General features: G+C 34.6%; 81 protein-coding genes and 1 CRISPR repeat array (2 of these 82 running past the window's edge). Of the genes, 21 read left to right on the top strand and 60 right to left on the bottom strand.

Annotated features, from left to right (window positions below; translation table 11 throughout):
• From J3U23_RS03800 to J3U23_RS03760, 9 genes are all read right to left on the bottom strand, one after another.
• Positions 1–104, bottom strand: the beginning of a protein-coding gene (locus J3U23_RS03800; protein ID WP_267338523.1) for a phage tail sheath subtilisin-like domain-containing protein. 1,396 nt of this gene lie to the left of the window's left edge; the window shows 104 of its 1,500 coding nt (coding positions 1–104); the start codon lies at positions 102–104; the stop codon falls past the left edge of the window.
• Positions 94–279, bottom strand: coding sequence for a DUF2635 domain-containing protein (locus J3U23_RS03795; RefSeq protein WP_220226173.1), 186 nt, complete (start codon positions 277–279; stop codon positions 94–96). Before J3U23_RS03795 ends, J3U23_RS03800 begins: the two co-directional genes overlap by 11 nt.
• Positions 269–913: a hypothetical protein gene (locus tag J3U23_RS03790; protein ID WP_220226174.1), complete on the bottom strand. Its 645-nt coding sequence runs from the start codon at positions 911–913 to the stop codon at positions 269–271. Before J3U23_RS03790 ends, J3U23_RS03795 begins: the two co-directional genes overlap by 11 nt.
• 491 nt (positions 914–1,404) lie before the next feature.
• Positions 1,405–1,758 carry a hypothetical protein gene (locus J3U23_RS03785; protein WP_267338522.1) on the bottom strand — a complete coding sequence of 118 codons (354 nt, stop codon included), beginning with the start codon at positions 1,756–1,758 and terminating at the stop codon, positions 1,405–1,407.
• A complete protein-coding gene (locus J3U23_RS03780; RefSeq protein WP_267331484.1) occupies positions 1,755–2,195 on the bottom strand; it encodes a D-Ala-D-Ala carboxypeptidase family metallohydrolase in 441 nt (146 codons plus the stop codon). Before J3U23_RS03780 ends, J3U23_RS03785 begins: the two co-directional genes overlap by 4 nt.
• Positions 2,195–2,503, bottom strand: a complete 309-nt coding sequence (locus J3U23_RS03775; protein WP_267330257.1) for a phage holin family protein — start codon at positions 2,501–2,503, stop codon at positions 2,195–2,197. The genes J3U23_RS03780 and J3U23_RS03775 overlap by 1 nt, the downstream gene beginning before the upstream one ends.
• A 363-nt stretch (positions 2,504–2,866) precedes the next feature.
• Complete coding sequence (locus J3U23_RS03770; protein ID WP_267338520.1) at positions 2,867–3,277, bottom strand: antiterminator Q family protein; 411 nt, start codon at positions 3,275–3,277, stop codon at positions 2,867–2,869.
• A gap of 162 nt (positions 3,278–3,439) precedes the next feature.
• Positions 3,440–4,093 carry a hypothetical protein gene (locus J3U23_RS03765; RefSeq protein WP_065563240.1) on the bottom strand — a complete coding sequence of 218 codons (654 nt, stop codon included), beginning with the start codon at positions 4,091–4,093 and terminating at the stop codon, positions 3,440–3,442.
• A 2-nt stretch (positions 4,094–4,095) separates the two neighbouring features.
• Complete coding sequence (locus J3U23_RS03760; protein WP_220226177.1) at positions 4,096–4,845, bottom strand: hypothetical protein; 750 nt, start codon at positions 4,843–4,845, stop codon at positions 4,096–4,098.
• A gap of 423 nt (positions 4,846–5,268) precedes the next feature.
• On the opposite strand from J3U23_RS03760, the gene J3U23_RS03755 reads away from it, so the two are divergent.
• Entirely contained in the window at positions 5,269–5,964 is a 696-nt protein-coding gene (locus tag J3U23_RS03755; RefSeq protein ID WP_065734440.1) for an XRE family transcriptional regulator, read from the top strand.
• Positions 5,965–6,526: 562 nt separating this feature from the next.
• Complete coding sequence (locus J3U23_RS03750; RefSeq protein WP_267338519.1) at positions 6,527–6,799, top strand: hypothetical protein; 273 nt, start codon at positions 6,527–6,529, stop codon at positions 6,797–6,799.
• Positions 6,800–7,010: 211 nt separating this feature from the next.
• On the opposite strand, the gene J3U23_RS03745 is transcribed toward J3U23_RS03750, so the two are convergent.
• Positions 7,011–7,295, bottom strand: coding sequence for a hypothetical protein (locus J3U23_RS03745; protein WP_141677483.1), 285 nt, complete (start codon positions 7,293–7,295; stop codon positions 7,011–7,013).
• 954 nt (positions 7,296–8,249) lie between these two features.
• Here J3U23_RS03745 and J3U23_RS03740 point away from each other — a divergent pair.
• From J3U23_RS03740 to J3U23_RS03730, 3 genes are read left to right on the top strand one after another with little or no spacing between them, the layout of a single operon-like run.
• Positions 8,250–9,128, top strand: a complete 879-nt coding sequence (locus tag J3U23_RS03740; protein WP_267338518.1) for a tyrosine-type recombinase/integrase — start codon at positions 8,250–8,252, stop codon at positions 9,126–9,128.
• Between the two features lie 34 nt (positions 9,129–9,162).
• Positions 9,163–9,567: a hypothetical protein gene (locus J3U23_RS03735; RefSeq protein ID WP_267338517.1), complete on the top strand. Its 405-nt coding sequence runs from the start codon at positions 9,163–9,165 to the stop codon at positions 9,565–9,567.
• Positions 9,568–9,580: 13 nt separating this feature from the next.
• On the top strand, positions 9,581–9,910 hold the full coding sequence (locus J3U23_RS03730) for a tail fiber assembly protein (protein ID WP_267338516.1): 330 nt from the start codon (positions 9,581–9,583) through the stop codon (positions 9,908–9,910).
• On the opposite strand, the gene J3U23_RS03725 is transcribed toward J3U23_RS03730, so the two are convergent.
• Positions 9,907–10,437, bottom strand: a complete 531-nt coding sequence (locus J3U23_RS03725) for a tail fiber assembly protein (RefSeq protein ID WP_267338515.1) — start codon at positions 10,435–10,437, stop codon at positions 9,907–9,909. The two genes, J3U23_RS03730 and J3U23_RS03725, sit on opposite strands and share 4 nt — an antisense overlap.
• A 92-nt stretch (positions 10,438–10,529) precedes the next feature.
• Between J3U23_RS03725 and J3U23_RS03720 the strand changes: the two genes are divergently transcribed.
• Positions 10,530–10,736: a hypothetical protein gene (locus tag J3U23_RS03720; RefSeq protein ID WP_267338514.1), complete on the top strand. Its 207-nt coding sequence runs from the start codon at positions 10,530–10,532 to the stop codon at positions 10,734–10,736.
• Here the strand turns inward: J3U23_RS03720 and J3U23_RS03715 are convergent.
• The 11 genes from J3U23_RS03715 to J3U23_RS03665 form a co-directional block, all read right to left on the bottom strand.
• Positions 10,733–11,617, bottom strand: coding sequence for a hypothetical protein (locus J3U23_RS03715; protein WP_267338513.1), 885 nt, complete (start codon positions 11,615–11,617; stop codon positions 10,733–10,735). The genes J3U23_RS03720 and J3U23_RS03715 overlap by 4 nt on opposite strands.
• Before the next feature lie 15 nt (positions 11,618–11,632).
• Positions 11,633–14,149, bottom strand: coding sequence for a host specificity factor TipJ family phage tail protein (locus tag J3U23_RS03710; RefSeq protein ID WP_267338512.1), 2,517 nt, complete (start codon positions 14,147–14,149; stop codon positions 11,633–11,635).
• The gene (locus J3U23_RS03705) at positions 14,133–14,552 is read right to left on the bottom strand and encodes an NlpC/P60 family protein (RefSeq protein ID WP_267338511.1); all 420 of its coding nucleotides are present in this window, start codon (positions 14,550–14,552) and stop codon (positions 14,133–14,135) included. The genes J3U23_RS03710 and J3U23_RS03705 overlap by 17 nt, the downstream gene beginning before the upstream one ends.
• Positions 14,545–15,057: a hypothetical protein gene (locus J3U23_RS03700; RefSeq protein ID WP_267338510.1), complete on the bottom strand. Its 513-nt coding sequence runs from the start codon at positions 15,055–15,057 to the stop codon at positions 14,545–14,547. The genes J3U23_RS03705 and J3U23_RS03700 overlap by 8 nt, the downstream gene beginning before the upstream one ends.
• A complete protein-coding gene (locus tag J3U23_RS03695) occupies positions 15,057–15,533 on the bottom strand; it encodes a hypothetical protein (RefSeq protein WP_267338509.1) in 477 nt (158 codons plus the stop codon). Before J3U23_RS03695 ends, J3U23_RS03700 begins: the two co-directional genes overlap by 1 nt.
• Before the next feature lie 135 nt (positions 15,534–15,668).
• Positions 15,669–16,063: a CRISPR direct-repeat array (repeat unit 29 nt; unit sequence CGGTTTATCCCTATGTGTATAGGGAACAC).
• A gap of 70 nt (positions 16,064–16,133) precedes the next feature.
• The gene (locus J3U23_RS03690; protein ID WP_267338507.1) at positions 16,134–16,955 is read right to left on the bottom strand and encodes a phage antirepressor N-terminal domain-containing protein; all 822 of its coding nucleotides are present in this window, start codon (positions 16,953–16,955) and stop codon (positions 16,134–16,136) included.
• A 235-nt stretch (positions 16,956–17,190) separates the two neighbouring features.
• The gene (locus tag J3U23_RS03685) at positions 17,191–17,643 is read right to left on the bottom strand and encodes a hypothetical protein (protein ID WP_267338506.1); all 453 of its coding nucleotides are present in this window, start codon (positions 17,641–17,643) and stop codon (positions 17,191–17,193) included.
• 27 nt (positions 17,644–17,670) lie between these two features.
• On the bottom strand, positions 17,671–18,024 hold the full coding sequence (locus J3U23_RS03680) for a hypothetical protein (RefSeq protein ID WP_267338505.1): 354 nt from the start codon (positions 18,022–18,024) through the stop codon (positions 17,671–17,673).
• Positions 18,025–18,076: 52 nt separating this feature from the next.
• Positions 18,077–21,409, bottom strand: coding sequence for a tape measure protein (locus tag J3U23_RS03675; protein WP_267338504.1), 3,333 nt, complete (start codon positions 21,407–21,409; stop codon positions 18,077–18,079).
• Positions 21,410–21,504: 95 nt separating this feature from the next.
• Positions 21,505–21,807 carry an addiction module antidote protein gene (locus tag J3U23_RS03670; RefSeq protein ID WP_267338503.1) on the bottom strand — a complete coding sequence of 101 codons (303 nt, stop codon included), beginning with the start codon at positions 21,805–21,807 and terminating at the stop codon, positions 21,505–21,507.
• A 2-nt stretch (positions 21,808–21,809) separates the two neighbouring features.
• Positions 21,810–22,103, bottom strand: coding sequence for a type II toxin-antitoxin system RelE/ParE family toxin (locus J3U23_RS03665; protein ID WP_267338502.1), 294 nt, complete (start codon positions 22,101–22,103; stop codon positions 21,810–21,812).
• 137 nt (positions 22,104–22,240) lie between these two features.
• On the opposite strand from J3U23_RS03665, the gene J3U23_RS03660 reads away from it, so the two are divergent.
• The gene (locus tag J3U23_RS03660; RefSeq protein WP_267338501.1) at positions 22,241–22,489 is read left to right on the top strand and encodes a helix-turn-helix domain-containing protein; all 249 of its coding nucleotides are present in this window, start codon (positions 22,241–22,243) and stop codon (positions 22,487–22,489) included.
• Between the two features lie 109 nt (positions 22,490–22,598).
• Here the strand turns inward: J3U23_RS03660 and J3U23_RS03655 are convergent, their stop codons facing one another.
• From J3U23_RS03655 to J3U23_RS03640, 4 genes are all read right to left on the bottom strand, one after another.
• Positions 22,599–23,618, bottom strand: a complete 1,020-nt coding sequence (locus J3U23_RS03655) for a P63C domain-containing protein (RefSeq protein ID WP_267338500.1) — start codon at positions 23,616–23,618, stop codon at positions 22,599–22,601.
• 108 nt (positions 23,619–23,726) lie between these two features.
• A complete protein-coding gene (locus J3U23_RS03650; protein WP_267338499.1) occupies positions 23,727–24,548 on the bottom strand; it encodes a phage antirepressor N-terminal domain-containing protein in 822 nt (273 codons plus the stop codon).
• Between the two features lie 54 nt (positions 24,549–24,602).
• Positions 24,603–25,364 (bottom strand): KilA-N domain-containing protein, encoded by a 762-nt coding sequence (locus J3U23_RS03645; protein WP_267338498.1) that lies wholly within the window; start codon positions 25,362–25,364, stop codon positions 24,603–24,605.
• A gap of 80 nt (positions 25,365–25,444) precedes the next feature.
• On the bottom strand, positions 25,445–25,606 hold the full coding sequence (locus tag J3U23_RS03640; protein WP_267338496.1) for a hypothetical protein: 162 nt from the start codon (positions 25,604–25,606) through the stop codon (positions 25,445–25,447).
• Between the two features lie 100 nt (positions 25,607–25,706).
• Here J3U23_RS03640 and J3U23_RS03635 point away from each other — a divergent pair, with 100 nt between their 5' ends.
• Positions 25,707–26,102, top strand: a complete 396-nt coding sequence (locus tag J3U23_RS03635; RefSeq protein WP_267338495.1) for a helix-turn-helix domain-containing protein — start codon at positions 25,707–25,709, stop codon at positions 26,100–26,102.
• 140 nt (positions 26,103–26,242) lie between these two features.
• On the opposite strand, the gene J3U23_RS03630 is transcribed toward J3U23_RS03635, so the two are convergent.
• The 24 genes from J3U23_RS03630 to J3U23_RS03515 form a co-directional block, all read right to left on the bottom strand.
• A complete protein-coding gene (locus J3U23_RS03630; RefSeq protein ID WP_267338494.1) occupies positions 26,243–27,043 on the bottom strand; it encodes a hypothetical protein in 801 nt (266 codons plus the stop codon).
• A 9-nt stretch (positions 27,044–27,052) separates the two neighbouring features.
• Positions 27,053–27,490 carry a hypothetical protein gene (locus tag J3U23_RS03625; RefSeq protein ID WP_267338493.1) on the bottom strand — a complete coding sequence of 146 codons (438 nt, stop codon included), beginning with the start codon at positions 27,488–27,490 and terminating at the stop codon, positions 27,053–27,055.
• An 84-nt stretch (positions 27,491–27,574) separates the two neighbouring features.
• Positions 27,575–28,003, bottom strand: coding sequence for a hypothetical protein (locus tag J3U23_RS03620; protein WP_267338492.1), 429 nt, complete (start codon positions 28,001–28,003; stop codon positions 27,575–27,577).
• A 62-nt stretch (positions 28,004–28,065) separates the two neighbouring features.
• A complete protein-coding gene (locus J3U23_RS03615) occupies positions 28,066–28,659 on the bottom strand; it encodes a DUF6246 family protein (RefSeq protein ID WP_267338491.1) in 594 nt (197 codons plus the stop codon).
• A gap of 65 nt (positions 28,660–28,724) precedes the next feature.
• Positions 28,725–29,228, bottom strand: a complete 504-nt coding sequence (locus J3U23_RS03610; RefSeq protein WP_267338048.1) for a hypothetical protein — start codon at positions 29,226–29,228, stop codon at positions 28,725–28,727.
• Positions 29,229–29,288: 60 nt separating this feature from the next.
• Positions 29,289–29,660 carry a hypothetical protein gene (locus J3U23_RS03605; protein ID WP_267338490.1) on the bottom strand — a complete coding sequence of 124 codons (372 nt, stop codon included), beginning with the start codon at positions 29,658–29,660 and terminating at the stop codon, positions 29,289–29,291.
• Positions 29,657–30,034 (bottom strand): hypothetical protein, encoded by a 378-nt coding sequence (locus J3U23_RS03600; protein WP_267328474.1) that lies wholly within the window; start codon positions 30,032–30,034, stop codon positions 29,657–29,659. Before J3U23_RS03600 ends, J3U23_RS03605 begins: the two co-directional genes overlap by 4 nt.
• 1 nt (position 30,035) lies before the next feature.
• Entirely contained in the window at positions 30,036–30,380 is a 345-nt protein-coding gene (locus J3U23_RS03595) for a hypothetical protein (protein ID WP_267338489.1), read from the bottom strand.
• Positions 30,373–30,756, bottom strand: coding sequence for a DUF7370 family protein (locus J3U23_RS03590; protein ID WP_267338488.1), 384 nt, complete (start codon positions 30,754–30,756; stop codon positions 30,373–30,375). The genes J3U23_RS03595 and J3U23_RS03590 overlap by 8 nt, the downstream gene beginning before the upstream one ends.
• Positions 30,757–30,758: 2 nt before the next feature.
• Positions 30,759–30,935 (bottom strand): hypothetical protein, encoded by a 177-nt coding sequence (locus J3U23_RS03585; RefSeq protein ID WP_267338487.1) that lies wholly within the window; start codon positions 30,933–30,935, stop codon positions 30,759–30,761.
• 2 nt (positions 30,936–30,937) lie between these two features.
• Positions 30,938–32,008 carry a major capsid protein gene (locus J3U23_RS03580; protein WP_267338486.1) on the bottom strand — a complete coding sequence of 357 codons (1,071 nt, stop codon included), beginning with the start codon at positions 32,006–32,008 and terminating at the stop codon, positions 30,938–30,940.
• A gap of 9 nt (positions 32,009–32,017) precedes the next feature.
• Positions 32,018–32,446: a hypothetical protein gene (locus tag J3U23_RS03575; protein WP_267338485.1), complete on the bottom strand. Its 429-nt coding sequence runs from the start codon at positions 32,444–32,446 to the stop codon at positions 32,018–32,020.
• Positions 32,446–33,615 (bottom strand): DUF2213 domain-containing protein, encoded by a 1,170-nt coding sequence (locus J3U23_RS03570; RefSeq protein WP_267338484.1) that lies wholly within the window; start codon positions 33,613–33,615, stop codon positions 32,446–32,448. Before J3U23_RS03570 ends, J3U23_RS03575 begins: the two co-directional genes overlap by 1 nt.
• A gap of 60 nt (positions 33,616–33,675) precedes the next feature.
• A complete protein-coding gene (locus J3U23_RS03565) occupies positions 33,676–33,801 on the bottom strand; it encodes a hypothetical protein (protein WP_267331524.1) in 126 nt (41 codons plus the stop codon).
• Between the two features lie 26 nt (positions 33,802–33,827).
• A complete protein-coding gene (locus J3U23_RS03560; protein WP_267338483.1) occupies positions 33,828–35,396 on the bottom strand; it encodes a phage minor head protein in 1,569 nt (522 codons plus the stop codon).
• Positions 35,397–35,427: 31 nt separating this feature from the next.
• Entirely contained in the window at positions 35,428–36,882 is a 1,455-nt protein-coding gene (locus J3U23_RS03555; protein WP_267338482.1) for an anti-CBASS protein Acb1 family protein, read from the bottom strand.
• Between the two features lie 2 nt (positions 36,883–36,884).
• The gene (locus J3U23_RS03550; RefSeq protein ID WP_267338481.1) at positions 36,885–38,114 is read right to left on the bottom strand and encodes a PBSX family phage terminase large subunit; all 1,230 of its coding nucleotides are present in this window, start codon (positions 38,112–38,114) and stop codon (positions 36,885–36,887) included.
• Between the two features lie 5 nt (positions 38,115–38,119).
• Entirely contained in the window at positions 38,120–38,515 is a 396-nt protein-coding gene (locus J3U23_RS03545; RefSeq protein ID WP_267338480.1) for a DNA-packaging protein, read from the bottom strand.
• A gap of 27 nt (positions 38,516–38,542) precedes the next feature.
• Positions 38,543–39,229, bottom strand: coding sequence for a KilA-N domain-containing protein (locus J3U23_RS03540; protein ID WP_267338479.1), 687 nt, complete (start codon positions 39,227–39,229; stop codon positions 38,543–38,545).
• A 306-nt stretch (positions 39,230–39,535) separates the two neighbouring features.
• Entirely contained in the window at positions 39,536–39,952 is a 417-nt protein-coding gene (locus J3U23_RS03535; RefSeq protein WP_267338478.1) for a hypothetical protein, read from the bottom strand.
• Positions 39,953–40,305: 353 nt separating this feature from the next.
• Entirely contained in the window at positions 40,306–40,665 is a 360-nt protein-coding gene (locus J3U23_RS03530; protein ID WP_267338477.1) for a hypothetical protein, read from the bottom strand.
• Positions 40,662–41,102 (bottom strand): D-Ala-D-Ala carboxypeptidase family metallohydrolase, encoded by a 441-nt coding sequence (locus J3U23_RS03525; protein ID WP_267338476.1) that lies wholly within the window; start codon positions 41,100–41,102, stop codon positions 40,662–40,664. Before J3U23_RS03525 ends, J3U23_RS03530 begins: the two co-directional genes overlap by 4 nt.
• Positions 41,102–41,410 carry a phage holin family protein gene (locus J3U23_RS03520; protein WP_267338475.1) on the bottom strand — a complete coding sequence of 103 codons (309 nt, stop codon included), beginning with the start codon at positions 41,408–41,410 and terminating at the stop codon, positions 41,102–41,104. Before J3U23_RS03520 ends, J3U23_RS03525 begins: the two co-directional genes overlap by 1 nt.
• A gap of 426 nt (positions 41,411–41,836) precedes the next feature.
• Entirely contained in the window at positions 41,837–42,664 is an 828-nt protein-coding gene (locus J3U23_RS03515) for a hypothetical protein (RefSeq protein WP_267338474.1), read from the bottom strand.
• Between the two features lie 321 nt (positions 42,665–42,985).
• Between J3U23_RS03515 and J3U23_RS03510 the strand changes: the two genes are divergently transcribed.
• Together J3U23_RS03510 and J3U23_RS03505 are read left to right on the top strand one after the other, a co-directional pair.
• Positions 42,986–43,165 (top strand): ribbon-helix-helix protein, CopG family, encoded by a 180-nt coding sequence (locus J3U23_RS03510; protein ID WP_267338473.1) that lies wholly within the window; start codon positions 42,986–42,988, stop codon positions 43,163–43,165.
• Positions 43,166–43,213: 48 nt separating this feature from the next.
• On the top strand, positions 43,214–43,744 hold the full coding sequence (locus J3U23_RS03505; RefSeq protein ID WP_267338472.1) for a hypothetical protein: 531 nt from the start codon (positions 43,214–43,216) through the stop codon (positions 43,742–43,744).
• Positions 43,745–43,848: 104 nt separating this feature from the next.
• Here J3U23_RS03505 and J3U23_RS03500 read toward each other — a convergent pair whose 3' ends face one another.
• The 10 genes from J3U23_RS03500 to J3U23_RS03455 are packed head-to-tail and all read right to left on the bottom strand — an operon-like array spanning position 43,849 to position 47,754.
• On the bottom strand, positions 43,849–44,394 hold the full coding sequence (locus tag J3U23_RS03500; RefSeq protein ID WP_267338471.1) for an antiterminator Q family protein: 546 nt from the start codon (positions 44,392–44,394) through the stop codon (positions 43,849–43,851).
• Positions 44,388–44,936 (bottom strand): recombination protein NinG, encoded by a 549-nt coding sequence (locus J3U23_RS03495; RefSeq protein WP_267338470.1) that lies wholly within the window; start codon positions 44,934–44,936, stop codon positions 44,388–44,390. The genes J3U23_RS03500 and J3U23_RS03495 overlap by 7 nt, the downstream gene beginning before the upstream one ends.
• A complete protein-coding gene (locus J3U23_RS03490; protein ID WP_267338469.1) occupies positions 44,936–45,112 on the bottom strand; it encodes a hypothetical protein in 177 nt (58 codons plus the stop codon). Before J3U23_RS03490 ends, J3U23_RS03495 begins: the two co-directional genes overlap by 1 nt.
• Positions 45,091–45,555, bottom strand: coding sequence for a recombination protein NinB (locus J3U23_RS03485; protein WP_267338468.1), 465 nt, complete (start codon positions 45,553–45,555; stop codon positions 45,091–45,093). Before J3U23_RS03485 ends, J3U23_RS03490 begins: the two co-directional genes overlap by 22 nt.
• Positions 45,556–45,557: 2 nt before the next feature.
• Positions 45,558–45,740, bottom strand: a complete 183-nt coding sequence (locus J3U23_RS03480; RefSeq protein WP_267338467.1) for a hypothetical protein — start codon at positions 45,738–45,740, stop codon at positions 45,558–45,560.
• Positions 45,725–45,883 carry a hypothetical protein gene (locus J3U23_RS03475; protein ID WP_267338466.1) on the bottom strand — a complete coding sequence of 53 codons (159 nt, stop codon included), beginning with the start codon at positions 45,881–45,883 and terminating at the stop codon, positions 45,725–45,727. The genes J3U23_RS03480 and J3U23_RS03475 overlap by 16 nt, the downstream gene beginning before the upstream one ends.
• Positions 45,884–45,908: 25 nt before the next feature.
• Entirely contained in the window at positions 45,909–46,565 is a 657-nt protein-coding gene (locus J3U23_RS03470; protein ID WP_267338465.1) for a hypothetical protein, read from the bottom strand.
• A 2-nt stretch (positions 46,566–46,567) separates the two neighbouring features.
• The gene (locus tag J3U23_RS03465; RefSeq protein ID WP_267338463.1) at positions 46,568–47,317 is read right to left on the bottom strand and encodes a hypothetical protein; all 750 of its coding nucleotides are present in this window, start codon (positions 47,315–47,317) and stop codon (positions 46,568–46,570) included.
• Entirely contained in the window at positions 47,304–47,543 is a 240-nt protein-coding gene (locus tag J3U23_RS03460; RefSeq protein WP_267338462.1) for a helix-turn-helix domain-containing protein, read from the bottom strand. The genes J3U23_RS03465 and J3U23_RS03460 overlap by 14 nt, the downstream gene beginning before the upstream one ends.
• Positions 47,524–47,754, bottom strand: coding sequence for a helix-turn-helix domain-containing protein (locus J3U23_RS03455; protein ID WP_267338461.1), 231 nt, complete (start codon positions 47,752–47,754; stop codon positions 47,524–47,526). The genes J3U23_RS03460 and J3U23_RS03455 overlap by 20 nt, the downstream gene beginning before the upstream one ends.
• Before the next feature lie 112 nt (positions 47,755–47,866).
• Here J3U23_RS03455 and J3U23_RS03450 point away from each other — a divergent pair, with 112 nt between their 5' ends.
• The 11 genes from J3U23_RS03450 to ssb all read left to right on the top strand — a co-directional run.
• A complete protein-coding gene (locus tag J3U23_RS03450) occupies positions 47,867–48,511 on the top strand; it encodes a LexA family protein (RefSeq protein WP_267338460.1) in 645 nt (214 codons plus the stop codon).
• 57 nt (positions 48,512–48,568) lie between these two features.
• Positions 48,569–48,736, top strand: a complete 168-nt coding sequence (locus J3U23_RS03445; protein WP_267331547.1) for a hypothetical protein — start codon at positions 48,569–48,571, stop codon at positions 48,734–48,736.
• A gap of 58 nt (positions 48,737–48,794) precedes the next feature.
• Positions 48,795–49,802: a hypothetical protein gene (locus J3U23_RS03440; protein WP_267338459.1), complete on the top strand. Its 1,008-nt coding sequence runs from the start codon at positions 48,795–48,797 to the stop codon at positions 49,800–49,802.
• 1,103 nt (positions 49,803–50,905) lie between these two features.
• A complete protein-coding gene (locus J3U23_RS03435; RefSeq protein WP_267338458.1) occupies positions 50,906–51,178 on the top strand; it encodes a hypothetical protein in 273 nt (90 codons plus the stop codon).
• Between the two features lie 10 nt (positions 51,179–51,188).
• Positions 51,189–51,695, top strand: coding sequence for a hypothetical protein (locus J3U23_RS03430; protein ID WP_267338457.1), 507 nt, complete (start codon positions 51,189–51,191; stop codon positions 51,693–51,695).
• Entirely contained in the window at positions 51,670–52,299 is a 630-nt protein-coding gene (locus J3U23_RS03425) for a YqaJ viral recombinase family protein (protein WP_267338456.1), read from the top strand. Before J3U23_RS03430 ends, J3U23_RS03425 begins: the two co-directional genes overlap by 26 nt.
• Positions 52,300–52,403: 104 nt before the next feature.
• Positions 52,404–52,889 (top strand): hypothetical protein, encoded by a 486-nt coding sequence (locus tag J3U23_RS03420; protein WP_267338455.1) that lies wholly within the window; start codon positions 52,404–52,406, stop codon positions 52,887–52,889.
• The gene (locus tag J3U23_RS03415) at positions 52,886–53,089 is read left to right on the top strand and encodes a hypothetical protein (RefSeq protein WP_267338454.1); all 204 of its coding nucleotides are present in this window, start codon (positions 52,886–52,888) and stop codon (positions 53,087–53,089) included. The genes J3U23_RS03420 and J3U23_RS03415 overlap by 4 nt, the downstream gene beginning before the upstream one ends.
• A 3-nt stretch (positions 53,090–53,092) precedes the next feature.
• Positions 53,093–53,356, top strand: a complete 264-nt coding sequence (locus tag J3U23_RS03410; protein WP_267338453.1) for a hypothetical protein — start codon at positions 53,093–53,095, stop codon at positions 53,354–53,356.
• Positions 53,353–53,616: a hypothetical protein gene (locus J3U23_RS03405; RefSeq protein WP_267338452.1), complete on the top strand. Its 264-nt coding sequence runs from the start codon at positions 53,353–53,355 to the stop codon at positions 53,614–53,616. Before J3U23_RS03410 ends, J3U23_RS03405 begins: the two co-directional genes overlap by 4 nt.
• 236 nt (positions 53,617–53,852) lie before the next feature.
• Positions 53,853–53,885, top strand: the 5' portion of a protein-coding gene (gene ssb / locus J3U23_RS03400) for a single-stranded DNA-binding protein (RefSeq protein ID WP_267338451.1). 420 nt of this gene lie beyond the right edge of the window; 33 of the gene's 453 nt are visible here — the first part of the coding sequence; it begins with the start codon at positions 53,853–53,855; its stop codon lies off the right edge, out of view.

Raw genomic sequence — 53,885 nt, 5'->3', positions numbered from 1 at the left:
GAAGCACCGTTATCTTGAATAGTATTGGCCGCAGATGAATCTACTTCCGCATAAAATAAAGGAACCTTTATATTGCTAGGAAAATTGTTAAAACTAATTGTCATTTTTAGCTACCTTTTTTTCTTGTTTCACTTTGATGTTTGTAACTTCTTCAACATCATTATTTGTCAATCGTCTAGCCCAGTACTGGTTATACTCAACATTACGACCGTCTACTGGTAAATAATCCCCATTATTGGGGTCATATACCTGTTTATTATTGACTGGTTTAATTATCATTATTATCCTCATAGATATTGTTATTTAAAAAAGTTATTGTTACTCCTGAGTCTTGTTCATTAGCTGTACCCGAAATGGTATCAAAATTGCCGATATTTAACGGGTTATATAATGGAGGTTTGGTAATACCGGGATTATTTGGATCAAATTGCCAATCAGGAACGGGGATGGGATTATCAGCAACTTTCAAATCAAAATATTGCCGAGTATCTTCAAAGCCAATTTCACGCACCGAACTGAAATTAAATTGATAACAAATTCTATCTTTATCTAAATCGAGTAATTTTCCACCATCATATTGAATTGGATAATGAAATGGAGTTAGTTCAAGACCAAGTAAAACTTGCCAAAGTTCAACTTTGATATTCTCAACAAGATCATATATTTCTTGTTTCCCTTGCTCTCCTATCAGCTTTAATACAACAATAACTCCAAAACTCTCTGTTACATTTTGCCAATAATCTGTTTTTGACTTATTGTTCTGCGCTTTATCATCTAGTGGAACAACATAAGCAGCTGGTAGTTCTGAAAATGTCGTATCTTTAACAGATGAGAATTTTGCAATCCAACTAACTCGCCCTTCAAAACTTAGGCCAAAATGGCGTAATGTATGGACGACATGAGATAATTTCATTGTTTAACCTGCATAATTTAAGGTGTTTTTGACATGCTTTTATTTGCTATATGTAATTTTTTATTTAATTCTTCAATCATAAAGTTTGCACTTGAAGTACCATTAGCAAAATCTCACCAGCCTTTACCACATTTCTATTTAGCTTTATGAGACAACAAACTTGAGCCACTACAATTCAACAATAACCTATCAGTTAACATCGCCACATCGTTTCTTTAATTATTTGTCAATTTGATCCAATGGGCATTTTTGAAGTTAGGTCCATGTATATACTTACTTTTTTGAGTAAATAGAAGATAGTTATATAAATTAGCTGAGTAAGTCATAATTTTATCGCCGTAATACTCAATTAATACGCTATTTATTGATCAGTAATTTGTTTGATAGCCCTTTTATCTAAATTACACTTCTCAATGACATTTAATAAATGCTCGTTATATCGTAAGCTATCACCAAAAGTCATGGGATTAGGTGGTAAATTTGGTAAGCAGTCACTTAATAGATTGGCTGGTATCGGTCGATTCACGTATGCCTTTCGCTCGGTTGTACAAGCTTGCAGAAACAGGCATAGGCACAAACTGCTTAGCACAATCATTATCTTTGAGTTGCTCATTAATTTGCTCCTGCCGTTCTAGTGATTGATTTTCTAGTTCACGTTTTGATAATTCGTTGTCTGCGATGATTTGGTTGTTTCTAGATATGGTTTGCTCTAGCTGGTTAATTTGATTAGTTAGCTCGGCATTAGCGTTTTTTAATCGTTTTTTTTCTTCAAAATTGTTATAACAAAAATAAATAGCAAAAGTGATAATAATAAATGATATGCCCAATATCTTTTCATTATTCATAGTAAACCGCTCCTATAAATAGTTTTACCACCTTGCTTAACGGCTGTTAATACTATTTGTCGGTTATTGTTAGGACTAAATCCTATGTGTACCCATTGATTATGCTCTTGGATAAGTTTGTCGAATTGAACACCAGCATCAATCAATCTTTGACATATTTCTTTAGGGGTACCATATGATGAACGAAAATCAACCGCTAAGCCCTTAGTATGAGCGCTTGTTGAGACTCCGCCTACTCTTGCATTTAATGCAGGACAGCGATATCCAGAGGTGATAATAATTGGTTTATCTAATGCTTTTCTAACAAGTTCTAGCTTTATGGCTGTTAACTGCACATTTGGCATTAAATTTTGGGGTACTGAATTATCAATTTTTAAACGACTAGCAGTTAATGAACGTGTAAATTCTTCTAGCGTGAAATGTTCAGTTAATTTCATTAATCATCTCCTTTGGCTTTTCTTATTAATCGTTCTTCTAACGCCTTGATTAACGCTGCACCTGACCATCCAGCTAAGCCAGCTATACCTCCTGCTAACTCAAAGTCCCAATTAAAATAACTTGCGGCTAATACAACAAGCGTTCCAGCAAATATAGATATAAATATTTGCGCAAATAGCACCCCAATATTAAATTTATTTCCATTTAGGAACTGATAGCAATAACTTGATAGAGAACCAAGCAAAGTAACAAAAAATAAATACACAACAACAGTCCAATTGACATTGTTAGGGTCTTTTATCGGCATATTTAAATCTTCTTATTAGTTATGAGTGGCAGCATACTAGATGAATGTGAGTTATGGCTGAGTCTAGCATTGCTATCGATTCAGTGATGAGCAAATAGTCAAAATATTGATATAAAAAATATAGTAAACGGAAATAAATTGAAATAACTACAACAGAAATAAAATCACAGTTAGTATTTCATTAAATGAGGTTGGCAAAAAAGGAATCAAGCTAATAGCTAGCGTATTGATTATTATTTTTTCTAGAAAAAACAGAATAATATAGATATAAAAAAACCCAACTAATTAGCTGGGTTTAACTATATGCGTTCTAAACCGCATTTTTACCTTATTATATATGCGCATTTGCGCAAAGTCAAGCGGTTATGCAACTTTTTTAAAATATTGATAAATATTTCCTCTTATAAACATCTCGGCTTGATTCAATAAATTAATGATATCGTGTGGACGCTGCCCAATTGCTTTTGCCTGCGAGTTACACGAAATACCTCGCAGATAATATGCGGTCAATACAATCCATTGAGAATAATTGTCATTTTTTAAAATCAGTACCGCATTATCAACAATTTCAGCTTCATCTTCTGTTAAATATTGGCGATAATCAACATCTGTTGGCGCTCCCAAAAAAACAGCCGATTTTGAAGGATATTCAGTTCCAATTCTTTTCAATATACGCGTATTTTTCCAGGCAGTTAAAATATCTTTAGTTTCTCTCATTACTCTCTCCCTACTTTGCCAATCTTCATTCACTTTTGCCGTTGTTTTGTAATTCATTTCAATATTAACCCCTTCGATTTGCTTACATTGTTCCGAATGTTTCGTTTATTGACTTGCTTTACAGATTTATATTTATTTTTTGCTACATTTGCTGTTAATCCTAATACACAGCCTATTACTATTTTGTTAAACATCTAATAAAGTCGCTATTAACAAAGGCTAATCAGTTTTAATACAAGTTCTGCTTTTTTTTAACATCTCTTTAATGTTAGCGATATGCTCCATACTCTTTGCTGAAACTTGATCATCTTTAAACTCAAGCATTGCGATCGTGTTTTCTGGTTTAGGCAAATAGCAATTAGCTTTTTCTGGTGTTAATAAACCAATGAAAACAGCACGATTAATTGCATCAGCACGTTTTGTTTTATCGCTACCAAGTGATACAAACACCTCTACATTTTTGCCATTCATCATTGATGAGTTAACTAAACGTCCATAAGCTTCGATAAAAGTTCTTCTTGCTCCAATTTTGTCGCCATTACGATAAACAAGTTCAGCTTGTGCCCATGCCTTTGCTATTTCCTTAGTCCAAACTAAAGTATTAGTTTCATCACTAGCAAGTATTGCTATTGCCCATGCCTCATCGGGTGATAAATGGTTATTAGGACCACCCATTAAATTAATTAAATCAGCAGGCTTCGGCATAAATTCACTTTTACGCACCCATACATTGGCTGCTCTGCGCAATGAATCAATTGGGTATTGACTAAGTGTTGACCAATAAATATTGATTTTAGTTGTACTCGCTTGCTGTCCGTAGAGTTCAAGAAGTCCACCAATAATTGCTAAAAAACCATCTGAGATTTTTGCCATAATCAGCTCCTCATACTCTCTAAGACAGCTCGATTACGTTCTGCAAGAGTCATAAATCTTGATTGAGAGTGATTCGATTTTTTATAGTTCCCTGCATTACGTAGCCAATTATTAAATGCAGCGTTCCAATCAATATATTTTTTCCCATTAGCCAAGCAATAATCTTTAAACTTAATAAATTCAGTATCCAAATTGACATTTTCATTTAGTGCTATGTTTCGATGATGATCGTTGGGTTTAAAATCATTAGGCAACTCCCGTTTTTGGGGTTGTGGTTTATCCGCAATAATATTTGTAGTATTCTCTGTAATAGTCTTTGTTGTAATCTCTTGAAATAACGAACTCGACTTTCTAGCCTCCCCGAAATCTACGATGTCTACTTCGGGGTGATTACTTTCTTCATTTCGCGGTAAATGATTAATAGATTTGGCGAAATTAGCTAAAATTTCATTGACCTTTTTATTGTCAATTTTGTAAAAAGTTTTATGATCTAATCGCTTTTCAGTAATTATCAAAACGCCTTTATCTTGTAGTTTTTTTATAGCTGTTCTTTGTTCGTTGTGAGATAAACCAGTTTCTTCCTCAAGTTCATCGCGCGTTTTATACACCCCTAAATCAGATATAGCTTTATCTTGCCAATAAAATAATTGAGAAAATAAAACAGCTGCATTAACACCACCTAACGGCTTAGCCATTTTTGGATAATAGGCGTTGGGTCTTCCTTTCAATTTCAATATTTCAACTATATTCATTGTTTTACCTCAAAAATATTCAGCAAAATTGCTATCATTTTTATAAATAATTTCAGTCACTATTTGGTAATTTATTAAATCGTGGATACATGCCTTTAATCTAACAATCGGATAAATTTTATGTTTGTGCTGAATTGATTGTTTTATCACTTGCAAGTGTTGTAAGGTTTCGAACGCATTGACTTTAGTTTTTAATGTGTCCATACCCCCTTTTGTGTAATCTAATAGTGATTTTTTATCTCCTTTAACTTCCTAAAATATGGATAGCTTTTGCAGCAGTCTCAATTATTATTCTTTAAATCTAACGATAATATTTATTATCAATAATAACCAAAGTTATTGGATAAATCAATAACTATTGTTATTTGATGAGTGATAACTTGAGTTATATAATTAAAAAATTAACAACCCCGAGAAAAAAGCATGACTACATTTACAGATAGATTAAATTTGGCATTAAAAGAATCTGGGATGTCTCAGCATCAACTAGCCGAAAAAGTAAAAATTAGCCAACCAGCTATTCAAAAATTGCTTTCAGGAAAATCCAGTACATCACGAAAAATATTAGAAATCGCTAACGCATTAAACGTTGATCCTATATGGCTAACAAAAGGTGTTGGTAAAGCCAAAGTAAACAAAAATAAGTCTAATGCGACAGTATTAGGATCTATCGAAGATTGGGATAGTAAAACACCGCTAGATGATGATGAAATTGAAGTTCCATTTTATAAGGATGTACGGCTAGCAGCTGGTGATGGTTTCACTGATGATATTGAAGATTATAACGGATATAAATTACGCCTATCCAAATCAACAATGCGGAAATATGGCATTGATAAAGAATGCACTGTATGTCTAACTGTCTATGGAGACAGCATGGAACCTGTATTTAGAGATGGTTCTACAGTAGCAATCGATCAAGCTGATACATATGTTAGAGATGGCAAAATCTATGCAATCAATCACGATGGATTATTAAGAATAAAAATTTTAGAAAAAATGCCTGGCAATCAAATAAAAATCAAAAGTTATAACATTGGCTATGATGATGAAATAGTGTCTCAAGATGAAATAACTATTTTAGGCCGTGTTTGGTGGCAATCGTCTATATTGGATTGATAATAAAGATATAACAATAACCGCTTCGGCGGTTTTTTCATACCTAAGACTAGCATTAACCTATCAAGATCCCCTCACCCAACAACCTTTGATAACTTTATTTTAGGTTTGATAACTTTTATTATTGACATAATTAATAACCTAAGTTATCATTTATCACATCAAAACCAATCAACTTAACAACAAAGTTAAACAAGACTACGAGTTATTTAACTAGTTAACGAGATTCAAGTAGCTAGCTGGGGCATATGAAAGTACAGCGGTTTTGATAACAATCAATTTGCCGCCTAATATTTCTAGACAATTTTATAAAGAGTGTCTACTAGTATTCAAAGCTCGGAAAGGCGACATTTCAGCTCCTTTGCCCTATTTTGAGGGCTTTCTCGAGGGTAATATGACTGATAAAGATTTTGTGAATATGAAAATCAAAGATAGATTTCATAAGGATTATGAGTTAACAGACAGCGAAATAAAGTTTGCCCTCTTTTGCACATACTTCGTGATTTTAGGTGGATTATTTGGCTTTTTCTACTGGATGCTACAGATTGCTACGAGGTGAGTTATGCAGTTACATAAATTGGTTGAAAATGGTTACGAAAGCGCTTACTGCAATATGTTAAACAATATTGAAATGCAAGATGCCATGGAAGAATGGATTGAAAGCCGAGCCGAAGAACTAATTAAAAACTTTGGTAACGACAATGACTGGCAAATTATCGAACAGCTCAAAATCAAACTTGAAAGTAAAAGTATTGATGATGATATTTATAACCAATTTATCGTTGACATCTGTTATTCGCAAGCTCGCTTTGAATATAATAATCAATCATATTAAGAAATTTAATAAAGATTAATTATCCCATATAAAAAAGTTAAAGCTCCTAAATATTATGCTAATAATTCCGTCGTTAAGGAATTAAATTTGCAATATTTAAATATTAAATAGGGTTAATAAAAAGCGTAAAAAAATCGAACCAAAATTAATAACCAGGCAAATTCAGAACGACGATTTTATAGATGACGGACTTTTGTATTAGATTCTTTTTTTATTTTGTTGTATCAATAGGTTTTACGCCTGAACAATCACTTTCTTTTAAGGTAATCATAAACAAATATTTATTCTCCTCGGTAGAGTATAAATATTGAAAAATTGCGCCTTTTTTTAATAATTGTTTTATTTGATCATTAGTACAACCATCATTTTTTATTTGAGAAAACAGAAAATCACGGAATTTATCAATTTCACTTTTATCTATCTCATTAAAATTAATTTTTTCAACAATATATCTATAAGTTAATGTATTGTTTTCTGCATAAGATGTGGTCAACATAGTAAATTGATCTAGACGAATTGGAGTGCGTTCATTCAGTGACTGAGAAATCTTAAAGAGTTGGCCACTAATAGACCTTTAATTAAATAGATCAAACTGGTTAACAAAAAAATAGCAAACAACTGAAACAATAATACTTAAGATAATGTTTCGAATTTTTTTAATACTCAATTAATACTCGCTTATAAATTCTAATAATTTTGAAAATGATAATATGGATAAACGAATATTATAGAATTATCAATACCGTTTATAACATTCATTTTATAATATTGATTTAATTAAATTAATGCAATTATTAATTATTAAAATTTATTATGACGTAAACACTTTAAATAGTGTGATAGAGTATGTAAAGATATTAAGGATTAAACTTAAGACTCGTTGATTATATATAGCTTTAATGGCGTCCCCTACAGGATTAAATGCAAAATAATATATATTTGATTCATATAAATTTTTATATAAAATAAAAATAATATACCGTTTAAAATACCGTAGAGGTTCATTAAAATAATATTTAAAGATAGATTTTATGTTTTTTGATTATTCTAACACTTTCTGCGATCCACTTCCCACAATTTCACTTCAATTCACACTCCAGAAAAATATTAGTTTATGATGAATAAAACTAACTAATCTTTCATAACATGATCACAATAAACTATACAAAAACAATTTACATACTAACCGACCATGATAACGATTCTATTTACGATTGCGAAAATGATTCGTATCTGGTTTTCCCATCTCTCGACATTTATAATGACTGAAGGTGTTTTTATCAGAATGACAGATTAAATAAAGTCGGAATTTTTGAATCGTATCAATATGCGGTTGAGTATGTAAAGTTGCAGCTTGACAATTTATTTAGTTAGTTAACTACAGCAAATTGTAAATAATATAGCGAAGTCTACAAATTTTAGTGCAAAATAATAAATTTTAGGATGCACTATGTTATTTCTATCTAGACTATTCAAATCAACAAAACCTCAAACAGTAAATAACTGGCTAGATGAATATATAAAAATTCTCGATGGACGCAATTTAAAACCAAAAACGATCGAAATAAAAACGTATTTAATAAAAGTTATTCGTCAAGAAATAGGAAACAATCCCCTCTCTCAAATAACCCCACCCGATATCACAAAATTAATTAAAATCTACACAGACCAGGATAAAGCACCTTCAGCAAAATGCATGTATCATCTGCTAAAAGACGTGTTTCGTGAGGCGTACGCTCACGGTTGGAATGACAGAAACCCAGCTGAACCAATCAAATGCCCCACAGTTGTGGTCAAACGTTCACGGATGACGTTAGGTGAGTTCAAAAAAATATTAAATGAGGCAGAAAAAACAGGAAATAAAATAATGCATGACGCGATGAAGCTCGCACTAGTTTCAGGTCAACGTCGCTCAGATATAGCTGAAATGAAAAAATCAAATGTTAAACGAAATTATTTATTAGTTGATCAGTATAAAACAGGTGCAAAGATCGCGCTACCTATAAAATTAGAGTGCAAAAAAATTGGCACTAGTTTACGAGACATTATTGAATCAGCCGATAATGATTTTTTAGTCAGTCGTAATAATGAAAAAATAAAATTAGACGATATAACGCGTCAATTTTCACGATTACGCGATAGAGTTTTTAATCGTGATTATTGGACGGGAACACCTACCACGTTCCATGAAATTAGATCGCTGTCAGAGCGTTTATATAGAGAACAACGAATTGACACAATGACATTACTTGGACACAAATCTCAGCAAATGACTGATAAATATAATGATAGTCGAGGTCGTGAATATAAAAAACTGAGAATAAATTAAACCTATTTATGTGGTAGGTAGCGCTATTGACGTCGTGTCAATTAGTGTAAACGGTGAACCATTCATTACGGATATCTCAGAGATTCAATCTAAATTAACAGATTTGAATAACAGGGTTTATATTACTGAATCATATCGAAATGGGGATAGTTGGTATCAACGTTTTTCCAATGGCTTTATTATGCAGGGTGGGACGCAGAAAATTGGCGACGTAGGGAAATTATCTGGCGGTAGCGTAACATTTAATATGATAACACCATTTTCAACAGCATGTTGGACACCTCACCTAGAACAGATATCAATAAATCAAGGATGGAATTATTTAACAAGTTGTATACCGCAAATTTATACTGATAGATTTGTTTTGTATATTTATAACAATCACTCATCGTTGGTTGCATTTCAGCCAGTGTTTAGATGGTTGGCGTGCGGTTATTAGAGGAGATAAGATTATGACATATACTGACGAAGAATATGCAGAAATGGCAATAAAAGCGAATGAAGAAGGGAAGGTGTTAAAAAACATAAATGGCAAGTTAATGCTCGTTGATTCTGAACCTATTGCGTTAACTAACGAACAAATTGTCTCGCAAAATAAAACTATTAAAAATGCGTTAATATCCGAAGCTAACAAAAAAATAGCAATTTTGCAGGACATTATTGATTTAGATATGCAAGAATCTAATGAAGAGGAACAGCTAAAACAATGGAAAAAATATCGCATATTATTAACTCGTGTTGATGCGTCAGATGTTAATGCTGCATTTCCTGAAAAGCCCTAATCGGGCTTGACAGGTAATTCAATATCTAATTTATTTATATCAATAGATTTTAGCTGTATACGATACAATTTCCATTTTCTCAGTAGCTTTTTATCCTCATCTGTTGCTATTTCAAGCTCTATTTTGTCATTCAAAATATCTATCTCATTGTTAGCCTCAGATAACAAATCTGCGATATTTATTTGCTGTTGTTTAATAAAAAAGGCATTTTTCTGCTCTTCATCAAGTGCCCATTTTTCACCATTCCATTTGCAAAAATCGAATGGTTCTAATAACGTAAAACCGCTTTTTATTGGACCTAGATAATCAATTTTAACAGTTTCTTTTGTTTCAATATTATACGCATTTTTTTCGCGGTTATCTTCAATGAGAATCCATTTCCCTTCCTGTTCGCATGGACAATAACCCTCTTTAAATGTAGGGGCAATCCTTAGCGCATTATCAGGCGGTAGTGTGTCATCGTTCGCCTCTAATTGATGTGTAAATGGTTTTAAATCGTTTGTGTTATCGTAATAATAATTAATCATAAATTTTCCTATTTTGTTCACCTACTCGACAGGTAGGTAGCTGGGAGGATGATGCTATTCGCAACATCACTGGTGGATTTGGGGTCGATGGTATGAATGGCGCAGATACTGGTGTTGTTTGGGGCGGACACGGTCCGTTTTATGAAAATGGAACTAATAACTCAATAGCAAAATATGCAACCGCAAGCCTAGGTGTTGTTAGATCAATGGGATTTGATTTATCAAGAGCAACGCCGACATCATATGAAAATCGATCTATAAATATAGGTCTCACGCCAACCATTTATTTAGGAGTTTAAACTCCAAGATAAATTACGGGGGTCCCTCCGATATTGATCGCTCTATTCTCATTCGCGATTGGTGCTACTCGTGAAGCATCAAACGATAAAACTGTATGCCATCCGTTGGCATTCCCACCATATGCAGGACTGGCAACGGCATCAACCCTAAACGCCCCGCTTGCATCTCGGTCTGAGGTGATAAAATTACCAAATCGGGCGGTAATATTACGTATAGCATCATCCTCCCAACTACCTACCTGTCGAGTAGTTCCATTAACCGCTCGCTCAAAAAAACCACGTCCATCTGGAGCAAATGCAGTCGGAACATTAATATATTGCTGCCCATTTATGGTTTTAATTGTAATTTTATGATCTGATTTGTAGTTAACAGATAAATTATTTAGCGCTTGTCCCTGCGGTGAACTTAATAAATAATTATCTCCATTTCGAAAATACCAACCAAAAGGCAGTTCATCGCGTCGAAATGGCATTAAACGTTGGTCTCCAATAGCATCTTTAAACACTAAATGGCTACCTACCACATAAATAGGTGCGCCGTTCACTTCTTTTTTAACAGCGGGAATAGTACCAATGTCATCAGCCGTTGGTTTATTGTTTGGTGAGTAAACACGAACATCATTTTCTTTTAATGTTTTAGCATTTAGTGTGCCACTAACTGTGCCTCCCGACATTGGTAAAAATGATTTATTCTCAATCTCTTCAATTGATTTTTTTAAATCATTTAATATTTTATGCTTTGTTTGAAATTGATTACCAAAACGATCTACTGTGTAATCATTTTCACTATTCACCCATTCATCAATTATGATTGTATTATCATTTAAATCAGCTAGAACATTTGATGGGCAGGGATTTTTTGTGTTTTGTCTTTGTGTCATATTTGAACCTTTATATTAGGATGCAAAATAACCGTTTTTACGGTCGTATTCGTATATTCTAGAATCGTAATTTGTTAAGCTTACTTTATAAGCCCCGTTATTAAATTGCTTTTTTGTTAAAATGAATTCAGTTGGCTCTTCATTTATTGTTTCAGCAATAATAAAAAGCGAACCCATTTGTATGTTGTTGTTGTTTGCAACGTATGCGCTTGAATAATCAGCGGTGAATGAATGTTCATCATGAGATTTTATGTTAATCCAGTTGCTGGGATAACCGCACTTGTCTGTAATTGCAACTCTATATGATTTATTGCTATCTAATGACAATTCTTGATCAACATAAAATTTATTGCCTTGAATCCTCACAATTTCACCTGAGACGATACTTTCATCGTACGTATCTGACCACAGCACAAGATCACCTTTTTCTACAAAGTTAGCATCATTCAAAACTTCATCTTCTACAAATGTCCGCTCATAAATTAATCGTCTTATCTCAAGTTGAGCACGATCCATCGCTTGTTCGTAATTTCGGCATCCTGCAAGCTCGATTTTATTTGGTGTACGCGCAAAACCTTTTACTATTTGATTATTCGAAATACGAAGATTTATATAAGATTTTTTATCCGTCCCTCCAGCTCTATCCTTGCTTGAGTCAACATATTCAACTTGTACCCCATCATGAGTTGATGGCAAATTTGATTTTTTTTGCACTACTCCCCCTTCGCTTGAGTTGACCGTATTTAAAGCGTTGAACAAAGCAACAGGTCTGGTTTTTTCCTCGTTTCTGGCAAAACGCCATTTCTGCCCATCTCTATACACATAAACACGAGCTGCATTACATATAGTCTCTATTCGTTGACCGAGCGAAACATCAATATCATCAAATGAAAAATCAAAGTACCCAAGCCTTTCGTTCAAATTTTTTATACGCCTATCAATTTGGTATAACGAATCTAAATCAAGCTGCCGTGGGTCGCGCCCGAAGACTGAAACAAATTGATGGAGAACTGCATCAGCAAATGATCTTGACGGTCTTATGTTGTAGTCTATTTCTTTGGTGTCATAGTTATATGTGATAGTTTTACGTGTGGCTTCAACATTAAACTTAAGCTCTTTTAATGCTGTTGCTTGAGATGTAGCGCGAGTGCGAACATAGATTAGCGTATCTTTTACTTTATAATTATACTCATAATCAATGATACTAACGTTTTCAACTTTAACCTGATCCGATAAATCCCCCTTTCCATTGGTCACTCGCGCAATCATTAGTGCATATTTGCTCTTACCATTCCTTGGTTTTATTTTAACTGTAATATTCTGAGGCTCGTAAGTGCTCATTGAACAATTCCAAGGCATTGTTTCACGAGTTCCAGCTATTTCATTACCAAAATCATCTATAGCCCACCAAATGAAATCAAGATTAACATATCCTTGTAATCCTCGTTGGAACACTAGGTCAGCCCAGATTTCCACTCCTTCTTCTGGTGGTATGAATGCATCAGTATAAACGCCACCTATATGCTCAAGCTTTAAATAAGATGCCATAGGGATAATTTCGTATTTATGTCCCTTGACGATGTTCTTCAAGCCGTCAACTCGAACCTTTACGGTACCTCTACATTTTATTATGAACAGATTATCTTCAATATATGTTGATTCTAATACCGCAGTATATAAAACATTACGAATATAAATATCGCCGCTGGGATAACGAACCCCAGCATTTATAGTAAAATTAATTCTAAGAGGCTTATTTAAATCATTGAAATATTTAGATGTATCACCTGCCTTTAGAGCGAATGTTGCAATACCATCTTTGATGGTACAACTTGATAAATTAAAATGCTCCTCTAAATGCAAGACCTCGTTAGCTAAATTAGGCGGCTTGAGTTCTTGACCGTTCACCTCAGCGCTGCGAAATTGATACCTAATATATGGGATAATGTCGCCTGGTTGATAGATTTCATATGTTGTGCCAGATATTCTATTTAATAATGTCTGGTCGTATTTGAGATTATTTAAATCATAATAACCGACCCCTATACAGAATAGATGATCGATATATTTAACATTACCGATGTATTCTGAAACAGCTGGGTTGACAATATCAGGATAGGAGCGAATACAACCATAAATATCGGGCTTAGCCTGATATAATCTAGCAATATTTGTTTGCTCAGTTAGTTTATTATTAGTACTATCCTTTTGCTCGCCAGATGCGTTGGGCGTTTTTGGTGTTGGCGCTAATGCATACGCTACAACAGCAGCAACAATCGCAACAATAATACTCACAACAACTGACGCCTGTTGACGGTTAATGATTACAATTTTATCGAAAATGGTTGCATTTCTTGATAAATCATATTCTAGAGGATTTATTTTTTCATTGTTTAGATAGACATCGGTAGTATTGTTATCAAAACCGTTTGGAAATTTATTGCGAATATTTTGGAGGAGTGAAAGAGAGGTGTCGAGTTGATATATTTTTTTTTCGGTCAGTCCGTTAGGGTCTTTATGATATATCAGCATATTGGTAGTACTCCACTTTTGTATAGGCTTTTTCTATTGCTTCCAGCTTGTTATATTGAACTTGTCCGCCTTGAATTTCATTTCCTTTGGCGTGCAACATATGGTTATCTATCACAACTCCCACATGAGACGGAATATCACCAACATAAGCAAGAAATACTGCATTGTTACTCTTTTCGCATGGTTTCCAGTTTCTAAGTGATTCAGGGATAGCTTCATTTTGAATTGTCGTTTTCTTTGATTGATAACCTGTTATTGTTTTTAGTTCGATTCCTAAAACATGCCGATAATAAAGAATCACCAGCCCCCAACAATCCATTTCATCAAAGGTGCTGGCTCTATCAACCCATTTCGTACCAATCACCTTGTTAATAAATTCATTAACTGTCATTTTTTTATGCATAAGCAAGACCTCTATATTCCTCAAGCGTATAAATTGGATTGCTTTCAGTATTTCTAGGTTTAGCAAGTGTCATTGGATTATCATCAGTAGCTGAAATCTCAACAGCATTCCTATTAAACCTAACCCCATCTTCTGATACATATAATGAATAGCGTTGGGTTGGATTATTCATTGATAATTCATTGTATTGTTCATAGACCATAGATATAGGCTCCTGCCAGCCAAAAGGAGTTATTGAGTTAACAATTTTCTTGAATTCATCACCGATATGAATGCGTGAAAACTGTAGGCTTAATTTCGGAGTCAACTCAGACCCCTGATCGGGTAAATTGATTTTTGCTGCGACAGGTATAAATTCATTGCCAGCAAACATCAAAGGCTTAAATTGGTTCAAGACTAATCTCAGAGGTGACTGAAATTCAGGGTGATAAAAGGTGATGGTATCATATTCTTCTGCGGGGTTCTTTTGTGAAAAAAACTCACGCTGTTCTTGTGAAATAGGCATTATGTTACCTTATTTAATTGAGTATTAACGATGACATCAAGAAGCCCCATCTCATTTTCTTTGAAATATTCTGGGAAAAGTTCGATATCAGGTGGAAAATAACGCGGCGCTTCATAGTTATTAATTAAAATTGTTGCTGTATAATTCCACTGTAGATGATTGGGTCTGGACGTATTAAGCAAAGAATCGGGCAAAAAACGACAATTTAATGTTTGTGATGTATCCCATTCCGTCGCTAGTTTTATATCAAATGGCAGAAAACCCTTTTTCAATGTGCGATTAAACCAGTGAAGAAATATTTGAGCTTCATGTGATGTTAGACAAAAGCTGATTGATCTGGTTGTTGGTTGATTTTGTGCAATACGTTTGAAATAAAGTTTACCGCTTCGTGTTTCTACTGTTGAAAACTGAGACTTTTGTTGTCTAGAATATGTGCCTAGCTGTACTGTTTTTTGCTCTAATGGATAATCATTCATTATTACTCCTGTTTTTTAGACAATAAAAAAACCGCCGAAGCGGGTTTTTAATTTTTAATAGTTTATATTGTTAAACGTTAATCCCTGCGTTTACAGGGAACACTATCAGGCATTAAGGCGTTATTGTCAAAAGCACGGTTTATCCCTGTGTATACAGGGAACACTATTTTTTTAGTCGCTTCTTCAAACAATGAATCGGTTTATCCCTATGTGTATAGGGAACACAAATTTCCGATCTAGAGGAAAAAGCAAAGTTACGGTTTATCCCTATGTGTATAGGGAACACATCGAGGGGAATGGATGCTGGCAAACTCTTTGCGGTTTATCCCTATGTGTATAGGGAACACCCCAAATGAGCAACCGCCATGTATACGAACTTCGGTTTATCCCTATGTGTATAGGGAACACTACCAAATGTTTTGTGGCGTCTACAGGAAGCTCGGTTTATCCCTATGTGTATAGGGAACACGCGTTACAACAAGCTCAAGCTGAAGTTGCTCACGGTTTATCCCTATGTGTATAGGGAACACTCTTATTATAACCTATTGTTTAATAATTAAAATAGCTGAGCTGGATTTTTTACCAGCTCAATAACCTAAATTAGGATAACCTAATAATCGGTAAAACTCTATTCCAATTATCAGCTATCCCTTTAGGTTGTATATGCGCTGTTTCTCTATTAATGATTATTCTAGCATCATTTAAAGTCCGCTTATATTCACAAGCCATTGAATAGAAAGCCCCTCTAAAACCTGAATCAATCACTCTCAATGCAGGCTCTATTAATTCTATTTGATATCGCATTCTTTCAGCGGCTTTATATAACCACGCTAAATCATACCAATCTTCATCAGATAATCCGCTTCGAGAATGCACACCACCCAACCACTTAATGGCTTCCTCAAATTTATTCGCTGGTAAATCTTGGTAGCGAGGGATTTTGAATTGTTCATATAACTTGGTGTAAATTGCTTGATAATGTTCACCTGTTCTATATGAACGATCATTAACAGCTTGCTTGATTCGCTGTTGTTGTTCGAGTGAGATTGTATTAGGGTGTTGTTGTGCTACTTTTGGCATAAAGTGGTTATAAAGTACATCGAAACATTCAAGCTGATATTGTTTTAAAATAGGTTTTATTTCTGGATTAACCCTGCTTAATTCTATACCCGCAAGCCAACCGTTGAGGTAACCAAGAGGTAAACATAAAACATCTCTATTTTTACCGTCTTTTGCAACTACCTTTATCATAAAGGCAGTTGAATTAAGTATTTCATTTCTTTTAATTCTTTGCCTTTGAGCTTCCCAATCCAAACCTATGTTTTCGCATATTGGCTTGATAGCAACATAAGGCTTATTATTATAATTAAGAATTGATATTTGTTGATTGTGAAATTGAACTAATTGAATTTGATTTGACATGCTATATCCTTTGTTTATTTTTTTGAGATTATTACCCATTTAAATGGGTGTCGAGAGGCTCAAAAGCCTAACAAAGAAAGGCTGGAGTTATTCCCCTAAGGTATTTTATTCCTCGCCCTCTCGACATTGAATTTTAGACGTAAAAAATCCGCATGCTATCGGGGCGGTGTCCGCTTTGTTTAGGTTTTGAGACCTGAAAAAGAATATACAATCAAATAACTAGACTAGTCAATAGTTATTTTATTCTTGTGCAAGTTGTTACTTCTTTGCTTCTGATATCTATTACATTTGTCGTATTTGAATTTTTTTTAAATTCTGATGCAATTACATATCTATATTGATCATTGCTTATTTTTTCAAGCTTTTGTTGACCAGTAAACGTACTGTCATCATTTAAAATTTCATGCGTTGGATTACTATTAATTTTGTCAACATCGTAAAGCTCTTGCTTATCTCCATCATAAACATGATATAATTTGCCATCCATTATTTTATACGTTCGAATGTATTCACTTTTATCTACAGCATCACCATAACTTTCTTCACGACCACTATCCATTCTTTCAAATGATTCCCAATTACACCGCCAATCACCGACGAGATACTCTTTAGTAACCTTATCATCACCACAGCCAGTTAAAATAAATCCAATAAATCCAATTAATCCAAGCAATGCAATTCTTTTCATATAATCAATCCTGTATGCAATTTAACTTTATGGTTTTTGTTGTTCACCTGTAGCTATCGAACGTTCTATGCATTCCTTGTAACGTTTATTTAAAAATTGATTTTGTTTCATAGGGTCTTTTTCATTTTCTGCAAAATTTAGAATAGAATCTGTAAATTCATCCCCAAATTGTTCTCTGATTCTTGGTATTGAATTTTTCGGGTCACCTTTTTCATTCAACTCAAATAAAAGTTTGCCAAAAGCATAATAGTTATGACAATAAGTTGCAGCCATTACACCATTTTCAAACTTTAATTTTTCTAATTTATTTATGGCTTCTGTTTCATCATCAGCAAAAACAAAAAATGGAAACATCAATATACAAAACAAAATCTTTTTCATACCATCTCCTTAAATTTTAAGTAATGGTATGAAATTTATTATTTAATATCAATTACAATTTAGATTGAATGTTTGTTGAGCGTGACATGGCTTGCCACACTTCCCCTGTATGTTCTTTAATATCATTAGCGACCTCTCGTTTTGCTTGTGTCACTGCTGTTCTGATAATTTTATTCTCATAATCAATAGATGGCTTGCTTACCTCAACACCACTTGCATAGTTTTCTACAATAAAATTCCATTGTATATTTTGACCTTGATTGGAAGTGATTTGTCGATTGCTTAATACCTTTCCGTTATCACCTGGTATTAAATATTGTTTGCCCCCCTGCATTAATATTTCAGGTTTGCCACCCTCACCAACTCGATACATTGAGTTAGCATCTACTGGCCCACCATTTTTACGCGCTCCAGCAATTGGTATTGCCGACATTAAACCTATTGCCGTGCCATATGCAGTAGCACCCGTCGTTGCTGCTGCGCCATATGACGCGATAGATGCAAGCATTGCAGCGGGTTTATAGGCTGCTGCTAATGCAATTGCCTCTGTTGTTTGGGTGGCTGTAGTTGCTGCTGATGTTGTTTTAGCTACAATAGCGTTTTTAACGTATTGCATACCCATTTGAACAAGTGACCCAATAGCCTCATTTAGAATAACATTAGCAAAGTTCTGCATAGCTTGTGTAGCAGTCATTGTTCCTGACATTAGACCTGAAATTGTACTTGTTGCACTGCTTGCCAGTCCTTCGAGTGAAGAAGCAAGAAACTCGTTAGCATCATTTTGATTGCGCCATATTTCCCATTGAGCATTGATGCGGTTTTGTTCATACTGACGATTAGCTGCCTCACGAAGCGCAATGGCATTTTCTTCTGTCAGTAATTTCTGATTTTCGAATTCTTGAATCAAAGCGAGTTTTCTATCATTCTCATTTTTAAGGGCTTGTACTGGGTCAACTTGTGCTACAGCGTCGTCAACTTTAGATACAACAGCTTCTGACTTAATTTTAGCCATATTGACTTGATGCTGCTGCTCAAGTTGTTCAAGTTTCGAATTATAGTCGGCTTGCTTAATCTCGCCAAGTTTGTGTAGCCTATCGAGCAACTCTTTTGATTTCTTGAACGAATCCTGTTCAACATCAATTGGGCTTTTTAATGAACCAAGTTCTTTATATGCTTGTGCGGTTTCGATTAACTCTTTTAGTTTTGCTGTTTGCTCGGCTGTAACTTTACTACCCATTTTTTGAGTGATAGCAAGTAATTCAGCTTCAACGGTCATACCCTTAGCTTCGAGTTTAGCAATTTCTAGCTTTTCACTAAGTTCTTTTACTTCATCTGCATATGATTTTGTTGTGCCTTTTTTACTACTTGCTTTTATCTTGTCGTTTTCTGCTGATAATGATTTTAAAAGCATTACTAACGGCTGTAATGCAGCGGCTTGATTTTTAGTGAGCTTAGTAAATTCTGTTTGACCCAGCGCAAGCAGTTTCAAGTCTTCTCTATATTCATTAGCACTATCACCGAGAGCGGAATAAAGACCATCTAAAATAAATGCCGCTTCACTATTGTCTTCTGCTTTTAACGTCGCAATATCAAGCTCTTTTGATAAACTCGCTACTTTTTTATCAATATTATCTTTAGATGCTTTATCCCATATTTCTATTAATTTTTTACCTGATTTTGAGGCTTTATTTGTAGAATCAGCCATTTCATGGTTTTTTATTATAACCTCGTCCGTAAGATCAACTAATTTATTGCGACCCTCAATCATCACGGCTTTGAGCTTTTCTTCTGCTTCTATTTGTTTGTTAAGAATTGCAACCCTTTCTTGTTCATTCCTGCCTTTTCCATATCCAGCTTTAATCTTATTTTTTAAATTAGTAATTTTCCTGTCTTGCTCTTCAATCGCCTTATTCTGTTCATGAATTCGTTTCTTTAAATCTATAGCAAATGCTTCTCTCTGTGCTTTAGATAGCCCTTTGTATTTTTCTGCTAACGCTGCTACTTCATCGGTTAATTCTAAAGCTTTTTGTTTAGCTTCTGCTGCTTTACTAGACCATGTAACTAATGCCCCAGCCGTAAGTAATATTAGACCTGCTGGACCACCTAATAACGACATTGCCCCTTTCAAACCATTGGCAGCAAGAGTAGATAATTTCGTTGCAGATGCTAATCTTTCTTGAGCTGCTGTTTCTTTATCAACTAATAAAGCTCTCTCTTTTTCGATATTATTTAGTTGTTTTTCAATTGCAGCTAATTGAACCTTTGACGTAGTTACAGATTTTAAAGCAATCAGCTCATTTCGTCGTGCTGTTAACGCCTTACCCTCTACTTCAAGAGTTCTTAACTCTTCTTTTGCAAGGTTTCTTTCTGATGTAGCAAGTCTTATATTTTCAATAACTTTTTCAGCACTTTGCTTAGTAGCACTCGCTAATGATGTAATGTATTTCCCTGCATAAATTGCTGCTAAAGCACCAACGCCAGTCATTAGTATATCGACATGCTGAGACATGAGAATAAGTGAATCTACGAGTAATTTAGTCGCACCAGTTGAGTTATTTAATTCACCAAGATATTTTTTAAGATTATTCGTAACACGGTTGATACCGTCAGTTACAGTATTTCGCATGTTATCGGCAAGTGCATCTAGTTCAACATTAGAGTCTATCAGCGCATCAGTAAATGTTTGTATAGATAATTTGCCGTCACTAGCTAATTGTTTAACATATTGTTCAGTAATCTTCTCAGCATCAGCAGTTGATTTAGCATTTTTCTTTAGATAATTAGTCAATGTTCCTAAAACACTTGGCATATTACTAAATACCGTCATTGCCTCAACCCCAGCGAGCTTACCTCTCATTTGGGCTTTAGTGAGTGCATTTATAGCTGATTCAGCACCTATTGCACTAGTTTTATTGATTGTAAATAAGTCTGACATTGAGCCAATATAAGATATTGTGCTTTGTGTGCTATAACCCAGCTCACCCATAGAGTTAGAAAGACGGATATACAACTCGGCCGACTCTTCGATAGTACGACCGTTACGGTCAGAAGTTACTAAAAGCTGGTCTAGAATGTCTTTAGTTTGTGACGCCGTTGCGCCAGTATTTTGTATGCGGTCTTCTAGCTCATTCCAGCTTTGAGCGTAGGCGATAACTGTACTTGATACAAGCGCAGCAGATACAGCCTTAGCAATATTTGTCAATTTACCGAGAGAATTACCAGCACTTTGAGCGGAAGATTCAAGCTTTTCAAGACCTTTAGAAGCTTTAGAACCACTGTTATTTAATTCTTTCATTTCCTGCATGATTTTTCTAGAATTTTCCAGTAACTCTTTCATTTCAAGTGAAACGGTATAAGTGATATTCCCTTCTGTATATTGAGCCATTTGTTTTCTCCAGACATAAAAAAAGCCCGCAATTGCGAGCTTTAAGTTTGGTTTGATTTTATTTTGTATATTTACATTAGATTTTCCATGCTCAGTTAGCAATAATCAGCATGTTTTTGTGAGGAAAACTGCATTTGCAATCCTAATGCTTGAACAATTTTAAAAATTGTATTAAAAGTAGGATTCCCCTCACCTGATAACGCTTTATAAATACCCTCACGGCTTATACCTGTATCACGTGAAAGCTGACTGATGTTTTTAGCTCTAGCTATATCCCCAAGTGCAATAAATAAAAATTTAGGGTCTCCTTCTTCTATTGCGGCATTTAAATATTCTTGCATCTCTTCATCAGTATTCAAAAAATCAACTACATCAAAAGTTTTTAGTTTTGTAGTCATAATTAACCCCATTTATTTGCTAATTCTTTAGCAATTTTGATATCTGTTTGTTGTGTATCCTTGTCACCACCACACAATAAAATAACAATTTCATTATTACGGTTAGCGAAATAAACCCTGTACCCTTTTCCACAGTGAATGCGCATTTCTGATACACCGCTGCCGACGGGTTTAACGTCACCAAAATTACCTTCCTGCATACGACGAATTCGAACTTTAATTTTAGCTGCTGCAGTTTTATCTTTAAGCGACTTCAGCCATTTTTCCATTTGTGGTGTGTAACTTACAGTAATCATGCTTTATTCCTGTTTTGATTTAAAACAATTATATCTTACACACCCCTAAATGTCAACTGTGGTTATCAATTTTAATTATTTATATTTTTACCTAAACTTATATAATGCATATATTGATGTTAATCATAAAAATAATAATGAATAAAACAATCGATATTGAATCTGGTGTACCAAGCGATGTTGTGAACATGGTTTTTGATAATTACTATTCGCCAGCTCAGGCGTGGCGTGAATATTTGAATTTATCTCAAGTTGAAGTGGCAAATAGAATCGGTATTAGCCAGTCAGCATATTCTCAATATGAAAAAAGCCAAAAGTTAAGAAAAACAACGCGGATTAAAATTGCTGAAGCACTACATATTAAGCCTGAACTTTTAGATTTTTAACTCTTCGCTAATGACTTCATAATATGACAAAATTTGTTAACAAAGAATAAAAGAAACCCGCACTTGGCGGGTTGTTGATAATTTTGGGTATTAATTTTAAAAAAAGATACTACTCTTCTTGGACTATATCTAATTCAGCCTGCCCCCCAAATCGTTCAATAACTTTTTGTTCATACTCTTTTCTATTTTTGGAGGATTCAGCCATTTCTAGAACTCGACCAAGTTGCATTCTTAATGCTCGAGTCCCAACATCATTCAAAAATTGGAATAGTTTATCTTTTCTGTCACCACCCTTTGATTTTGTTATTCTCAATAATTCTAGAATTTTACCGTTACTTTTTGCAAGTGGTGTATAAATGTGATTTATTGTTAAAGTTTTAAACTCCCAAGGCCAACCTCTTGAAGGAATGGTTAAATTGTAAATCCTAGCCCATTCTACATATAACTCAACAGGAAATTCTTTTTCATACTTTTTAGCTTCTTCAACAACAAATCTCTTGAATGCCTGAACAAATTGTTCTTTAGTTGAGTCGAAACCAGCTAGTTTATAAACTAATTCTTGTATTCCTGATTTTGCTGATGCGGATAATAATACTTTAGCTTGATCGGCCACATGTTTTTGATTAACTTTTAATTCACCGTTTCTTTCAGCGCTTAAAATTGCCTCACAAACATCAATTAAAATTGTAACATCATATCCATATACAATGACTTCCGGACCTGAACTTTTAGTTGTAGAGCTTTGAAAAACAATAGGATTTTTAATTTTTTTCTCAAGCTCAGGACCAATATATTTACCAATAGTTGCACCACTAGTGAATCGAATAAAAGCTGTTCCTCCACCACCAGCTAAACCAAGCGCTTCCGCCATACCTCTTTGACTGATAACAGCCGTACTGATTTCGTTATCAAGAACATAACAATCAACATCAATGCCAAAATCTTCTTTAAAATTTCCTCTACGAATTGCTTTTAAAGGTTTTTTACCCCATCTAGCAATCGCAGCTTTTTTAGCAATTTCCTTACGTTGCTCTGGCGTTAGTTTTTGACTCCTTGCCAAACCACCAGCAGACTTACCCGTTACTTTGTTGTTTTCTTTTGTATCTTCTTTATTTAATTTATTATTCATGCAAGCATCTCGTTATTAAACATGCTTGCATAATAAACTATATAAATAAAAATGCAAGCATAATTAAATAAAAAATGCTTGCACCAAAATCTATATAACAATTTAGAATTAACTATTTTTTATAACTGGCAAAACTCTATGCCAATTATCAGCTATTCCTTTAGGTTGTATATGAGCTGTTTCCCGTTCAATTATTACTTTAGCACTATATAAAACTCGCTTGTATTCACGAGCCATAGAATAAAAATTGCCTCTAAAACCTGAATCAATCACACGCAATGCAGGCTCTATTAATTCTATTTGATATCGCATTCGCTCAGCAGCTTTATATAACCACGCTAAATCATACCAGTCTTCATCAGATAATCCCTTTCGAGAGTGTAACCCTCCAAGCCACTTAATCGCCTCATCAAATTTACTAGCAGGCAAATCTTGATAACGAGGTATTTTGAATTGCTGATGTAGCCTTGAATATATAGCTTGATGCCTTTCACCTGTTCGATAGACTCGCTCATTTACTGCTTGTTGAATTGCCTGTTGTTGTTCAAGTGAAATTGTATTAGGGTGTTGTTGTGCTACTTTTGGCATAAAGTGACTATAAAGAACATCAAAACATTCAAGCTGATATTGTTCTAATGTAGCTCTAATTTCTGGTTTCACCCGACTAGTTTCAATACCAAAAAGCCAACCGTTGATCATTGAAATTGGTAAGCAAACGTACTCTTGTAAACCTTGTTTTGAAGGTGTGGTCATGATGACCATACCTGCTCTTAACACTTGATGGCGCTTGATTCTTTTAAGTTGAGCAGCCCAATCCAAACCAATATTTTCACAAACTGGTTTCATTGCTACGTACGGTTTATTTTGATAATTAAGAACGATTAATTGTTGGCTGTGAAACTGGATTGTTTCTAATTTTGTGTTTGACATATCTACATCCTCAAGTAGCCCCTATTTCGGGGCTTATAATTTGTTGTTAATTGGTTAAGCGATTTCTTTATTAATTAGATGAGTTTTAATCACATCTATTGCTTTTTCGTTATATCTAAAAGTTTCAACTTGTTTATCAGATGAGCGAGATTTATCTAATACGAAAATTCCATATTCATCTGTTTTTAAATTGAGCTTATTAGCTATACGACCAATTTTATTTGAGGATACGTCGAGTAAATGCCCTACTTCACTTGCCGAAAATGTTTTGTTTTCAAGCTTAGGAAGCGGAATAACATTTTTACCAGCAATAGGGTTAATAGTATCTGCATAGATAGCCTGCTTAGACTGTTCGCTCAAATGTGGCAGATTACTAAACATTTTATCTAATGCTCTGACTGATAATTCCATTGCTTTGGCTTGTCGATATTCTGGTAGATAAGATTTAAAAGGCTTTTGTATATTTTTTAATTCGCCCTTTTTATAATCTAAAAATACTTGATTAGCCATTAACTGGAATTTGGGGCTAATCCAACCAGCGTAAGATACCGCTAGAAGTTCGTGGGCGAAAGTGCCTTGATGAGTTCCACCTTTTGTGACGGTGATTATTTCTTGACCGAAGGCAGAATTCTGCCTTAGCTCTTCAATAAGTTCTTGAGTAGACTTTGTTGCTAACCATGCTTTAGGTCTTTTAGCATCCTTACCACCACTTGCCTTATGCAAAGCATTAAGATTATATCGCCCCTCTTTATCAGTTGTAATAGACACACCAGCAATTACTGGACAATTTAAGTTATTTGTATTAATATTAGTCATAAGTTTAATCCTTATTTTATCGGTTTGTGATTAACTTGATTTGGGCTTTAACTGTTGGCGCAGTTAGAGCCTTTAGTTTTTTAAATACCTGCAATTTTCTTTTCCTCTTCTGTTAATGTTTGTCTTACTCTGTTTACAAGCTCTTGGCTCATTGTTCTGTCGTTCATTACCGCTAATACCTCAAGTGCTACTTTAAGGCTTACAGGTATTCTTGCGGACAACGTTACTTTATTTTCTTTCAATGTTTTCTCCTTGTTAATAATAAAATGTCTTAAAGTGTCATGGAATGTATAGTATACTAATACTAATTATTAACCACGTCAATACATTTCAATACTATTTATGATAAATAATGACACTTTTGCAAAACGATTAATACAAAGACGAGCTGAACAGGGCTATTCTCAAGAAGAATTATCTAAAATTTCTGGTATAGCGGCTGCCCAAATATCAAGATATGAAGCAGGCAAAAATAAACCTAGAGCCAATATAATAGCTAAACTTGCCGAAGCATTAGATATATCATTTGATTGGCTTGCTTATGGTGATAATACAGATATCATTTCTATAGCTGATACCAAAAATAATCATCTTTTTTATTACTATTTAAAGCCAAATACAAAAAGTCAAATTGAAGAAATTTACAAATCTTCAGGTATGACGCTTGAAGAAATAATAAATGAGCTGCTTTCTACTGGTTTAAAAGCCCATAAAAAAAACAAAACTGAGAATTTATAGCTTATAACTCATACTGCAATAGCATAACCTTATTCTCTAAACTTTGTATTTTTCTCTATTATTCATAAAACACCTTATTTTAGATATTAAAAAACCCTCTTAGAGGGTTTGAATTGCTTTGGTAGTGAATAGTTATTAACTCAATAATCATCACCTTTACCCCACCCCTCAGCCTCTTTTTTAGCATTTATAACAGCTAATTTATCAAAGTTCTTCTGCCTTTTTAAAATTACAGCATACTGAGAATATGCTGGGTTGCTGGGATAAAAAAACTTATCACGCTTTCCCGTATACTGTTCCGCGATAGAGGATATTTCGGCGTGCTTTCTTTTCATTGCTTCAATAACAAGCCTTGACAGAGTAATGCCTTGTTCACAGAAATCAATTGCGATATCCAAATTTTTACCCTGCGCTCTCAGCTTATAATGTTTCTTTATTAAGGATAAAATTTTAAAATGCATATCAATGATAACTTGATCTGGAAGTTTTTTTAATGGTTCAAGCCATTCTCTTTTGCTTAATCTGGCTTTTTTCTTCCCTGCCCTCTTTTGTTCTACAATACAATCATCGTCAACCCAGTCTAACCAATCATCCTCTGTATTTTTACGGCTCATTATTTTATGATTTAAATTGTTATCGAAAGAGTTTTCGAGGTTTTCATAATCTTTTGATCCTTCTGACCTCTTGTACGTAAACACATGATCGCTATGAATATTCTTGTATCCAAGTAATTCATCCTCATGCAAATCACCAACATCACTAACATGCTTCATTCCAGCATATTTATTCTCTGAAACGCTAGCTTCCAATGAACGATTAGGCAACTCGTATTTATCTGGATTAACCAACTTTTTTATTTGCTGTTGTTGAAGAAAAAGTAATCCATAATAAAGCACCATTATAACTACACCAAATATTGCAATACCGTATAATAACCACATAATTGATACCTATTTTATTCTTGTGCAGACAGTTTCTAGTTTCGTTCTAAGATCAATAATGTTGGTGTCATTGTTAATATTCTTTATTTCTGTTATTAGTACTGTTTTAAATGTGTCTTTATCAATTGCTTTTATGGTATTCACAATATGAGTTTTATAAGTATCAGATATTTCATCTTTGGATAAATCCGCTTTACTTAGGTCAATAAGAATATTTCCTCTATCTTTGCTTATTTGATAAAGTTCATTATTAATTATTCTAAATGTTGTAGTGTCCTCAATTGATGACACAGAACTCCCGAAATCTTCATTAGCTCCGCTATTCTGCCTTTGATACTGGTTATCAATACACCGCCAATCGCCTACAAGATACTCTTTAGTAACCTTATCATCACCACAGCCAGTTAAAATAAGGCTAACTAGGCTGATTAATATAATTCTTTTCATACATTCCTCATAAATAACTTTAGTCAATAGTTGGAAATTTATGAAATTAGCATAATAAAAAACTCCCTAAGCGGGTTTGTTAATTTATTTTTGCTTATCATCACTATCCCAATATAGAGAACACAGCGGTACTATATAATCCATTTTGATATAATTAAATTTAAATTGACCATAAAGCATTTTTATCGCACCTGGTTTCATTGAAATAATTTTTAATGAAGTATAAGGTTCAATTTTTCCTTTTCCAGTTACATAGAAAACACCCTCTTTAATGGAAAAAGTATTTTCTTCTACACCATCAAAATATATTTTTTGGGTTCCCCAATCACATTTAAAAGAATACAAAATAGATTTATTCTTATCATTATACATGACATTTGCAATTCCACCTTTTAATGGAGTCATTGCCCAAATACCTTGAACTCCGTTTTCTAATTCTTCATCAGTTAGATTTTGAGTATCAGCAAAAACAAAAAACGGAAACATCAATATACAAAACAAAATCTTTTTCATACCATTCTCCTTATTTTTTCGTTAATGGTATGTTATTTAAGTGATTGGAGCAATAAAAACCATCATTCAGCTGCTTTAGCAAGTCTTTCTCGACGTCGTTTTTCATAATCCGCTAAGGTTTTGTCGTATTCTTCTCTTGTGAAGCCATCTTTATCAGGATATTTGTTTGCCATTAACATGATGTATTCGGTCATTGTTAGTTTTTTTGCATCATCTAATGATAATCCAAGATGGATTCTCGCATTGTTGATGTAGTCAGTAATTTTGAATTCAGATGAATAGGTTTTATTTTCGTTGCGTTGAGATATTCTAATCTTTGCTTTTCCTGCCACACCATAATCAAGTAAATTTCTCGCTATTATTAATATTTTTTGCGGTTGAAGTAATCCTTTTTTCTTCTTATCGCCAATAAGAGCGGATATATCATCAGGGCAGCAGTATGTTAATACTTGTTTAGATATTTCTAGCTGTGCAAATAGCTTTTCTTCAATATACTTAAATAAATACTCCGACGACTTTTTGAACCGTGTTATCGCTTCATAGGCTTGATTAGAAAGCAGAACAGCATAGGCGTTAACTATCTCATCTGGCTCACCAAGTTTTGATAAGTTTTCAAATGAGGGAGTGAATACATAATCAATTTTCTTTGTGCTCAATGACCCATTTTTTATGATTGAAATAACTATTTCGCCTATATCTGTTCTAATCATATTTAGCCTTATTATTTGGTTGGTTGAGTTGCAGGAACTTTACCTGTAATTTTCACTGATTTAGATGAAGCAACCTTAAATTCAAGTGATGCTGATACAATATCGTTTGATCCGCCACTCCAGCTCAGTGATGTTAAATTCATGTAGGCGACAAAAGTATTTTCACCATACATCAATCGAACCCATAAACTAGGTTGACGTTTATTGGCTAACTCAGTGGTAAAGTAACGCTCTAATTTGAAGAAACCATACTGATCTAACTTGTCATTAATTCTGACTTCACCCTCAAATGATAAGGCAATATCAGCATTAGTGACGATAGCTTCAACAAATCCGCCCTGATCATCTGCATCACTAGTCACCGTATTCGGACTATAATCAAGCCCTTTAGATGTACCAGCCATTAAAGCTTTCCAATCAGCTTCCTTTGGTGCTTTGTCTGGACATCCATCACAAACTTCAAGAACTACAGCAGCGCCAAATAATTGATTATTTTGTTCTGTACATTCTGCCATTTTTAACTCCTATAAAATAAAAAAGCCTACACGAAGCAGGCTGTAAATTGTTTTTAATTGCTAACCTAATTTGCAGGAAACTAAAATCCTGTAAACTAATCTATCGTCATCAGTCATTACTGGTGCAGGTATTGCGCCGACAACTTGAATAAGACCTGTATTATCTGTGTAAGGATTGTTTTTGATGTAATCAGCTATTGCTGAGACGTGATTATCAATAGATTCAATATCATTAACTGCGCCGACAAGATCGACTAGCGTGTAATACTCATTACCTAAATTAGCCTTCAGTATTGACCCGCCATTAGGGCGAAATACAATGAATTTACTACTTTTATTTTTTGTATCTCTCCACTTTAAATATTGAACAGTAAATCCCTCAGTTAACCTTGCATTTTGGAGGTAATCAGCCACTTGAATATACATTTTCATATATGCAACTCTTTTCTCATCACCATGTCAATTGTCTCTTTCTCATCTTCAAAACCTTTATACAAGAACTCTTTTTTTGCTCTGGCTAATCTGAACTTCATCGGGCGATTAGGGTCATGAACATATGCTGCATAATTAGCCGTATAACCAACTCTACCAATCAAACGACTACCGTTAAAAACCACTTCACGATATTGACTATTGATTAAATTAGAGGTATCACCAACTGGCGTGTATGTTGCTGCTCTTCCTCCACCAAGTATTAATGCCGAATGAATAGCTCTTACCGCTCTGCGACTTTGAACATCTCCAACAATTTTATTTAATTGGTTAATACATTCATTAATGCCAGTTACTTTGACCTTAACCGTCATGTCACTCTCCCGTTACTAATGCGTAATCATCAGCTATCCGTTCAAATGTATCCGCATATCGAATAATATGCTTGATTTCATCAGCACCAGTCTTGACTGGGTCTAACTCTGATGACTCTCCAATCAAGATAAAATCACCCTCACTAGCTAAAGCGTATTCAGTCCAGAATGTGTTTTTAATAACAAACCCTTTCCCGATATCACCTAGCCTTGCAGCAGAATCAAGCCCATAATCGCAGTAAATTAGCTCTGGAGGGTGAAATATTTTTTTACCATATTCATTCTCGCCGGCAACACGCCATATCGTGGCTTTAGCGGTATACGACCAGTTTGCTATATTACTCATTGTGACCTCCCACAACTAAAAATAACGGCTTATTCGAACGAGAAATACCCAAACACTCAGTACATCCATGAACATCGAGGCTTCGTAATAATGAATGCATGGCTTTAAAACCCTCATCATCATACTTGAATGACCTTGACGCCCCACTGGGTGCGGATTGTGAGGCAATTTTTCTAGCTCCTTGCATTTGAGCAAGTAAACAAGCTGAGTAAATCAATATTAAAAGCTGGTCGGCTTCTGAATAGTCATGCGCTACCAAACAATCACTAATTGAATTTACTTTTTTAAGAATTGCGTCAATAACTAAGCTCGGTACAGAATAACCAAGCTCTGATAACATTTGATTAACATTTTCCGCTGTTACCTGTACCGTCATAATTATTTACCTTTTTTCTTTTTATCTTCTGGTTCTGTCGTTTGTTGTTCCAATACAATAACTCGCCCTTCAAAAGCAATAGGTATTTCTTGGACAACAAACTCATGACCAATCGGAAGCTCTGCAACCTCACCATCAATGCGACCGTAACAGCCACGATTTGTAACTCTTAATTTCATCATTAACCCCTTGCGTTAAAGACTTTACTTTTACCGTTAAAGTCTCGTTTAATTTGCAAGCCAAACGCAGACCAAACAAGAGTTTGATAGTTATCATGTGGATTAACTCGTTGTTTCATGAATGAGCCAATTGGTGCAGCAATACGGGTTTTAATGTACTGAGCATTACGAACGTAACCAATAAAGTGATTACCTTTTAACTCAAATGTTTTGGTGAATGAACCAATGTGCGCTGAGTAACGTAAAATATAGTCTTTTACTGTCCCCTCTTTAAATCCATTTGAATTAGAGTAAGGAAGATTTAAACGGCGCTCAATTTCGGGAGAGATAAAGACTTTTAATTGTTCTGACACTAAATTAGCATCAAGAATGACTACAAAGTCTTTTGTGAAGAATTTAATAATATCGTCGTTACTTGTGGCTGTTGATGTTAAGTCAATATTCAAACCAGACGCACTTAAATCCACTTGATTAGTATGCGGATGGTTAGTAATGCCTTTGCCCTCAAAGTTTTGAACCTTGATTTTGTCGTCACCAGTTAAAATATACTGCGCCATATTTCGACGGAGCGCTGCGGTTGCTGCCTCTTGGTCATCTGACATAGCATCAATATTTTCAGTTTGTAGACCTAACCATTCACGCCATTCACGAGCATAACCAGTTTTAAAGATTGGAACTGGGTCACCGTAATGGTCATAAACAACTTTATCTAATGTTTCTGGCTCTTGCCCCGACATAGAGCGATTAACATAGCCAGCATCACTTGAAACACGATATAACGCAGCAGTCTTCCCAATTGAAATTGGTGTACCTAAAGACAGTAAATCATCAAGTAACGGAGCGCCCTCATCATCACGAATAACACGGGTAGTCACGTTATCTACTTCACGCCAGTAATCTTGAGTTAAAATTGCAGCCTGATTGACTTCAATAGCATTGCCATGCATTTCACTCATCTGTTTTTGAGCGTTGTTAAAGATTTGACGACTTGCTTTTAACTGATTCCAAGCCTGAGCAACTTGAGCTGAATTGGTAATCAGTTTCTTGTTAAAAATAATTTTTTCGTTCTTCATTATTACTCCTTAAGCTTTACGAACTCGGACTTGTTCAGCAGTTGTACCAACGGTATAGGTTTCAAATGCATAGAACAGCACAGCATCAGTACCACTTGCTTTTTTCAATGTACCGTCACCGTTAGAAGTTAATTTATCGCCAACCTTTAAAGTCTCACCAGCTTTCACTAAAACATGGTAAGTAACATCATCTTCACAGATGATTGCTATACCAGTTGTATCAGCGGGGACATCCGAACGGATATCATGACCACCTAAATAGTCATTGGTGATAACTAGTGGTTGAGTTTGCTCACCTGCCGTTGAATGTTTAACTAGCTTGTTGTTGATAACGGCAACTAGTGAACACGGAGCAATCGCTTCACCTGTTTTTAAGTCAATCGTTTGTGGGTCGTTTTTGCGTGCAGGACCACCAATCACTGTTTTAAATCGAATCATTACTCTGGAGCCTCCATGTTTAATAGTGAATTATCAGAATTATTGGCGAAGCCACCACTAATAGGCGCTGTTTTAACGCACTGTGCATATAAAGCATCTAGTGGTTCACCAGATAGCGCATTTACTGCGGTTTGCGTCATGTTGAACTTAGCTTTTACGGCTTCTCGTTTAACGGAGAGTTCTTTTTCTGTGTTTGCATTCACTGCTAATTCCAGATTTGTAACCTTGTTCATTAATGACTTTGCCCATGCTGGTGCATCTTCGGCATTCGTTGCGTTTTTCTTCTCCTGTTCGGCTTTTTTCTTTTCTTCTTCCTCAGAAGCTTTCTTTTTTTCAATCGCTTCCTTGGTTGTTTGCTCGTTATAAACCTTTAACAGTTGCTCATCGGATAAGCCATCGGTTTTAATACCGGCAGCATTTAGAGCTAGTAAGATTTTTTCTTTCATTAAGTCTTCTTCCTCTTTTTGATTAAATTTAAATACGCTTAAAACTTCTTTAATAGTTTTACTAATTACGTTGCTTATTGAATCGTCTGAACAATCAATAAGACTTACATTTTCAATTGGCGATTTTTCACCATCCGAGTTAACAAAGATGCCAACACCATCATCTGGTGTAGCTGCACCTTGTTTATCGGGTAATATAGCGACATGGTCGAATTTCATATTTCGAGCAATTGCTGTGTATCGCTTGCCTTTTGATGAGCCTGATTGATTGTCGGGCGTATAAGTTAACCCTGTTGACACATGAATTGGCGTGGTGTTTTTACCGCTCATCATGTCATCAAGACGATTTACAAGCATTCGCCCTTTCTCTGTGCTTTCTGCAAATTTCCTATCGATATACGCATCCATAAGCACCCTGTCGTTAGATTTGCGAACATTTCTACCCCACGCACCAATATAAAAATTATTAATGGCTTGTGGGTTTAATGCAGAAACATGCTCGTTATTAATTCGTGGGTGGTCTAATGGCATTAAATTGTCATTCAGTGTCATGTACGATTTGTTAATTTCATCTGCCGGATAGAAAATTCCATTCATGACAATATCATCCACGATGGGGACCACATCATTGATAACAATGTGCTCTTTACCGTCGATGATTTGTGTTGATATTTTGGATTTACTATTAACGACAGATAAAACATTCACACTTTTAAGTGTCATGCTTTACCTCGTGTGGATTTTAGATATAAAAAAACCGCCAAAGCGGTTTAAGAGATTTGATTATGAATGTCGCTCAACAAATAGAGATTCGGCATAACTAGATAACATAGACTTTTCTACATCACTATCTGCCTGTTCGATTATTTCGTTTAGCTGCTCCTCAGCATCATCAGGAAGCGGCTTCATATTAACAAGCTTAGAGGCTTGCTCTATTAACTTTTTAATTTTTTCCATTTGGTGCCTTTATCTAAAGATTCAAAAAATTTAAATAATTCTGGATATAGTCGCTTTTTAGCTTCATTGCGATTTTCAATGTAAAGTGAAAAGGATTCTGCAAGAAATTCCTTTTTGCTATCCTGTCCGTATTTGCTAATCGAGTATTGCCAGCCCTGTTCCCACCCTTTAGAGATAATATTGTCAATCTCTACACGATACTGATTATGTAATGCGTGCCCCATCTCATGAGCAAAAACCCCTCTAGGTGTTGGTACAGCGTTCCACGTAACATAATCCATTTCATTAATTATATTAGCTAATCGCTGATTCTTAAGATTAATAACGGAATTTAACGACTCGCTCTTGAACCCTAATGTTTTACTATATAAATCAACCAACAGCAATTCTTTTTTATCTACACTGCCTGTTGTAATAATTAGGGCATTAGTGGTTGGAGCGAATGCTGCCAGCATTTTTTTATTTGGCTCACCATAGTAATGAACATCCCCATTTATTGACCCTGCATATCTAAACAGTGGTAAATCGAACCGTTCCTGAATTTCTGATACCAATTTTAAGCATGGCACCAGTTCTTTAGCGTCAATATCATTAGGTATATTAGAAATTTCAGTGATATTTTTTCTTGACCAGTCATTAAGCTCTTCAATTTCCGTTGATGCCTGCTGTTTCGGTTTATATTGACCTTCCCATTCGTCGGCTTCTTTTAATAATCTGTCGATGCTAGATTGGTTGTATGGCTCGCCTTTTTCATTAAGCAGTACCGTTATTTGAGCGCAATAACAATTGAATCTGTTACCATTCTCTTCGTACCATTCCTCTACCTGTTCAACAGTATAGATTTTCCCGTGCCTAGCAACATGCGTAGCTCTAGAATTAGGCTTTAATGCAGACATATGTAATAAGCCTGTTTTTAGTCCTAAATCTTCTTGAGTACGTTTAGTTTCATCCCATGTAGCCTGACGAAGTGCGCCTACTTGCTCAGTTTGTGCTATAGCTTTAGCTCTACTATGTGAGATATCAATGCGCTTACTGATAATATCGGCGGTTTCTCGTGGGTTAATTCCTCTTGCCACAGAGCTACTTAAAACGGAGCCCAAATCGCTCTTTAGATTATCCGCAAGTCCTTTCCAGTCGTTGAATGTTGCGGTATAGGCAAGCCCTATTCGACGAATGTAAGCATCACTAAATAATAAGGATTCCAATGATGTAGCTTGCGAATATAGTGGCGATTGTATAGATAAATTTTGAAATGTCCGATTAGTACCCATTTGATACATATCAGCAACAAACTTACCAGCCCAAAACTTCTCAATACCGCCATTAATCAGATTTTCATCAATAAATTCTTGAATGCGAGTTAACACTCTGGCAAGCTGATTACCGTCAACCGTGTAATTAACACAGGCATTTACAACATAGAGATTGTTATCGATAAATAACGCTGTTTTAGTCGGCGCTTTAGCATAGTAGCCTAAGCTTAATTCGATATACTCAATAACTGATTGTTTGATTGTTTTGTAGCGTTTTTGTATTTCGCTACGCATTTGGAGAATTTGTTTGTTGGTGAGTGTAGGATTATTCTTGCTTCTCGGCAATATCGGATTCTTCGGAATCGGCTTTATTATCTTCGGTTTCTTCAATATCGATATCCTCTAAATCAGGATCGGGCTCATAACCGCCAGCTTCTCGTATTTCGTTTGGAGTAAATACTGCAATACCCATTGATTGTTGAGCTTTGACATTCACGTCTGACATTTTGAGCATCAATTCGATTTTTTCGTTCTGGCTTGGTGCTAATAGGTCGGACCATTTAAGAGTGAGCGTACCGTTAACTAATGGCTTAATAACTTTCAGCGTAATAAATTGCTTAACTAACTCTTTTATTAATGTGCTCAAAAATCCATTACGGCGTGACATTCCACGTTTTGCATAATCCGTCTTATCTTCATCTGATGCTAAGCGTCCTGTTTGTTGACCAAATATAATGGTAAATGGCATTCTGACAGATGCAGCGAAACTGTTTGCAGATACTGACCATCCAGCGCTTGGGTCGGCAGGAGCAACCGATAGAATGTTAGCTGTAGCACCAGAGGTAATTAGTGCGCTGTCGGTGCCTGAATTTAACAATGCGATTTGTCGGTTTAATGCATCAGCAGGCTTTTCAAAACCTCGATTTCTTAATTCTCGCGCCAGCTCCTCCATGTCAGAGTCAGTATCATAATTCAAGTGAACCTGTCTACTGGCATTTTTAAGAAAACCTTCTGCGCTACCGCCTGAATATTTCACCATGTCGATTAGGTCGTTATAGCCGACCTCAAGCTGTGACTCGCCATCATCCATGGAGTTAATAACGGATGTTTCATTGAGTATGACCACTCTGTCTGGATGTATCCTGCGAGAAATATTTGGCTTACCTGATTTGTCACCTACCGCTATTTCATTAAATTGGTACATTTTGACTTGACCATAGTTTTCGTCTGCTTCGTCATTATTCCATTCGCAAGCCGTTAACTGAGCTTCCCATGCAGGAATTAACTTAACAATGGCATCCTGTGGATTTAGTCGATTCAATACGACGGTATCCACAGGCTCGTCCCACCGCCTGCCGTCTCGAAGTTGGATAATGAGCCCTGCATATTTGCCGACGATTCCGCGCTTGTCAGCTTCGGTAATCGCGGACCACAATTTATCGTTAAATAAATCAGTAACTATTTGCTCCCACGTTGTCAGCTTTGAATCTTGTTCCCGAATGTCACCGTCAATAAATTTAGGGTAATCTAGCCAGCAAATATCACTTAATCGCTCAACAAAACCACGTGCAGCACCATTGCGCTTATACAGTTTATAGAAGTCTGTGAAGGTAAGGTTTTCTGGATAACCGAACTCGCGATCGATGTAGGCTCTTTTAGTGTTATTAACTAAGCCTTGTGATGCGTACACTAATCGTTGACGACTTATATCTTGATTATTATTAATTGCCGTTTGAGCGGTATTTAATAACTGTTCATCTGTTAAATTAGAATAACTCATTGTTACCTCATAAATAATCCTGCTGAGCGTTTATGTTTAATATAACCATCCAGCGAATAACGCACCGCATCCCAACAGTGGTTGTTTTTATCCTCTATAATTGGTAGGACTTCATTTGTCACCCTGTCGGTCTTGTAGCTATATAATCTGGCTTCTTCTGCTGTATGTTTACAGCGAGGATGAATGATGATTTGCTTAAATCCACGCAGAAATGCGATACCGTCCTCAACGCTGCCTTGCCATTTTTTTGCTGCTGAGATATTGAAGCCTTTACGTTTGATGTGGCTGATAGTTTCTGGTCTTGAGCAATCACCTTTGATAATCCATTTTCTTGATTCGGGGACTGAATCATAAAAGACTGACATCTCGTCGAGCTCAATATTAACGCCGTATGCTTCGTATTCGATATACAGACAATCGTTAAGAATAAATGAGCGGATTAATGTATTCGGGTCATTAGCAAATCCAAAATCGGCACCAAATAATAAGCGATCAGCCTGTTTGTGCAGATTGTTATTGAATTCTTCAACAACATATCGACCACTTAAGACTTGTTTATCAGAGTTTTCGAGATAAGCGCCTTCCCATATCCAAGCATAAGAGGCATGGTCCAACCTTTCTAAGTCGTCTAATCTCTCTTGTTCCAATACCTCTGGGAAGAAAGGGTTATCGTTGTAATTCATCTCAACAATAATCGATTTTGAAGGCGGGGTTTTTCTGAATCGTTTATCTGTTGGGCTTCCATCTATCTCAGGGTTCCATGTTACCCATATTTCGGAATTTTCCTCACGAACAGTAGGAGTTAGTTTTTTCCATGCTATTTCTGTAACATTTTCTGCTTCATCAACCCAGCACAATAAGATTCTGGCTTTGGATTTGATACTATCGAGATTGTGACGTAAACCACTAAATACATATGAAACTAATCTATTTTTAGTTCTGATGTAGTTTTCACCAATATCATAATAATCGTTGAGCCAATCAACCGAGCGGATAGCTTGTTTAACTTCTTCCATTGATGAATCAGCTAATGAATTCATAAACTCACGAGCACATAGTATTACGCCACTTTTTCCTTCTTCTGCAAATTGATAACCTTTAACCGCTGTCATTAATGCAAATGAACGGGTTTTAGCGCTACCTCGCCCACCATGTGCGCCTCGATATCTGACATTTTCAGCCACAAACACAGATATCAATTTTTTAGGTAACTGGATTTGTGCTGTTGTCATGGTGTTTACTCTGTAGGTGTGACCAGCTCTATTCGAGTTGGTTTTGGTGACATTGTGCCGTCAGATGATTGATGATCTATTTCCTGTTTTTCGCTATAGCCGTGATTAGATAGCATCAGCTTTGTAATGGTTGGATTAAATGAACTAGCTAATCCGCCGTTTATAAGTTTATTTTCTTGTAACGTCTTGATTGCTTCTAACGTGTCGGAAAAATCTTTGTTTTGTTTTGCGTATTCATACATTGATGACTTATGCTTACCAAGATAGCAAGCAAGACCTGCAACGCTTGGGACTACATCACCAAATGTTTCATAGTCCCCAAGCAAATACTCCTTAGCCTTGACTAAACATTCGGCTAGCTCACTTGGGCGACCTATTTTTTTCTTTTCGCCCTTTGTCATAATTTTCTCCAGACAATAAAAACCGCACTAGGCGGCTATATGATGCTGTTCATCAAACAATGAAATAATATGGTTTCGTTTGAATAGCTCCATTAGCTTAACTTTTCGATCTTCGAACTCCATACCTAATTGAATAAATGCTGTATTAGCTCTTTGAAGGTCAGTAATGCACTTAATCTGGCACGGAGTTAAATAATCTCGGATTGATTCTGTTTTTCCTATTTTGTGAAAGACTTTAAATTTCGCTGATGTCATTCCTAAAGCTATACGATTGATCAAATCAGCTTCATTGCTAAAGTGAAAATACTTAACATCCTTTCCTTGATGCTCCTTTTCAAATTTTATTGCATCAGTCATCGGCTTATATTCAACCTTTGCCAATTCTCTTAATCGCTGTCGCTGATAGTCTTGCTGGATTACTTCATCAAAAGTTCTAATTACATGAAGATGAAATTTGGCATTAATCCACATAGCATAAGCATAAACTAATTCTTTGCATACATATGTACCCTGATTTAAACCACCTCTAACGACCGATAGCGGAATTCCGCCATCGCTTGATATTTCCGCTATAAGTTCTTTCGTGAGTTGATTTGAAAGCCAGTAACTTGGTTTGTGCTTATTTTTACCTCCAGCCGCTTTATGTACATCATTGATACAAAATAGCCCTTTCTTATCTTGTTTTATTGCAGTATTTAAAATTGTAATATTCATGGTTTCCTCCATTAGAAATGAGTTTTAGTCACACAGGGAACCAGTCCAAGAGAGGTAACCATGAAAACCATCTGGTGCCCTCTAAAACTCATTCCTAAGTGATCTCTTGTTATTGTGAATTGCCGTGTGTTGGCATTATGATTGATTGAAAAATGATTTAAATTTATTCGACTTGTAGATATCGATTTTACAAGTCAGGGGTAATTATGATTAATTAAAAGTTGAATTGGGTTTGTGATGTTTCAAAAAAATAGGTACAAAAAAACCGCAATTAAGCGGTTCTTGTGGATTCTATTATGTATTGCTTTACTTATTTTCTTCAGGGCATGGATGATAATATCTCACTGTAAGTCTAACAAAAAAATATAAATCCCCATCACCAAATTTCTTGATTGGTTCACCATTAAATAAGTTTGCATATTGGTTCATCAACTTTTTAACTTCAGGTAATTGTAATGCCGATTTTGCACAGTAAATTTTAGGTAACCCTTTTTGTTCACGTGCTATATTTTCCCAATTAAATGTATTAACAATCCCAGACAAATAAGCTGTACCAAATGATTGAGCTCTCTCGTCTTTAGAGGATATAAAATTATTAAAATCATTGTAAGAAATATAACCTTTTATAAGATATGGATTTATCCAATCATCTTTTTTAGCGTTATCTGCAAACACAATAAAAGGAAATAAAGTTAATATAAAGCAATATAATATTTTTTTCATAAACAACCATCCAAACAATAAGATGATTTATTATACCATTACCATTCAAAGAATAACTATAACTTAGAGTTAGTGTCATTTCTAAGTGTAACTGATTAAATATGCAGTTATTCTTTATAGCTGCTCGTGATTTTTTATACTTTATGCGGTAAAAGCGAATAATTATTTAAAATTGGCTGAGCGATTTTTCATTTAGTCGCGCTAACACTCAGCCGACGCGCTTTTATTCATTAGCAATTTGTTTGATAGCCCTTTTATCTGCATTACACTTCTCAATGACATTTAATAAATGCTCGTTATATCGTAAGCTATCACCAAAAGTCATGGGATTAGGTGGTAAATTTGGTAAGCAGTCACTTAATAGATTGGCTGGTATCGGTCGATTCACGTATGCCTTTCGCTCGGTTGTACAAGCTTGCAGAAACAGGCATAGGCACAAACTGCTTAGCACAATCATTATCTTTGAGTTGCTCATTAATTTGCTCCTGCCGTTCTAGTGATTGATTTTCTAGTTCACGTTTTGATAATTCGTTGTCTGCGATGATTTGGTTGTTTCTAGATATGGTTTGCTCTAGCTGGTTAATTTGATTAGTTAGCTCGGCGTTAGTGGTTTTTAATCGTTTTTTCTCCTGGTAATTATTGTAACCAAAATAAATAGAAAAAACAAAACCGACAATAAGCAATGCTATGCTTAATAACTTTTCTTTACTCATAGTAAACCGTTCTTATAAATCGTCTTACCGCCCTGCTTAACAGCAGTCAAAACTATCTGGCGATTATTATTAGGATTAAAGCCGATATGCACCCATTGATTATGCTCTTGAATGAGTTTGTCGAACTGGACTCCCGCATCGATTAATCGTTGGCAAATCTCTTTAGGTGTGCCGTATGATGAATGGAAATCTACCGCTAATCCTTTCGTGTGTGCGCTAGTTGACACTCCACCAACACGTGCATTTAATGCTGGGCAACGATAACCTGAAGTAATAATTATCGGTTTACCTAATGCTTTTCTAACAAGCTCTAGCTTTATGGCTGTTAACTGCACATTTGGCATTAAATTTTGGGGGACTGAATTATCAATTTTTAAACGACTAGCAGTTAATGAACGTGTAAATTCTTCTAGCGTGAAATGTTCAGTTAATTTCATTACTCGTCTCCTTTAGCTTTTCTTATTAGCCGTTCTTCTAATGCTTTGATTAGAGCTGCACCAGACCAGCCAGCTAAACCAGCAATACCGCCTGCTAACTCAAAATCCCAATTAAAATAACTTGCGGCTAATACAACAAGCGTTCCAGCAAATATCGATATAAATATTTGTGCAACTAACACCCAGATATTGAATTTATTGCCGTTTAGAAACTGATAGCAATAGCTAGATAATGAACCGAGCAAAGTGACGAAAAATAAATAAACAACAACAGTCCAATTGACGTTGTTAGGGTCTTTTATCGGCATGTTTAAATCTTCTTATTAAATGAGAGGTAGCGTACTAGCTAATGTTTAGTTATGTGTGTGTCTAGCATTGCTACCGATTCTGTGATGAGTGATGAGTGAATACTCAATATTGATAATAAAAAATACAATCAGCGTAAATATAGTGTTTTGATGTGTGTTAATGCTGATTGTAAAATATGCATAAAAAAACCGACTTTCGTCGGCTTAATTACATTGTTGAGTAACGAACTTATTATCGTTACCCTGAATTTGTTCTATTAGTTTGTGCTCAGAATCAGATAAATTCACATTGTATTTATCTGATATATAGAAATAAGTACGAGCTATGACTCCACGGATTTCGTTACGAGACTGAAATTTTTCTATCTTTTTTATAAGTCCATTTATGAAAAAAAATTCTAATTTCTTAACTCAGACTAATATATTTTATTGTTTTGGGCAACTGCTCTTATCCATATGAATTACAAACGGCTTTTCATCTTCAATAGAATATATATAAGACACTCCATTAGGAAATATCATTTTTAATTGTTGGAGTATTTTAGGTTTTGATTCATCTATATTACAATATTTATCAACTGCTGATACTTTTAATAAAGCTTTAAGTATTTCATCACTAAAGTTATCTTTTGTATATTTTTTCACGCTTATTTTAAAGAATAATTCATTATTTTTTTTATAAACATCTTGCAATATAGAATATTCATCTAGATCCTTAGGAATTATTTTTTTAAAGGTTTCTATTATATTATCCTGTAATAAATTCAAATTGGCTTGAAGTTTTTGCACATCAATCTGATTGCTAAAAGGATTTTCTTTGTAATATTTACAAAAAGGCAAAGTATCTTTATTGGTAGTATTAAGGTAATTAATTTCTATTTTATTGTAAGAATAACCTGGCATGTCATAGATAAGCTTTAATGCGGAATTTTCTATGTTCTCTACTTTTAGCTTACTAACGAATCCATCTTTAATTGATAATTGCCCAATGTATATGATTCCATCTTCTATTTTATATTGTTTAATAGTTTCGCCATTATATAATGCTTTTTTTGCATCGTTATCACAAATATACGACTTTAAAGTAACTGTCCCATTATCGTAAAATGTGACAATATTAGCTTCATAACCAATTTCATACATATTCCATTTACCAATAATTTTTTCTTTTAATTCTTGGTCTGGTAATTTCTGTTTATCCGCAGCAAAAACAATACAAGGAATAATTAAGAGAATTAATAATATTTTTTTCATATTCATTACCTTTAGGACAATTATACCTAATGATAACAAAAATAATGTAGAAAACTATGTGAAATATTTAACTTTTTTAATAAATAATGTTGACTTTAGAAGTAGGTGCGACTATAATTATAAACATCAACAGGGAGTTGATAAAGCAACCCCCCAGCTTCCGATGGGGGCTTAAGGGAGAAACAAGATGTACCAGATCTTACTTCTCTTGGTTTTAATAAGCTTGAGCTTCTCAGTTTATTAACCAATCAAAGGCGGGGCGAAAGCCGCGCCGATGACCTTAAATATAACAACTATAGTATAAGAAATCAAGGTGATTATATGGCATTACCAAGAGCTGTAATTCAAAAGAAAAGTGATGAAAAACGTGGTGTAAAATCAAAAGGATACAAATTACCTGTTGAGATTATCGACTTAATAATAGAATTAAGTGCCAAGACTGAAAAATCACAAAGTAAGATCATTGAAGAAGCGATCTTAATGTACAAAAAAACACTTTAGTAAAAAAGCCTCTTAATTGAGGCTTTAAAATATATAAGGAGAAATATAATGAAAAGCGATTATTTAAAAACATTGGGTGCTGCTATTATTGGTGCTTTAATATCAGCTATTACAACAATAATAATCACATATCACATTCCGAAATGGCAACAGGCAGATGAAGCCGAAAAATGGCTAAAGCTATTTGCAGTTGAAATAAAAGACTATCATGGTTCTGATATAATCTGCGAGCGAATTCAAACAGTAAAGAAAAAAATAAAAGATTTTAATAATACAAATCCTTTGGAAAATAGATTAATTACTCCTGACTCCGTATTAAATTTACCATCTGTCTACAAATCTAATTTAGATAAAATCAGATTATTAAAATTACAAGACGCGGAAAATATTATAAATTTTCATACTTATTTTAATAACTCTTTAGTAATCTTTGCTGAATCATCAATATATAATAAGATTGGGTTTACTGAAAAAACACTTAATGCATTATTAGAACAATTAACAAATGCAGAAAAGTACAGAAAAAAAGTATTAGATTCAGCAAATATAAAATATATTCCAAAATGCAATATAGATTAGCTGAGTTATTGAGTTAATAAAAAGCTCGCAAATGCGAGCTTTATATACAATTATTTTATGTTGACATATTTATACTACTTTTTGCGTACGCAGTCAACCCCCCATTACTTAAATAAATTTAATTTTTTAAATAATTCTAATTCCATCCCCGTTTGCTGGGTTTGTTGAGCTAGCGCACCTATAATATGACTTTCGCCTGAGCTTTTAATTTTCCTAATACTTGCTTCACTGCAACCAAATTCCACTGCTATTTCTCTTAAAGTTCTTGGTCTAATAATAATAGAGCAAGATTCTTTTATTTTGTAGCGTTCAGTAAAAACATAATCATCATCTAATATTTCGTCGCCATAATATGATTTTATTATAACAAGAGCTTCTTCTTTGGTCTTTTGGAATCTAATACTCTTCATGCTTGAAATGATGCCATCTATAATTAATCCGTCGTTATCTGAACACAATTCCTTATATTCAGGCTCTTGAGATTGATACAAATTGAGTGTACCTTGCTTTTCATAAGCGTCTTTCCTCGACCAATTCCCCCAAAGTCTAAGCACATCAGTAATATCATAATCAGCTTTAAACCTAACCGACGCAATGGGCTTGACAATTTCTTTCGGCTCATCTTCAACATATTTATATTCTGCTAGCACTGTTTACCTCGCTTTAATTGGCGCAATTTATTTTTATATTCTGCTTTAATCAGTTTAATTTGCTCGACAGTGTATTTTTTTGGCTCATGAGGTCCTTCCAACCATTCAACTTTCTCAGCTCCTATTTTTTTAACTAAATTAATTCTGTATTCAATAATGTTTCCCGATTTGTGGTTGTTACATGCTGAGCACTGCTTATGTACATTCAGCTCACAAAATCGTAATTCTGGACATGCGCCAATACTTCGATAGTGCCCTGCGTGATACTGCCCATTGTGATAGCGTTCACAGCTAATGCACGGCTCGTTTTTATCTCTTTCTCGAATAAATGCATTAAATGCTGTTTGCGCATCTCTTAAATGCTCTGAACGTGTTTTTATGCGCTCCTTGGCTATCCGTGCTAACTTGATTCTGGTTCGCTCTTGAACTTTGTTATCTTTAGCATACTGAATAGCACAATCAACCGAACAAACTTGAGCGAGCGAGTTAGATGGAGTAAATTTATTACCGCAAGACTTGCATTTTTTGGACTTCACTTGCATTATTTAAATCTCACACCATTACCATAGAACTTACCGCATGATCCTCTAACATTGCCGTCAATAGTCATTAGTGGGCGATTGCAAACAAATAAATCTAAACCAACGTTGTATAGGCATTCGCCTTTGCATTCTGGGCATTTAAATCCTGTTTTAATTAATTTATGTTTTTTGGGCATGTTCCTACCTTTGATAACTGGTCTTTGTATTGCTCAGCTAGTCGTATTGCCTCCTGGGCATCTGAGCTAAATCTAACACCATTTTCTGCTCCAAATTGCTCTGCACAGATAACCACATCAGCAAATTCTTTTTTGTTCATTTTACGAGTTGATAGCCCCATAAAGACCAATCCTCCTTGAATCCCTTTTACACATTTCTGACCATGTAAATTGGCTGTGATTAAATGTTTCCATTCTTCTGCTGTCAGTTTTTCTCCGTTCCATTCAACTTGTTTTGCAATATCGTTTAAAACAGCCCACATCATTCGATTTTGTGCTAATGTTCGCTTTTCTTCATCAATCACTATTCTTAACGGATATTTGCTATCAACTGGTAATTGATTAATAAAATTTATGGCTGTATTACGTGCCACTTCATGAGTTAATCGAATTTCCTTAATCATCTCTAAACCCTCTCACACGCAAAATTACGCACCTGCACATCAACTTTAGACTTACCGAATGGTGTTTGAACCGTAGATAGCGTTTTAATTAATGATTTTTCAGTTATCTTAGAATCACGTTTTAACACAATTGATCCCCAACTTTGCCACCCTTTTTTAATTTCTGCTGTTATTTTGTAAGCCATTTTTGTATCAATCCTCTTAAATTTTCCTTTTCTTCTTCCGAATATTTTTTAACTTGTTCGGCTAATTCATATTTAATTTTTGCTACGTTTGCCCCTCGTTTCCTAAGCGCTGTAACATAGTCATATGCTATTTTGTCTAGCATGTGATAGTGTCCGTTTTTGCAGTGGTTAACTCGTCGTAACACAAGCCCGACCTGTTTTTAACATTTGTTTAATGTTTGCAATATGAGTTAAGCTTTTATCCGAAACTTCTTGACCGCTCTTATACTCAAGCATTGCGATAGTGTTCTCAGGTTTTGGCAAATAGTGATTAGCTTTTTCTTGAGTCAATAATCCAGTGAATACAGCGTGATTAATTGCATCAGTGCGTTTTAATTTGTCGCTACCAAGTGATACAAATACTTCTACGCACTTCCCATTCATCATTGATTCATTAACTAAACGCTCATAAGCTTCGATAAAAGTTCTTCTTGCTCCAATTTTGTCGCCGTTTCGATAAACAATTTCAGCTTGCGCCCATGCCTTGGCTATTTCATTAGTCCAAACCAAAGTATTAGTTTCATCACTAGCAAGTATTGCGATTGCCCATGCCTCATCGGGCGTTAAATGGTTATTAGGACCACCCATTAAATTAATTAAATCAGCAGGCTTCGGCATAAACTCACTTTTACGAACCCATGTATTAGCTGCTCTACGCAATGAATCAATCGAATATTGACCAAGTGTTGACCAATAAATATTGACTTTGGTTGTACTCGCTTGCTGTCCGTAGAGTTCAAGAAGCCCACCAATGACAGCTAAAAAATCATCAGTAATCTTTGCCATGATTAACTCCTCATACTCTCTAAAACCGCCCTGTTACGTTCGGCAAGGGTCATGAATTTGGATGGTGTTTTATTTGATTTTTTATAACCTCCAGCATTACGCAACCAGTTGTTAAAAGCAGCATTCCAATCAATATATTTTTTGCCATTAGCCAAGCAATAATCTTTAAACTTAATAAATTCGGTATCCAAATTGATATTTTCATTTAACGCTATATCTCGATGATGTTCGTTTGGTTTAAAATTATCTGGCAACTCTCGTTTTGGCTTTTGCGGTTTAACCGCAATATTATTTGTAGTAGTCTCTGTAGTAGTCTTTGTAGTATTCTCTTGATATAACGAACTTGACTTTATAGTCGCCCCGAACTCTACATTGTCTACGTCGGGGTGAGTACTTTCTTCACTTCGGGATGATTGATTAATAGATTCGGCGAACTTAGCTAAAATTTCATTAACCTTAGCATTGTCAATTTTGTAAAAAGTTTTATGGTCTAACCGTTTTTCAGTCACAATTAAAACGCCTTTATCTTGTAGTTTTTTGATAGCCGTTCTTTGTTCGTTATGAGATAAACCAGTTTCTTCTTCAAGTTCATCACGGGTTTTATACACACCCAAATCAGATGTAGCTTTATCTTGCCAATAAAACAATTGTGAGAATAAAACAGCTGGATTAACACCGCCTAACGGTTTAGCTAACTTAGGGTAATAAGCGTTTGGGCGCCCTATTAATTTTAATGTTTCAACTGCATTCATGGTTTACCCTCAAAGAATATTCAGCGTATTTCTTACCGTTTTCAGTTCTAACTATTCGACTATCAATTGAGTAACCTCCCTGTTTTAAATCATAAATACGAGCGCCTAATCTGAAGCATCCGTATTGATTTAATGCTTGTAATGGATTAATTGATTTACCACTTAGTAAGTGTTGTAAAATATTGGCACACTGGCTTTGTGTTTTTTCATTGTTTAACGTGCTCATTTTTTTCTCTCTCAAAATTTTTTCCGTAATAAAGCCATTCAACTGAACAATTTAAAGCTTTAGCTATTTCCACAATATTTCTTGGTTTTAGTATATTTCCAGCTTCTAAATCACTAATTGATTGTTGTGTCATACCAACTAAATTGGCTAAAAGTGACTGGCTAATATTTTGCTCAATCCTTTTCTGCTTAACTCGTTCTCCGATTGTCATATACCCTCAGCATTATTAACAGTTATAACTGTATTAAATAACAGTTTATACTGTTTGTCAATTACAGATTTATCTGTATTATTTTACTAATCATAAAAGGAGACTTTTAAAAATGAATAATCTTGGTCAAAGAATACGAGCAAGGCGAGAAGAATTAGGGCTTACACAAGAACAAATAGCATCACAGATTGGAATAAAACAGCAGTCCTACCAAGCTATTGAAAGTGGTAATGTGAAAAAACCACGTTACTTATATGAAATTTCTCTTGCATTAAAGTGCGATATGGCATGGCTTTTAAGTGGAAAAGAAAAAGAAGTAAAGAATGTAAAAGTTATAAATTTTGAAGCTTACAAAGTACCTTTAATAAGTTATGTACAAGCAGGAGTATGGACAGAGTCTTGTGAATTAAGAGATTCAACTGGATTTGAATATATTATGACATCATTAGAATTATCGGATAAGGCATTTGCATTACAAATTAAGGGCGACTCAATGGAGCCTGAGTTTAAAGAAGGTGATGTTGTTATTATTGACCCTGCAGTAAAACCAACACCAGGTGAATTTGTAGTAGCAATGAACGGAGAATCTGAAGCTACGTTTAAAAAGTATAGAGAACTCGGATATGATGAGCATGAAAGAATGCAGTTTGAACTTATCCCATTAAATCCAGACTATACAATTATGAGTACATTAAAACAACAAATAAGAATTATTGGAACAATGGTCGAACATAGAATATTTAGAAGGAAGAGATAGTAGTCTCAAATAAAGTGAGACAATCACTTCAGCGGTTTTTATGAAGGGGGAACAGATATGAGTAAATTAATGTACACAATAAGCATGATAGTAGGATTGGCTTTAGTGCTTTTTACTCACTACCTTGAAATTTTAGGACTAGGAGTAATTCGATTTTTGTCTACCGCTTTAGGATTAGGAATAATATATACAGCTACAAAATGCTATAAAAAGAAAGATGACTGACCGCTTCGGCGTTTTTTAAAAAAACGAAGTTGATAATTTGAATAAGGTATGGATAACAATGGAAAAGATAATTATTTCAAATCTTGATGATCTTAATAGTATTTTAGATAGACTAAACAATGATGAAAATATTGATATTTCAGATATAGATTTTAACAATTTGGCAACAGTAAAAATTAAAGTATATGGTGATGAATATAATGGAGAGTTGAATTCCAATATTATCCATGCTATGAGCAATTACCATAACGAATTGCTAAAAGTTTATTGCGTGGTAAGATATAGGGATCTAAGCTTAAAAAAATTATCATCTGAAGATAAAAAATTATTAACCATTAAATATGAAGTTAATGCTGGATGCACAGAAATAATAAACTCAATAAAAGAGTTAATTGAATCAATTGGTGAGGCTTTTTCAAAAATGACTACAGGAATGACACCGAAGCAAAAAACTGCCTGCTGCATATTGACAGTATTATCCGTTGCTGGTTATTTTACTATTTCAGAAGCTTTGAATTATGATTTAAAAAAGCAAGATTTATTAACTTCAGCACAGTCACAGTTAGATAGCCAAAAAATTGATGTAAAAAAAATTGAAACAATTCAGAACGGGATGCTTTCAATTCTAAATGGGAATAAGCAGGCTATTGAAATAGCCACAAATACTAAAAATCAATCACAACAAGCTTACATTAACACAGTGAAGTCATTTCCTGATGTTACCAATATAGAATTAAAAAATTCAAATTTAGACGTAAAACTTGATAAATCAGAAATATCATCATTTGTAACAACAAATAAAGATAAACTAATTACAGAAGAAGGAACTAGAGAGTTAATCATTGAATCAATAAAACGAACGCCTGAAAGATTGAATATTATATGCTTAGAAATTGGAAGTGACTATTCATTCCCATTATCTGTTGACCTAAGTTTTATAGAGCAAGATGAAATTGATTTGCTTTTCGACTCTTTTAAGAAATCAATTCCCGTCAAAATTAGAGGTGATTTTAAAGTAAGATCAGGAGTGATTGAAAGAGCTAATACCTCCAATGTACTACCCTAATCCAGAATAGCATCAACCAACCCGCCTTGCGCGGGTTTTTTCATGCCTAAAATCCGCATAAATATCTTATCAATGCCAAAATAAATAGATTAAAAAATAATCAATCAGATTAAATACAGTTAAAATCACAGTTTTTACTGTTTACTTATAACAGTTTTAACTGTATCATCATTTCATCAAAACAAATCAACTTAACAACAAAGTTAAACAAGACTACGAGTTATTTAACAAGTTAAGAAGGTTCAAGTAGCTAGCTGAGGCATAAGAAAGTACAGCGGTTTTGATTAGATAGTCGAACGGCGCGACTTTAAACCATGCGTCGGGACTGTGGCGGTAACTCAATACAGGCGGTAAACAATCAAACTAAATGCCTTTCAGTGAGAGATATCTAGTTTGAACAAGCATACAGCTGTAAACTGTTGCGAATGTACTACGATTGTGTAGCAATAACTAAACTTAGTATGTCACTGCTATCATCATATACTGAATATACAGTAGCACATAACCAGACAACAAAAGCAATCACTCTCCAATACGTAACTCCACTATTTTTTAATAGATTAAATATACCAATGAGAACCATAATCGAATTTAAAAAATTAATTGAATAAATAAATGAGATTACGCTAATTCTGAACAATGTTGAAACATGATATGTGTCGAGTATAAAAGTAGTTGCAATGTAAATTACAATTAAAATCACACTAAATAAAACACCGAACATCCAAAAAGTTACTGCTAGGCTTAATTCGCCTTTAACTAATCTCTTAAATATATTCATATCTGTTTCTCGTGTATAAATAAAACACACTATACAACCAAATACTTTATTCACAAAATTTTACTAGCGAGTTTATGAATACTGACAGCTCGGAAAGACGGCGCAATGCTACATCCTATTTGCCCTCCTAGCGAGGGATTTTTTCGAGGTGATTATGACTAATAAAGATTTTGTTAATGTGAAAATCAAAGATAGATTTCACAAGGATTATGAGTTAACAGACAGCGAAATAAAGTTTGCCCTCTTTTGCACATACTTTGTGATTTTAGGTGGATTATTTGGCTTGTTCTACTGGATGCTACAGATTGCTACGAGGTGAGTTATGCAGTTACATAAATTGGTCGAAAATGGTTACGAAAGAGCTTACTGCAATATGTTAAACAATATTGAAATGCAAAATGCCAAGGATGAATGGATTGAAAGCCGAGCCGAAGAACTAATTAAAAACTTTGGTAACGACAATGACTGGCAAATTATCGAACTACTCAAAATCAAACTGGAAAGTAAAAGTATTGATGATGATATATATAACCAATTTATCGTTGATATCTGCTACTCACAAGCTCGATTTGAGTATAACAACCAAACTTATTAAGGAATTAAATATGACAGAAAAAACCCATTTTAAGAAAGCATTTAAATCACCTTACTTAAGTAGCGCAGATATTGTGGACGGAATTAATCTAACAATAGCGTACGTAAAATTAGAAGCTGATAAAACAAAAAAAACAAAAGATTTATTTAACACAGCTTACTTTGTTGAAAAAGAAATAAGAAAAGGTGAACCTTTAAAACCTATGATTTTAAATGTAACTAATAGTAAACAGCTAAGAAAAATCACTAACTCACCATTTATTGATGATTGGCTAAATGTTCCTGTTCATATTTATGTTGATAACCAAGTCAAATTTGGACGAGATATCATTGAGGGTTTAAGAATATCACCGAGCAGAACAACAAAAAAAGAACTGACGCCTGATTCACCTAGTTGGAATAACGCAAAAGCAGCTTACAAACGAGATGGTAATTTAGATAAGGTTTTGCAACGAATGAGCATTTCAGCAGAAAATCAGGAGTTATTAATCAATGAATGTAATAACGAAATGGCATGACATAGAACAGAATACTGATGAATGGGATTGGTTAAGATTAGGGAAAATCACATCATCTAATTTAAATCTAATAATGGCTAATTATCCTAATGCATTCGGCATACCAGCAAAAAAATACGCTCTTAAATTAGCACTAGAGCGTATAAAAAATTGCAAATCAGATAACAACTATTCAAATCAACATATGGAACGTGGTCACGAGCAAGAACCTATTGCGAGGATGTTGTATGAAGATTTGTATTTTACTGAAGTGACAAATGGTGGCTTTTTTGATTGTGGTTATTATGGTGATAGTCCTGATGGTTTAGTTGGAACTGATGGAGTTATTGAAATTAAATCAGTGATTGATACTGTTCATTATGAAAATTTAAAAAGAGGAACTATCGACCCTGCATATAAATGGCAAATAGTTGGGCATATTGATAGCTCTCAACGTGAATGGTGCGATTTTATCAGTTATTGTGCTGACTTCCCCGAAATTTCACAATTAATAGTCTACAGGTCTTATAAAAAAGACCTGCAAAAAGAGCTTCAAATGCTTTCAGAACGCAGAGAATTATTCAATCAACTTATCGAAAAAACAATCAGTAAAATACCACATTAGTCGTCCTAGTGACGGCATTTTTAAAGCTCAATAGCTAATTATAAGAGAGGTTTAGATGACTAGATTTATGCCGACGAGCTACCACCACCGGAGGTTATAAACCAATGGTTATAAAATATTCATTATCCGATTTTGAGGATGAACAATTATTTGACATGTGCGGAGTGGAGTTTACATTTATTCGAAATGATGGTTTACGTTTTAAAGGAGCGTTAGATAATTTTAACACTCATCGTCGTCTCCCTCATGTTTTAATATATGACGAGAATATACGATTGCCAATATCATTGTTCAAATATATTGAATCAGAGGTTGATTTGTTTTTAATGTTTAGAAGTGATACTCCCTTTCAAATCAACGAACCATCTAAATTAAACTGGCGTGACGCCTCAAAAGAATTGCCGGAGTGTGAATGCGATTACATGAAGCCATGTTTAATTCTTTTAAAAAAAAAAGATAAAAATAGGTATGCATATTTATCATACTATGACAAATATCATGGGTGGGATGAAAAAGATATACCTTGTGGGGAAATTGTCACCCACTGGATTTATTTAGATGAAATTCCACTACCAGAGGAAGAATTATGAAATATTTTAGTTATGACCACCACGGCAACGGTATTGAATATCACAATACCGAAGAAGAGGCAAAGGCATATGCTCAAGAATGTTTGGATTCATACACGCAAAATGACAACCATGATTTTATTGATATTTGTTGGGGTGAGATAAAAGAGAGCGTGCACTCAAATAATGATGATCTGGAATTGAAACCGATTAGGAGGTGACGTATGAGCGAGGCGCTTCGAGAATGGAATGAATTTGAAAAACAGAAAACCCGGAGGCTTTACGATAAAAACTTGAGGATTCTTAAATATAACCCATTTGTCTATCAAATAGACCGAAATGGGGTGGTAACATTTAAAACTTTTAGAGGCACGCTCTATTTTTACTCAGCTATTAATATATTAGTGTTTAAAAGCATGATTTTTCGTACTGGTGCAAAAGGGGCTTTAGCGTTTATTGAAGATATAACTAAAGGTCTGAAATTATGATTACATCTGAAGAATGGGAAAAATTAAGGGCTGGAGATGTGATTTGGTTCGCATCATTAGAATCGGGAACAACAATAGGATTGCCAATTTCAAAAATTAGTAAAAATAAAATTTACTGTTATGAGCTTCCAATAGAAAAAGATAGTGATTTTGTTTATTTAAAACGTGTCGATGCAATCAATAGCGTTATTTCACATGTTGAATATTTAATTACAAGATTACAAAAATGCATTGATACTAATTTAGAACAACTGGAGTAAGAAAATGGCAGTACACGCTCACACAGAATACACATATAGATGTGACATGTGTCAAAAAATCTCAAACAAAGCCCCGCCCGACATTTTAAATATTTTCAACATCCAGTGCTTAGATTCATTAATTAAATTAAATCTTAAAATAGATTTCTCTTACGAATGGATGCCAACCGCAATCATTTGCAATGATTGTGTTATTAAATATTTGAAAGAATTTATCAAGAAACAGGAGAAAGAAAATGGCTAATCATGGAGTTAATCGTGTAATTTTA

The sequence above is a fragment of the Gilliamella sp. B3367 genome (assembly GCF_026536825.1).
GTDB classification, from domain to species: Bacteria; Pseudomonadota; Gammaproteobacteria; order Enterobacterales; family Orbaceae; genus Gilliamella; species Gilliamella apicola_E.
This window is presented reverse-complemented; position numbering and strand designations above follow the sequence as displayed.

Coding starts and splice junctions, on each gene's coding strand:
- J3U23_RS03585 (WP_267338487.1), bottom strand. CDS start 30,935: ATGAAATTAAGAGTTACAAATCGTGGCTGTTACGGTCGCATTGATGGT.
- J3U23_RS03755 (WP_065734440.1), top strand. CDS start 5,269: ATGACTACATTTACAGATAGATTAAATTTGGCATTAAAAGAATCTGGG.
- J3U23_RS03480 (WP_267338467.1), bottom strand. CDS start 45,740: ATGGCTTACAAAATAACAGCAGAAATTAAAAAAGGGTGGCAAAGTTGG.
- J3U23_RS03510 (WP_267338473.1), top strand. CDS start 42,986: ATGGCATTACCAAGAGCTGTAATTCAAAAGAAAAGTGATGAAAAACGT.
- J3U23_RS03410 (WP_267338453.1), top strand. CDS start 53,093: ATGAGCGAGGCGCTTCGAGAATGGAATGAATTTGAAAAACAGAAAACC.
- J3U23_RS03600 (WP_267328474.1), bottom strand. CDS start 30,034: ATGACGGTTAAGGTCAAAGTAACTGGCATTAATGAATGTATTAACCAA.
- J3U23_RS03650 (WP_267338499.1), bottom strand. CDS start 24,548: ATGTCAAACACAAAATTAGAAACAATCCAGTTTCACAGCCAACAATTA.
- J3U23_RS03765 (WP_065563240.1), bottom strand. CDS start 4,093: ATGGCAAAAATCTCAGATGGTTTTTTAGCAATTATTGGTGGACTTCTT.
- J3U23_RS03655 (WP_267338500.1), bottom strand. CDS start 23,618: ATGAATAATAAATTAAATAAAGAAGATACAAAAGAAAACAACAAAGTA.
- J3U23_RS03455 (WP_267338461.1), bottom strand. CDS start 47,754: ATGACAATCGGAGAACGAGTTAAGCAGAAAAGGATTGAGCAAAATATT.
- J3U23_RS03550 (WP_267338481.1), bottom strand. CDS start 38,114: ATGACAACAGCACAAATCCAGTTACCTAAAAAATTGATATCTGTGTTT.
- J3U23_RS03760 (WP_220226177.1), bottom strand. CDS start 4,845: ATGAATATAGTTGAAATATTGAAATTGAAAGGAAGACCCAACGCCTAT.
- J3U23_RS03560 (WP_267338483.1), bottom strand. CDS start 35,396: ATGCGTAGCGAAATACAAAAACGCTACAAAACAATCAAACAATCAGTT.
- J3U23_RS03680 (WP_267338505.1), bottom strand. CDS start 18,024: ATGAAAAAGATTTTGTTTTGTATATTGATGTTTCCATTTTTTGTTTTT.
- J3U23_RS03415 (WP_267338454.1), top strand. CDS start 52,886: ATGAAATATTTTAGTTATGACCACCACGGCAACGGTATTGAATATCAC.
- J3U23_RS03450 (WP_267338460.1), top strand. CDS start 47,867: ATGAATAATCTTGGTCAAAGAATACGAGCAAGGCGAGAAGAATTAGGG.
- J3U23_RS03725 (WP_267338515.1), bottom strand. CDS start 10,437: ATGATTAATTATTATTACGATAACACAAACGATTTAAAACCATTTACA.
- J3U23_RS03420 (WP_267338455.1), top strand. CDS start 52,404: ATGGTTATAAAATATTCATTATCCGATTTTGAGGATGAACAATTATTT.
- J3U23_RS03610 (WP_267338048.1), bottom strand. CDS start 29,228: ATGGCAGAATGTACAGAACAAAATAATCAATTATTTGGCGCTGCTGTA.
- J3U23_RS03790 (WP_220226174.1), bottom strand. CDS start 913: ATGAAATTATCTCATGTCGTCCATACATTACGCCATTTTGGCCTAAGT.
- J3U23_RS03710 (WP_267338512.1), bottom strand. CDS start 14,149: ATGCTGATATATCATAAAGACCCTAACGGACTGACCGAAAAAAAAATA.
- J3U23_RS03445 (WP_267331547.1), top strand. CDS start 48,569: ATGAGTAAATTAATGTACACAATAAGCATGATAGTAGGATTGGCTTTA.
- J3U23_RS03570 (WP_267338484.1), bottom strand. CDS start 33,615: ATGACACTTAAAAGTGTGAATGTTTTATCTGTCGTTAATAGTAAATCC.
- J3U23_RS03475 (WP_267338466.1), bottom strand. CDS start 45,883: ATGCTAGACAAAATAGCATATGACTATGTTACAGCGCTTAGGAAACGA.
- J3U23_RS03530 (WP_267338477.1), bottom strand. CDS start 40,665: ATGAGTAAAGAAAAGTTATTAAGCATAGCATTGCTTATTGTCGGTTTT.
- J3U23_RS03635 (WP_267338495.1), top strand. CDS start 25,707: ATGATAAATAATGACACTTTTGCAAAACGATTAATACAAAGACGAGCT.
- J3U23_RS03780 (WP_267331484.1), bottom strand. CDS start 2,195: ATGAAATTAACTGAACATTTCACGCTAGAAGAATTTACACGTTCATTA.
- J3U23_RS03605 (WP_267338490.1), bottom strand. CDS start 29,660: ATGAAAATGTATATTCAAGTGGCTGATTACCTCCAAAATGCAAGGTTA.
- J3U23_RS03745 (WP_141677483.1), bottom strand. CDS start 7,295: ATGTTGACCACATCTTATGCAGAAAACAATACATTAACTTATAGATAT.
- J3U23_RS03490 (WP_267338469.1), bottom strand. CDS start 45,112: ATGCCCAAAAAACATAAATTAATTAAAACAGGATTTAAATGCCCAGAA.
- J3U23_RS03625 (WP_267338493.1), bottom strand. CDS start 27,490: ATGAAAAGAATTATATTAATCAGCCTAGTTAGCCTTATTTTAACTGGC.
- J3U23_RS03440 (WP_267338459.1), top strand. CDS start 48,795: ATGGAAAAGATAATTATTTCAAATCTTGATGATCTTAATAGTATTTTA.
- J3U23_RS03675 (WP_267338504.1), bottom strand. CDS start 21,409: ATGGCTCAATATACAGAAGGGAATATCACTTATACCGTTTCACTTGAA.
- J3U23_RS03700 (WP_267338510.1), bottom strand. CDS start 15,057: ATGCCTATTTCACAAGAACAGCGTGAGTTTTTTTCACAAAAGAACCCC.
- J3U23_RS03750 (WP_267338519.1), top strand. CDS start 6,527: ATGCAGTTACATAAATTGGTTGAAAATGGTTACGAAAGCGCTTACTGC.
- J3U23_RS03620 (WP_267338492.1), bottom strand. CDS start 28,003: ATGAAAAAGATTTTGTTTTGTATATTGATGTTTCCGTTTTTTGTTTTT.
- J3U23_RS03670 (WP_267338503.1), bottom strand. CDS start 21,807: ATGACTACAAAACTAAAAACTTTTGATGTAGTTGATTTTTTGAATACT.
- J3U23_RS03435 (WP_267338458.1), top strand. CDS start 50,906: ATGCAGTTACATAAATTGGTCGAAAATGGTTACGAAAGAGCTTACTGC.
- J3U23_RS03645 (WP_267338498.1), bottom strand. CDS start 25,364: ATGACTAATATTAATACAAATAACTTAAATTGTCCAGTAATTGCTGGT.
- J3U23_RS03580 (WP_267338486.1), bottom strand. CDS start 32,008: ATGAAGAACGAAAAAATTATTTTTAACAAGAAACTGATTACCAATTCA.
- J3U23_RS03775 (WP_267330257.1), bottom strand. CDS start 2,503: ATGCCGATAAAAGACCCTAACAATGTCAATTGGACTGTTGTTGTGTAT.
- J3U23_RS03545 (WP_267338480.1), bottom strand. CDS start 38,515: ATGACAAAGGGCGAAAAGAAAAAAATAGGTCGCCCAAGTGAGCTAGCC.
- J3U23_RS03695 (WP_267338509.1), bottom strand. CDS start 15,533: ATGAATGATTATCCATTAGAGCAAAAAACAGTACAGCTAGGCACATAT.
- J3U23_RS03465 (WP_267338463.1), bottom strand. CDS start 47,317: ATGAATGCAGTTGAAACATTAAAATTAATAGGGCGCCCAAACGCTTAT.
- J3U23_RS03590 (WP_267338488.1), bottom strand. CDS start 30,756: ATGACGGTACAGGTAACAGCGGAAAATGTTAATCAAATGTTATCAGAG.
- J3U23_RS03730 (WP_267338516.1), top strand. CDS start 9,581: ATGACATATACTGACGAAGAATATGCAGAAATGGCAATAAAAGCGAAT.
- J3U23_RS03720 (WP_267338514.1), top strand. CDS start 10,530: ATGAATGGCGCAGATACTGGTGTTGTTTGGGGCGGACACGGTCCGTTT.
- J3U23_RS03565 (WP_267331524.1), bottom strand. CDS start 33,801: ATGAAGCCGCTTCCTGATGATGCTGAGGAGCAGCTAAACGAAATAATC.
- J3U23_RS03470 (WP_267338465.1), bottom strand. CDS start 46,565: ATGGCAAAGATTACTGATGATTTTTTAGCTGTCATTGGTGGGCTTCTT.
- J3U23_RS03540 (WP_267338479.1), bottom strand. CDS start 39,229: ATGAATATTACAATTTTAAATACTGCAATAAAACAAGATAAGAAAGGG.
- J3U23_RS03660 (WP_267338501.1), top strand. CDS start 22,241: ATGAATAAAACAATCGATATTGAATCTGGTGTACCAAGCGATGTTGTG.
- J3U23_RS03525 (WP_267338476.1), bottom strand. CDS start 41,102: ATGAAATTAACTGAACATTTCACGCTAGAAGAATTTACACGTTCATTA.
- J3U23_RS03460 (WP_267338462.1), bottom strand. CDS start 47,543: ATGAGCACGTTAAACAATGAAAAAACACAAAGCCAGTGTGCCAATATT.
- J3U23_RS03685 (WP_267338506.1), bottom strand. CDS start 17,643: ATGAAAAGAATTGCATTGCTTGGATTAATTGGATTTATTGGATTTATT.
- J3U23_RS03665 (WP_267338502.1), bottom strand. CDS start 22,103: ATGATTACTGTAAGTTACACACCACAAATGGAAAAATGGCTGAAGTCG.
- J3U23_RS03405 (WP_267338452.1), top strand. CDS start 53,353: ATGATTACATCTGAAGAATGGGAAAAATTAAGGGCTGGAGATGTGATT.
- J3U23_RS03520 (WP_267338475.1), bottom strand. CDS start 41,410: ATGCCGATAAAAGACCCTAACAACGTCAATTGGACTGTTGTTGTTTAT.
- J3U23_RS03740 (WP_267338518.1), top strand. CDS start 8,250: ATGTTATTTCTATCTAGACTATTCAAATCAACAAAACCTCAAACAGTA.
- J3U23_RS03785 (WP_267338522.1), bottom strand. CDS start 1,758: ATGAATAATGAAAAGATATTGGGCATATCATTTATTATTATCACTTTT.
- J3U23_RS03795 (WP_220226173.1), bottom strand. CDS start 279: ATGATAATTAAACCAGTCAATAATAAACAGGTATATGACCCCAATAAT.
- J3U23_RS03595 (WP_267338489.1), bottom strand. CDS start 30,380: ATGAGTAATATAGCAAACTGGTCGTATACCGCTAAAGCCACGATATGG.
- J3U23_RS03505 (WP_267338472.1), top strand. CDS start 43,214: ATGAAAAGCGATTATTTAAAAACATTGGGTGCTGCTATTATTGGTGCT.
- J3U23_RS03555 (WP_267338482.1), bottom strand. CDS start 36,882: ATGAGTTATTCTAATTTAACAGATGAACAGTTATTAAATACCGCTCAA.
- J3U23_RS03430 (WP_267338457.1), top strand. CDS start 51,189: ATGACAGAAAAAACCCATTTTAAGAAAGCATTTAAATCACCTTACTTA.
- J3U23_RS03515 (WP_267338474.1), bottom strand. CDS start 42,664: ATGAAAAAAATATTATTAATTCTCTTAATTATTCCTTGTATTGTTTTT.
- J3U23_RS03705 (WP_267338511.1), bottom strand. CDS start 14,552: ATGCATAAAAAAATGACAGTTAATGAATTTATTAACAAGGTGATTGGT.
- J3U23_RS03575 (WP_267338485.1), bottom strand. CDS start 32,446: ATGATTCGATTTAAAACAGTGATTGGTGGTCCTGCACGCAAAAACGAC.
- J3U23_RS03485 (WP_267338468.1), bottom strand. CDS start 45,555: ATGATTAAGGAAATTCGATTAACTCATGAAGTGGCACGTAATACAGCC.
- J3U23_RS03425 (WP_267338456.1), top strand. CDS start 51,670: ATGAATGTAATAACGAAATGGCATGACATAGAACAGAATACTGATGAA.
- J3U23_RS03715 (WP_267338513.1), bottom strand. CDS start 11,617: ATGACACAAAGACAAAACACAAAAAATCCCTGCCCATCAAATGTTCTA.
- J3U23_RS03630 (WP_267338494.1), bottom strand. CDS start 27,043: ATGTGGTTATTATACGGTATTGCAATATTTGGTGTAGTTATAATGGTG.
- J3U23_RS03535 (WP_267338478.1), bottom strand. CDS start 39,952: ATGAAAAAAATATTATATTGCTTTATATTAACTTTATTTCCTTTTATT.
- J3U23_RS03495 (WP_267338470.1), bottom strand. CDS start 44,936: ATGCAAGTGAAGTCCAAAAAATGCAAGTCTTGCGGTAATAAATTTACT.
- J3U23_RS03770 (WP_267338520.1), bottom strand. CDS start 3,277: ATGAATTACAAAACAACGGCAAAAGTGAATGAAGATTGGCAAAGTAGG.
- J3U23_RS03690 (WP_267338507.1), bottom strand. CDS start 16,955: ATGTCAAATCAAATTCAATTAGTTCAATTTCACAATCAACAAATATCA.